Origin of the sequence: Pantoea sp. Taur (assembly GCF_009830025.1) — a bacterium.
Taxonomy (GTDB): Bacteria; Pseudomonadota; Gammaproteobacteria; order Enterobacterales; family Enterobacteriaceae; genus Pantoea; species Pantoea communis.
In genome coordinates this window covers 287,176-343,871 of record NZ_SZZZ01000004.1, presented here as the reverse complement: position 1 = coordinate 343,871, position 56,696 = coordinate 287,176, and the positions used below count along the sequence as shown (strand labels likewise).

General features: G+C 55.6%; 54 protein-coding genes (1 of these 54 running past the window's edge). 37 read left to right on the top strand and 17 right to left on the bottom strand.

Annotated features, from left to right (window positions below; all coding sequences use genetic code 11):
- Positions 1 to 67: 67 nt before the first annotated feature.
- Entirely contained in the window at positions 68 to 301 is a 234-nt protein-coding gene (locus tag FD744_RS08400; RefSeq protein ID WP_034830475.1) for a hypothetical protein, read from the bottom strand.
- Between the two features lie 111 nt (positions 302 to 412).
- Positions 413 to 583, bottom strand: coding sequence for a hypothetical protein (locus FD744_RS25330; protein ID WP_007887091.1), 171 nt, complete (start codon positions 581 to 583; stop codon positions 413 to 415).
- Positions 584 to 796: 213 nt separating this feature from the next.
- On the opposite strand from FD744_RS25330, the gene FD744_RS08395 reads away from it, so the two are divergent.
- The gene (locus FD744_RS08395; RefSeq protein ID WP_034830477.1) at positions 797 to 982 is read left to right on the top strand and encodes a hypothetical protein; all 186 of its coding nucleotides are present in this window, start codon (positions 797 to 799) and stop codon (positions 980 to 982) included.
- A 42-nt stretch (positions 983 to 1,024) separates the two neighbouring features.
- Here FD744_RS08395 and FD744_RS08390 read toward each other — a convergent pair whose 3' ends face one another.
- The gene (locus tag FD744_RS08390) at positions 1,025 to 1,672 is read right to left on the bottom strand and encodes a CPBP family intramembrane glutamic endopeptidase (protein ID WP_034830547.1); all 648 of its coding nucleotides are present in this window, start codon (positions 1,670 to 1,672) and stop codon (positions 1,025 to 1,027) included.
- 216 nt (positions 1,673 to 1,888) lie between these two features.
- Between FD744_RS08390 and FD744_RS08385 the strand changes: the two genes are divergently transcribed.
- From FD744_RS08385 to FD744_RS08375, 3 genes are all read left to right on the top strand, one after another.
- Positions 1,889 to 4,483 (top strand): EAL domain-containing protein, encoded by a 2,595-nt coding sequence (locus tag FD744_RS08385; protein ID WP_160867961.1) that lies wholly within the window; start codon positions 1,889 to 1,891, stop codon positions 4,481 to 4,483.
- Positions 4,484 to 4,805: 322 nt separating this feature from the next.
- On the top strand, positions 4,806 to 5,105 hold the full coding sequence (locus FD744_RS08380; protein WP_045833892.1) for an I78 family peptidase inhibitor: 300 nt from the start codon (positions 4,806 to 4,808) through the stop codon (positions 5,103 to 5,105).
- A gap of 172 nt (positions 5,106 to 5,277) precedes the next feature.
- A complete protein-coding gene (locus FD744_RS08375) occupies positions 5,278 to 5,595 on the top strand; it encodes a hypothetical protein (RefSeq protein WP_160867960.1) in 318 nt (105 codons plus the stop codon).
- A 114-nt stretch (positions 5,596 to 5,709) separates the two neighbouring features.
- On the opposite strand, the gene FD744_RS08370 is transcribed toward FD744_RS08375, so the two are convergent.
- On the bottom strand, positions 5,710 to 5,964 hold the full coding sequence (locus tag FD744_RS08370; RefSeq protein WP_034830488.1) for a biofilm development regulator YmgB/AriR family protein: 255 nt from the start codon (positions 5,962 to 5,964) through the stop codon (positions 5,710 to 5,712).
- Between the two features lie 393 nt (positions 5,965 to 6,357).
- On the opposite strand from FD744_RS08370, the gene FD744_RS08365 reads away from it, so the two are divergent.
- Positions 6,358 to 7,665, top strand: a complete 1,308-nt coding sequence (locus FD744_RS08365; protein WP_034830491.1) for a multidrug efflux MFS transporter — start codon at positions 6,358 to 6,360, stop codon at positions 7,663 to 7,665.
- On the opposite strand, the gene FD744_RS08360 is transcribed toward FD744_RS08365, so the two are convergent.
- Positions 7,604 to 10,684, bottom strand: coding sequence for a beta-galactosidase (locus tag FD744_RS08360; protein ID WP_160867959.1), 3,081 nt, complete (start codon positions 10,682 to 10,684; stop codon positions 7,604 to 7,606). The two genes, FD744_RS08365 and FD744_RS08360, sit on opposite strands and share 62 nt — an antisense overlap.
- 253 nt (positions 10,685 to 10,937) lie before the next feature.
- Between FD744_RS08360 and FD744_RS25325 the strand changes: the two genes are divergently transcribed.
- The 7 genes from FD744_RS25325 to FD744_RS08330 all read left to right on the top strand — a co-directional run bounded on the left by FD744_RS25325 (position 10,938) and on the right by FD744_RS08330 (position 17,368).
- Positions 10,938 to 11,084, top strand: a complete 147-nt coding sequence (locus FD744_RS25325) for a hypothetical protein (RefSeq protein WP_166933682.1) — start codon at positions 10,938 to 10,940, stop codon at positions 11,082 to 11,084.
- Positions 11,085 to 11,294: 210 nt separating this feature from the next.
- A complete protein-coding gene (iraP, locus tag FD744_RS08355; protein ID WP_034830496.1) occupies positions 11,295 to 11,549 on the top strand; it encodes an anti-adapter protein IraP in 255 nt (84 codons plus the stop codon).
- Positions 11,550 to 11,685: 136 nt separating this feature from the next.
- A complete protein-coding gene (locus FD744_RS08350; protein ID WP_034830548.1) occupies positions 11,686 to 11,988 on the top strand; it encodes a PsiF family protein in 303 nt (100 codons plus the stop codon).
- A 235-nt stretch (positions 11,989 to 12,223) separates the two neighbouring features.
- Positions 12,224 to 13,747 (top strand): sodium:solute symporter family protein, encoded by a 1,524-nt coding sequence (locus FD744_RS08345; protein WP_160867958.1) that lies wholly within the window; start codon positions 12,224 to 12,226, stop codon positions 13,745 to 13,747.
- Between the two features lie 2 nt (positions 13,748 to 13,749).
- A complete protein-coding gene (locus FD744_RS08340) occupies positions 13,750 to 14,523 on the top strand; it encodes a 6-phosphogluconolactonase (RefSeq protein ID WP_160867957.1) in 774 nt (257 codons plus the stop codon).
- A 1-nt stretch (position 14,524) separates the two neighbouring features.
- Positions 14,525 to 15,679 carry an N-acetylglucosamine-6-phosphate deacetylase gene (locus FD744_RS08335; RefSeq protein WP_237449375.1) on the top strand — a complete coding sequence of 385 codons (1,155 nt, stop codon included), beginning with the start codon at positions 14,525 to 14,527 and terminating at the stop codon, positions 15,677 to 15,679.
- Between the two features lie 153 nt (positions 15,680 to 15,832).
- Positions 15,833 to 17,368, top strand: a complete 1,536-nt coding sequence (locus FD744_RS08330; protein ID WP_160867955.1) for an FAD-dependent oxidoreductase — start codon at positions 15,833 to 15,835, stop codon at positions 17,366 to 17,368.
- Between the two features lie 68 nt (positions 17,369 to 17,436).
- Here the strand turns inward: FD744_RS08330 and proC are convergent, their stop codons facing one another.
- Complete coding sequence (proC, locus tag FD744_RS08325; protein WP_160867954.1) at positions 17,437 to 18,249, bottom strand: pyrroline-5-carboxylate reductase; 813 nt, start codon at positions 18,247 to 18,249, stop codon at positions 17,437 to 17,439.
- Between the two features lie 141 nt (positions 18,250 to 18,390).
- Here proC and FD744_RS08320 point away from each other — a divergent pair, with 141 nt between their 5' ends.
- Positions 18,391 to 18,834 carry a YaiI/YqxD family protein gene (locus FD744_RS08320; protein ID WP_034830508.1) on the top strand — a complete coding sequence of 148 codons (444 nt, stop codon included), beginning with the start codon at positions 18,391 to 18,393 and terminating at the stop codon, positions 18,832 to 18,834.
- Here FD744_RS08320 and FD744_RS08315 read toward each other — a convergent pair whose 3' ends face one another.
- Positions 18,835 to 19,539 carry a DUF2076 domain-containing protein gene (locus FD744_RS08315; protein WP_058961466.1) on the bottom strand — a complete coding sequence of 235 codons (705 nt, stop codon included), beginning with the start codon at positions 19,537 to 19,539 and terminating at the stop codon, positions 18,835 to 18,837.
- A 286-nt stretch (positions 19,540 to 19,825) separates the two neighbouring features.
- On the opposite strand from FD744_RS08315, the gene aroL reads away from it, so the two are divergent.
- The 8 genes from aroL to FD744_RS08275 all read left to right on the top strand — a co-directional run bounded on the left by aroL (position 19,826) and on the right by FD744_RS08275 (position 25,789).
- Positions 19,826 to 20,350: a shikimate kinase AroL gene (gene aroL, locus FD744_RS08310; protein WP_034830512.1), complete on the top strand. Its 525-nt coding sequence runs from the start codon at positions 19,826 to 19,828 to the stop codon at positions 20,348 to 20,350.
- Between the two features lie 111 nt (positions 20,351 to 20,461).
- Positions 20,462 to 20,653, top strand: coding sequence for a YaiA family protein (locus FD744_RS08305; protein WP_160867953.1), 192 nt, complete (start codon positions 20,462 to 20,464; stop codon positions 20,651 to 20,653).
- Positions 20,654 to 20,942: 289 nt separating this feature from the next.
- Positions 20,943 to 21,695: an IclR family transcriptional regulator gene (locus FD744_RS08300; RefSeq protein ID WP_034830515.1), complete on the top strand. Its 753-nt coding sequence runs from the start codon at positions 20,943 to 20,945 to the stop codon at positions 21,693 to 21,695.
- Positions 21,696 to 21,865: 170 nt separating this feature from the next.
- Positions 21,866 to 23,425 (top strand): OPT/YSL family transporter, encoded by a 1,560-nt coding sequence (locus FD744_RS08295; RefSeq protein ID WP_058961463.1) that lies wholly within the window; start codon positions 21,866 to 21,868, stop codon positions 23,423 to 23,425.
- 15 nt (positions 23,426 to 23,440) lie between these two features.
- Positions 23,441 to 24,373: a DUF1177 domain-containing protein gene (locus tag FD744_RS08290; RefSeq protein ID WP_034830519.1), complete on the top strand. Its 933-nt coding sequence runs from the start codon at positions 23,441 to 23,443 to the stop codon at positions 24,371 to 24,373.
- 2 nt (positions 24,374 to 24,375) lie between these two features.
- Entirely contained in the window at positions 24,376 to 25,053 is a 678-nt protein-coding gene (locus FD744_RS08285; protein ID WP_160834046.1) for an AroM family protein, read from the top strand.
- 104 nt (positions 25,054 to 25,157) lie between these two features.
- Positions 25,158 to 25,442, top strand: a complete 285-nt coding sequence (ppnP, locus tag FD744_RS08280; RefSeq protein WP_034830521.1) for a pyrimidine/purine nucleoside phosphorylase — start codon at positions 25,158 to 25,160, stop codon at positions 25,440 to 25,442.
- Between the two features lie 155 nt (positions 25,443 to 25,597).
- A complete protein-coding gene (locus FD744_RS08275; protein WP_034830522.1) occupies positions 25,598 to 25,789 on the top strand; it encodes a hypothetical protein in 192 nt (63 codons plus the stop codon).
- A 541-nt stretch (positions 25,790 to 26,330) separates the two neighbouring features.
- On the opposite strand, the gene rdgC is transcribed toward FD744_RS08275, so the two are convergent.
- Complete coding sequence (gene rdgC / locus FD744_RS08270) at positions 26,331 to 27,242, bottom strand: recombination-associated protein RdgC (protein ID WP_034830523.1); 912 nt, start codon at positions 27,240 to 27,242, stop codon at positions 26,331 to 26,333.
- Between the two features lie 145 nt (positions 27,243 to 27,387).
- On the opposite strand from rdgC, the gene mak reads away from it, so the two are divergent.
- Positions 27,388 to 28,299 (top strand): fructokinase, encoded by a 912-nt coding sequence (gene mak, locus FD744_RS08265; RefSeq protein ID WP_034830525.1) that lies wholly within the window; start codon positions 27,388 to 27,390, stop codon positions 28,297 to 28,299.
- A gap of 66 nt (positions 28,300 to 28,365) precedes the next feature.
- On the opposite strand, the gene eat is transcribed toward mak, so the two are convergent.
- Entirely contained in the window at positions 28,366 to 29,730 is a 1,365-nt protein-coding gene (gene eat / locus FD744_RS08260; protein WP_034830527.1) for an ethanolamine permease, read from the bottom strand.
- 270 nt (positions 29,731 to 30,000) lie between these two features.
- Here eat and FD744_RS08255 point away from each other — a divergent pair, with 270 nt between their 5' ends.
- Positions 30,001 to 31,005 (top strand): phosphotransferase enzyme family protein, encoded by a 1,005-nt coding sequence (locus FD744_RS08255; protein WP_160867952.1) that lies wholly within the window; start codon positions 30,001 to 30,003, stop codon positions 31,003 to 31,005.
- Between the two features lie 352 nt (positions 31,006 to 31,357).
- Positions 31,358 to 32,419 (top strand): AraC family transcriptional regulator, encoded by a 1,062-nt coding sequence (locus tag FD744_RS08250; protein WP_160867951.1) that lies wholly within the window; start codon positions 31,358 to 31,360, stop codon positions 32,417 to 32,419.
- Here FD744_RS08250 and FD744_RS08245 read toward each other — a convergent pair.
- From FD744_RS08245 to sbcD, 3 genes are all read right to left on the bottom strand, one after another.
- Complete coding sequence (locus FD744_RS08245) at positions 32,379 to 32,798, bottom strand: cell envelope integrity TolA C-terminal domain-containing protein (RefSeq protein ID WP_160867950.1); 420 nt, start codon at positions 32,796 to 32,798, stop codon at positions 32,379 to 32,381. The two genes, FD744_RS08250 and FD744_RS08245, sit on opposite strands and share 41 nt — an antisense overlap.
- A 192-nt stretch (positions 32,799 to 32,990) precedes the next feature.
- On the bottom strand, positions 32,991 to 36,668 hold the full coding sequence (locus tag FD744_RS08240) for an AAA family ATPase (RefSeq protein ID WP_160867949.1): 3,678 nt from the start codon (positions 36,666 to 36,668) through the stop codon (positions 32,991 to 32,993).
- A complete protein-coding gene (gene sbcD / locus FD744_RS08235) occupies positions 36,665 to 37,876 on the bottom strand; it encodes an exonuclease subunit SbcD (RefSeq protein WP_160867948.1) in 1,212 nt (403 codons plus the stop codon). Before sbcD ends, FD744_RS08240 begins: the two co-directional genes overlap by 4 nt.
- Before the next feature lie 197 nt (positions 37,877 to 38,073).
- On the opposite strand from sbcD, the gene phoB reads away from it, so the two are divergent.
- From phoB to proY, 6 genes are all read left to right on the top strand, one after another.
- Positions 38,074 to 38,763, top strand: coding sequence for a phosphate response regulator transcription factor PhoB (phoB, locus tag FD744_RS08230; RefSeq protein WP_034830536.1), 690 nt, complete (start codon positions 38,074 to 38,076; stop codon positions 38,761 to 38,763).
- 15 nt (positions 38,764 to 38,778) lie between these two features.
- Positions 38,779 to 40,089, top strand: coding sequence for a phosphate regulon sensor histidine kinase PhoR (phoR, locus tag FD744_RS08225; RefSeq protein ID WP_160867947.1), 1,311 nt, complete (start codon positions 38,779 to 38,781; stop codon positions 40,087 to 40,089).
- Between the two features lie 93 nt (positions 40,090 to 40,182).
- Positions 40,183 to 41,103, top strand: a complete 921-nt coding sequence (locus FD744_RS08220) for a PstS family phosphate ABC transporter substrate-binding protein (RefSeq protein ID WP_045833908.1) — start codon at positions 40,183 to 40,185, stop codon at positions 41,101 to 41,103.
- A gap of 173 nt (positions 41,104 to 41,276) precedes the next feature.
- Positions 41,277 to 42,380, top strand: coding sequence for a cobalamin-independent methionine synthase II family protein (locus FD744_RS08215; protein ID WP_058961453.1), 1,104 nt, complete (start codon positions 41,277 to 41,279; stop codon positions 42,378 to 42,380).
- A gap of 402 nt (positions 42,381 to 42,782) precedes the next feature.
- Positions 42,783 to 44,102: a branched-chain amino acid transporter carrier protein BrnQ gene (gene brnQ / locus FD744_RS08210; protein ID WP_160867946.1), complete on the top strand. Its 1,320-nt coding sequence runs from the start codon at positions 42,783 to 42,785 to the stop codon at positions 44,100 to 44,102.
- A gap of 67 nt (positions 44,103 to 44,169) precedes the next feature.
- Positions 44,170 to 45,525, top strand: coding sequence for a proline-specific permease ProY (gene proY, locus FD744_RS08205; RefSeq protein ID WP_160867945.1), 1,356 nt, complete (start codon positions 44,170 to 44,172; stop codon positions 45,523 to 45,525).
- Between the two features lie 127 nt (positions 45,526 to 45,652).
- On the opposite strand, the gene FD744_RS08200 is transcribed toward proY, so the two are convergent.
- The 3 genes from FD744_RS08200 to FD744_RS08190 all read right to left on the bottom strand — a co-directional run bounded on the left by FD744_RS08200 (position 45,653) and on the right by FD744_RS08190 (position 49,443).
- Positions 45,653 to 47,605 (bottom strand): acyltransferase family protein, encoded by a 1,953-nt coding sequence (locus FD744_RS08200; RefSeq protein WP_160867944.1) that lies wholly within the window; start codon positions 47,603 to 47,605, stop codon positions 45,653 to 45,655.
- 282 nt (positions 47,606 to 47,887) lie between these two features.
- A complete protein-coding gene (locus FD744_RS08195; RefSeq protein ID WP_097117506.1) occupies positions 47,888 to 48,697 on the bottom strand; it encodes an inositol monophosphatase in 810 nt (269 codons plus the stop codon).
- A 164-nt stretch (positions 48,698 to 48,861) separates the two neighbouring features.
- The gene (locus tag FD744_RS08190; protein ID WP_097117505.1) at positions 48,862 to 49,443 is read right to left on the bottom strand and encodes an ACP phosphodiesterase; all 582 of its coding nucleotides are present in this window, start codon (positions 49,441 to 49,443) and stop codon (positions 48,862 to 48,864) included.
- 105 nt (positions 49,444 to 49,548) lie between these two features.
- Here FD744_RS08190 and queA point away from each other — a divergent pair, with 105 nt between their 5' ends.
- The 5 genes from queA to secF are packed head-to-tail and all read left to right on the top strand — an operon-like array spanning position 49,549 to position 54,992.
- Positions 49,549 to 50,619, top strand: coding sequence for a tRNA preQ1(34) S-adenosylmethionine ribosyltransferase-isomerase QueA (gene queA / locus FD744_RS08185; protein WP_058961447.1), 1,071 nt, complete (start codon positions 49,549 to 49,551; stop codon positions 50,617 to 50,619).
- Between the two features lie 38 nt (positions 50,620 to 50,657).
- Positions 50,658 to 51,782 carry a tRNA guanosine(34) transglycosylase Tgt gene (tgt, locus tag FD744_RS08180; RefSeq protein ID WP_160867943.1) on the top strand — a complete coding sequence of 375 codons (1,125 nt, stop codon included), beginning with the start codon at positions 50,658 to 50,660 and terminating at the stop codon, positions 51,780 to 51,782.
- Between the two features lie 25 nt (positions 51,783 to 51,807).
- Complete coding sequence (gene yajC, locus FD744_RS08175) at positions 51,808 to 52,140, top strand: preprotein translocase subunit YajC (protein WP_034831018.1); 333 nt, start codon at positions 51,808 to 51,810, stop codon at positions 52,138 to 52,140.
- A gap of 25 nt (positions 52,141 to 52,165) precedes the next feature.
- Entirely contained in the window at positions 52,166 to 54,013 is a 1,848-nt protein-coding gene (secD, locus tag FD744_RS08170; RefSeq protein ID WP_160867942.1) for a protein translocase subunit SecD, read from the top strand.
- A gap of 10 nt (positions 54,014 to 54,023) precedes the next feature.
- On the top strand, positions 54,024 to 54,992 hold the full coding sequence (secF, locus tag FD744_RS08165) for a protein translocase subunit SecF (RefSeq protein ID WP_160867941.1): 969 nt from the start codon (positions 54,024 to 54,026) through the stop codon (positions 54,990 to 54,992).
- Between the two features lie 61 nt (positions 54,993 to 55,053).
- On the opposite strand, the gene FD744_RS08160 is transcribed toward secF, so the two are convergent.
- Both FD744_RS08160 and lysM read right to left on the bottom strand, forming a co-directional pair.
- Complete coding sequence (locus tag FD744_RS08160) at positions 55,054 to 55,617, bottom strand: DUF3251 domain-containing protein (RefSeq protein ID WP_160867940.1); 564 nt, start codon at positions 55,615 to 55,617, stop codon at positions 55,054 to 55,056.
- Positions 55,618 to 55,632: 15 nt separating this feature from the next.
- The gene (gene lysM, locus FD744_RS08155) at positions 55,633 to 56,070 is read right to left on the bottom strand and encodes a peptidoglycan-binding protein LysM (protein ID WP_045833917.1); all 438 of its coding nucleotides are present in this window, start codon (positions 56,068 to 56,070) and stop codon (positions 55,633 to 55,635) included.
- A gap of 172 nt (positions 56,071 to 56,242) precedes the next feature.
- Here lysM and nrdR point away from each other — a divergent pair, with 172 nt between their 5' ends.
- Together nrdR and ribD are read left to right on the top strand one after the other, a co-directional pair.
- Positions 56,243 to 56,692: a transcriptional regulator NrdR gene (gene nrdR / locus FD744_RS08150; RefSeq protein ID WP_034831027.1), complete on the top strand. Its 450-nt coding sequence runs from the start codon at positions 56,243 to 56,245 to the stop codon at positions 56,690 to 56,692.
- Between the two features lie 3 nt (positions 56,693 to 56,695).
- Position 56,696, top strand: a 1-nt sliver of a protein-coding gene (gene ribD / locus FD744_RS08145) for a bifunctional diaminohydroxyphosphoribosylaminopyrimidine deaminase/5-amino-6-(5-phosphoribosylamino)uracil reductase RibD (protein WP_160867939.1). The gene runs 1,103 nt beyond the window's last position; only 1 of the gene's 1,104 nt is visible here; only part of the start codon is in view: it crosses the right edge, with 1 base visible at position 56,696; its stop codon lies beyond the right edge, outside the window.

Genomic DNA, 56,696 nt, shown 5'->3' with positions numbered 1-56,696 from the left:
ATTCTGGTGCTGGAAGGGGTGCACTATCTGCTGACCGCCTCCTGGTTGCCATGGCAACTCGGTTGATTCAGGCGTACTCGCTGTCTGGATGGCGAACGTTACGCACACTGCTGCGCGCAATGCGATAGGCCTTGCGTGGGTCGCCCGCCACAAACTCAAAGGTCGGCGAGTAGTAGAATGGCAACCAGCCTTCAAAGCTGCTCTCCCACTCCCAGCGCACCGGGCAGGGCCAGAGAATGCCATCATACAAAATGTAATAAACCCAGCGTCCGTTTGGACGACGGGGGCGAGTCTTCTTCATGGGATTCACAACGGTAATAGTGTAAAGCAGCTTATATTTTGGACGCTATGCGCCGATCTTGCAATGCCGTCTGGCTTATTTTTGTACAGCTCAAATAAAACTGGCACCGAATTAACGGTGCACTTCCCCGCACAGCAGGACCACATTCGGTCGAACTTTATGGATGCGGTCGGCCATTTGCTCACAGGCCACTTTGGTCGGGTAGATACGTTCTGACACCGGTAAGGCGTCACAGGCATCATGTCCACACGCGCTCACTAACAACACAAAACCAATCAGCATGATTGGACTCCTTAAACACGTTCCTGATGATACGGAAGCAGTGGCTGTTCGTTCCTTTTTTTAATCCAGTATAGCCAAACGGCAGGAGAGTCAATGATCACCTTGAGCGGCCTTGTGGTGCGAACGGTGAGATTATAACCAGCCGGACACACATCACCATGACAATCTGAGCTAAACTGTGCGGCCCTGACAAAAATGATGAGTGAGTGACCAATGTTGAACGAAATTGCCCATCCGGCCAGCAGCCCAAAACAAGCCGCGCTGCAACTGGTGATTGAACTGGTGCGTGCAGGCAAACTCAGCCCAATGCAAGGCGATGCTTCAAACATGATTTCTATTTACGAGCAGTTCAAAGCCCATTTTGAGGCGGACAAACACAAAGACTCGGCCATTTCCTGATGCTTTTATTCTGAAAACAGCGCAATCTCTTGCGCTGTTTTTTTATGCATAGAACCAGGCGGGCAGAATCGCGATCAGGTTATTCAGCGTATGCAGGAAGATGGGCAGCGCGAGGCTATTGCTGCGCAGACGGGCGTAACACAGCAACAGTGAAAACAGCGTCAGGGCCACGATGGTCTCCCAGTGCACGTACTGCGTGTGCATCGCGGCGAACAGCAGCGAGGTGAGTAGCATGCAGGCGAAGCGACTTTTCGGCGCCCATAACAGAAACCCCTGTAACAGAAAACCGCGGAACAACACCTCTTCAAACACTGGCGCGAGCAGCACGGCGGTCAGCAGCAGGATCAACATCGAACTGCGACCCTGTTGGCTCTGGGCAATCAACCAGCCTTCCGGTTGCAGGAATTGCGTTTGCGCCACCATCAGTGCCACCAGCGCACCCACAAACAGCAACGCCTGGCCGGGACGCAGATATCCCAGCGGAATGTCAGTGCGGCGTTGGCAGTAAAAACGATACAGCGGGTAAATTACCGCGAATTCGAACAAGCAGAGCACCGGCACCAGTAAACCGTTATTACGCAGCGCCCCGTAGTTGGGAAACAGCGTAATCAGCATGGTCACGACGTAATACACCACAAAGCTCGCGGCATAGAACAGCGTCAGCGTCACTTTGTCGGATTGGGTGTCCATAATCAGCTCAATGGGCAGAGGAAAACGCATAGTAGCAATGGCGATCATTGCTGTCGAGATGGCCCCACACAGAATCGCACTGCTCAAAAATTCCGCCGCGAGGACTAAATCTGCGGCGGCCTGCGCCGATAACCGAAAAAACCATTACAGGACAGAGGCGTCTTGAACGCGCACTCTGTCTTCTCTTTTGCTGCCTCTGTTTTGCGAGCATATTGCATGAATTCTGAGTATCACCGGCACGCGACCTTGCCTGCCAGGGCCAATATGGAAGCGCACACCGTTCGGGTGACGCGACGCAGTTTGCGCACCTTGACGTCGTTGCTGTTTGGCGTGCTGCTGCTTTCAGTCGTGATGGTGCTGGTGATAGCCCACCGACAAAACAGCGACTCGATCCAGCAGGATGTCAACCTGATGCGCCAGGCCTGGCTACAGCAGCAGGAGAAGATGATCATCGATGTGCGTGATTATGCGAACTGGGGGGAAGGCTGGAAAAATTTGCACCTGACGGTGAACAAAGTCTGGGCGTGGGACGAAGAGAACTTTGGCCCCAGCCTCTACAAAGAGTATCACTACGATGGCGTGTTTGTGATCGATGGTGCCGGCAAAACGCGCTATGCGGTGGTGAATGGCAAATTGTCAGAGGCGTCGCTGGAAAGTTGGTTGGGCGGGCAAAGTGCACTGTTGCTGGCCGCCGCCCGTCACCAGCCTGATGATGGCATCACGCGCAATGCGATAATCAACCAACAACCGGCATTGGTGGTGGCTGCGCCGATCACGCCAGGCAAGGTGCCCGATCTCCCCACCATCCCAGGCCCGGCTTCGGTGATGGTGTTCATCAACATCATGACGCCGGAAAAATTGCAGGCCCTTGGCAAGTCGCTCAATGTGATTGCGCCGCGCATTGCCAATGGCTTAAACGATGCGCTGTATGAACCGCGGTTGGTCGAACCGGTGATTCAGGGCGAGCCACTGGTGCTTCGCTGGCAGGCCAAAAATCCCGGCTTCGGGGTGATCTGGCTGATGATGCCATTACTCTGTTTCACGGTACTGGCGGTTGCTTTGGTGACACGGCGGGTGATCCGCCATGCGCTGCATAACGCCGTCATTTCCGATCGTCGCTTTGAAATGCTGGCCATCAGCCAGCGTGAACTGGCCAACAGTGAAGAGCGTTTTCGCGATCTGGCAGAAGCGGCCTCGGACTGGATTTGGGAAGTTGACGATCAGGGCCGTCTTTGCTATCTCTCCTCGCGCTTTGCGGCAGTCACCGGACACGATATTAAAAGCTGGATTGGACGCCCGCTGGATCAACTCCTTAGCCATCCTAGCCATTCGCTGGTGGCCTGGCTGCTGCGTCAGGGCGATGAAATGCAGCATGTGCCGCTGCGCTGCCAGTTTATGGCCGCCAATGGTGAGCGTCGTATCGGTGAACTGATGGCGAAGACCATTCGCCGCAACGGCTTGCGCACCGGCTTTCGCGGCACGGTGTCCGATATCACCCATGAAGTGGATGCGGAAGCGCGCATCCAGTTCCTGTCACGCCACGATCTGCTCACTGGCCTCGCCAACCGCATGCAACTGCAGGAATTTCTGACCACGCATCTGGAACACGCCACGCAAGAGGCACCGCTGTTTGTGATCAGCTTCGATCTGGATCAGTTCAAACCGATCAACGATTCATGGGGCCACGCAGTGGGCGATGTGGTGCTGAATGAGATTTCTCAGCGGCTGAAAAATCTGATTGGTCCCGATGAACTGGCGGCACGGCTGGGCGGGGATGAGTTTATTCTGCTGCTGCGCGAAAGCTCGCGTGCCGGGCTGGAGTATCGTTGCCGTGCGCTGCAGCGCGCCGTCCATCAGCCAATTATCACCGGCTCACACCAACTGAGCCTTACCGCCAGCATGGGGATTGTCAGCGCACCGCAGGATGCCAGCCAGCCGGAAGCCTTGCTGCGACTGGCGGACATTGCACTCGGTCAGGCCCGCACGGCTGGACGCGATCGCTGGGTGTGGTACTCCAACGATATGGCCAACCATATTCAATCGAAACGCGATATGGTGCAGGCGATTGAAGAGGCGCTGCGCAACAACACGTTTTCCCTGCACTATCAGCCGCGTTACCAGCTGCAAAGTGGACAGCTGGCTGGCGCAGAAGCGCTGATTCGCTGGCAAGTGGCTGAGGATCAATGGATTACCCCTGACCGCTTTATTCCGCTGGCGGAAGAGAATGGGTTGATCGCGGCCATCAGTGACTGGGTGTTAATGCGCGCCTGCCATGATGCCAGCGATTGGGGCGACCAGCGCTACGTATCCGTGAACATCTCTCCGGTGGAATTCCGTAACAGCGATCTGGTGGATCGTGTCGCACACGCGCTGGCGGTGAGCGGTTTACCGGCCACACGGCTGGAACTGGAGATCACTGAAAACGTGACCTTCGAGCATCCCGATCGTGCGCTGGAAATCATGCAGGGGTTGCGTGCGCTGGGCGTGCGGCTGACGGTGGATGATTTTGGTACTGGCTATGCTGCCTTAGGCTATCTCAAAACCTTCCCGTTCAATGGCTTGAAAATCGATCGATCATGGATGAAAGAGTTCCCGGAATCCAGGCAGGCGCAATCAGTGGTGGCGGGGATTGTCGGATTGGCGCGGGCATTTGCACTCACCATCACGGCAGAAGGGATTGAAACCGAAGCGCAGCTCAATGAGCTGAAGGCGCTTTCCTGTGAAGAGGGGCAGGGCTATTTTCTCGGCAAGCCAATGCCACTTGCGGCGTTTAAAGTGCGCTTGCAGGATGAAAAAGAAGCCGCTCAATAAGTGCGGCTTCTCGGTTATGGCGGCAGTTTAGCCGCCCGTCTCATCAGGGCTTAACGCACCCGCACCGCAACCACGGTCATCAGGATGGCAAAGCCGATAAAAATGGCAAGTTCCATCATCGTCACCTCAGATAATTCTTAGTTAATTGTAGTGACTCAGCGCGTGAACTTTAGACCGTGCGTGCGGTTAATCCTGGAAGTTGAGAGGAAGATCGCGTGTTAGAGCACAATTATTCGACTAATCCTCTGTCATTGTTTTCACAATAAGGGCTTGCTTTGTTACTCTCGGGAATGGTTCGTTTACTATCCAGGAGGAGAAACTTGTGACCCATTATGGAAAAGCGTTACTGGCCACGGCCTTTTTTGCCTTAACCGCCTGTCAGTCCGCCAGCAAACCGGACAGCACCGCTGCCGTCAGCCACGATCCCGAAACCGATCAGTGTGGCGCATCGCAATATCAGAATTATATCGGCCAGCCACTGAGTAGCCTTGATACCCAACGCTTTGCGGTGCCGGTGCGCGCCATTCCGTGGAACGGTGCCGTCACCATGGACTTCAACCTGCGCCGTCTGAATTTTACTGCTGATCAGAGTGGTAAAATTTCGCGGGTTTATTGCGGATAAATTCAAACGGACATCGCATTGTCATCGGGCTGTCATGGCGCCGGGCGAGGATAGCTGCGCATTACGGAGATTTCCTCGTCACTCTCGAATATGCAATGCTCGTCTTGTTTCTTCCCGCCTCGGCGGGAATTTTTTTATCTATTAATCCGTACTGGATTGATGAGGAGCGACGATGAGGCACACCAAAAAAATTCTGCTAATCACCCTGCTATTAAGTCCACTGGCGCACGCCTCGAGCGAAGCCGCCTGGCAGCAAAACGCGCAAACCCGGCAGCAAGCCTGTCTGAAAGCCAGCGGCCTGAAGGCGGTGAAGGTGGTGGGGAAACCGATTCAGTATGACGACAGCGTCGGCTACGACGCGGTACTACTGGAAGGGCGTTATCCGCAGAATCACATGAAAAATCAGATTGGGCGTGAGCTGTGCCTGTACCAGCGTACAAGCGGAAAAGCGGTGGTCAGCGAGGCCGATCACCTGCGCGCAGTGAAGTAACACGATATGGAGGCGCGCCCGCATACGGCGCGTCTTAAAGTCCCTGAACGCTGTAAATGTCCTTTAAATCCGCCGCACACAAGGCGATTTTCCCGGCGGCTGAATGACGGCACCTTACGGCTTTTGTTGTCTGTCTTCCAGCAACTGCGCCAACAGATTGCGATAGCTTTGGAGCTGCTGCTCATCCCCCTCAAACTCCAGTTTGGCAATCACCCGCGCAATGATCGCTTTGCTGGTCGCGGGCTGACCATCATCCATCAATTCGCGCATGATCGCTGCCAGCAGATCGCTCTCGTGCGGCGCATGCCAGGCAGGACTGTTGAAGTAATCGGTAATCGCCCGGCTGGCGCTATTAGGATGTGCTCTCATGGCTGACCTCCGCAGAGACAACGATGCCCACCGCCGTTTATTGGCAGCATTGGGAAACATGGGTTAAGCATGGGAACTGTCCAGAACGGGCAGCGCCTCGCCAGCGATGGCCGGTGATTTTTTAAACATAGATGCGGCGTCGAATATTGTCAGTAATGGATAGACATATTTTTTCACGTTTGCTCTCTATCGCGATGCGCTTATCTTGCTGAGTTGTTTGTTTCAGCACATAAAGACACTACAAATCGTGCCCCTTACACTATTTGCTGTGAGCAGAATCACGCACGGCAGCGGAAAACTGCGTTTTTAACCCGATGCCATGTTTTGCCGTCCAGCGATGTTATGAGGTTGTTAGACTGAACCCTCATTTCATTTTTTCTGATGTAGATGCCCATGCTACGCTCCATCGAGTCCTGGAAGGTCAATCTGATTTCGGTCTGGTTTGGCTGCTTTTTCACTGGATTGGCCATCAGCCAGATCATTCCCTTCCTGCCGCTCTACGTTGAGGAACTCGGTATCCATGGCGCCAATGCACTGAGCGTCTGGTCAGGTCTCACCTTCAGTATCACCTTCATCGTCTCTGCTGCGGTAGCGCCGCTGTGGGGCAGTCTGGCTGACCGCAAAGGGCGCAAGCTGATGCTGTTACGCGCATCCTTTGGCATGGGCGCGGTGATTCTGTTGCAGGCGTTTGTGACCGAAGCATGGCAACTGCTGCTGCTGCGTGCGCTAATGGGCCTGACATCCGGTTATATTCCTAATGCGATGGCGCTGGTGGCCGCTCAGGTTCCGCGTGAGCGCAGCGGCTGGGCATTGAGCTGTGTCTCCACCGGACAAATTGGCGGCGTGATTCTGGGGCCGATGATCGGCGGGCTTCTGGCTGACTGGCTGGGACTGCGCATGGTGTTTATTGTCACGGCAGTGCTGTTGATGGTGAGCTTCCTTGTCACGTTGTTCCTGATCAAAGAGACCGGCTACACGCCAGTGAGCAAGCAGGACAAAATGAGCGGACGCGAGGTGTTCCGCAGCCTCGACAATCCTCGCCTGATGATGTGTCTGTTCGTCACCACCATGGTGATCCAGATGTGTAACGGTTCGGTGAACCCGATCCTGACGCTGTTCGTGCGTGAGCTGGCGCCCGATGCGCAGAATCTGGCCTTCCTCAGTGGTGTGATTGCCGCACTGCCGGGCGTTTCGGCGCTGATCTCCGCCCCTCGTTTGGGTAAGCTGGGCGATCGCATTGGCACGCAGCGCATTCTGATGGGCACCATGCTGTTTTCTCTGGTGTTGCTGATGGCGATGTCATTCGTTACCAGCGCCACTCAGTTAGGCGTGCTGCGTTTCCTGCTGGGCTTTGCCGATGGCGCGATGATGCCTGCAGTACAAACGCTGCTGGTACGCCACTCGCGCGATAATGTCACCGGACGCATCTTTGGCTACAACCAATCCTTTATGTATCTCGGCAACGTGGCCGGCCCGCTATTGGGTGCGGCGGTGTCTGCTGCGACCGGCTATCGCTGGGTCTTCTTCGCTACCGCCGTGGTGGTGCTGTTGAATGTCTTGCTTCTGCGCCGCTTCTATCGCCGCCCGAAAACCGAGCTGACTCCACCGCTGAGCCAGCAAGGTGAGGCGGCGAAGAAGTCTACTGGCGCAGCGTCAGCGCGTAGTGCCACTGCTGCTGAGAAAGCAAAAACTCCGGGCTGACGCTGGGGCTCCAGGAATCGTCACCGCCCACGCCCATATGGAAGCCATCAAGGTGTAGCCAGCAGCCTTCCTCTTCCCGCAACAGATGGCGATGCGAGGTATCACGCAGCTGTTCGAGGCTGTAGCGGCTGAGCGAGAACGCAAAATCGCCGCTCGCCTGCCAGCTGCCGGTATCAAGCTGGCGCGTACCGCAGCGCAATCCATTTTCACCGGGAAACACATAGGCGGTACTCAGCGAAGTCAGCGGCTGCTGCCAGTGTGAAAACTGCGCCGCCAGCTGACGATCCGGATAGTTTTCATGCGGGCCCAGGCCGAGCCAGCTCACACTCTGCGGCGCGCTCCTCAACTGACAACGCAACCCGATGCGCGCGGGAGCAGGCAAGCCCGGCGCCTGTTGCACCTCGACACTGACGCTCAACTCACCGTTGCCACCGATCTGATAACGCTTGTGGCTGGTAAAGATCACCTGCCCATTGGCCTGCCACTGATGCCAGGTTTCAATCAGCACGCTGTGTTTCAGACTATCGACCTGCATATCCAGCAGCACCGCTTCCAGCTGGTTATAGCCCGCGTGTTTCCAGCGCTCCACCCATGCATTGGGATCGACATTGGCGGCTTCACTGGTGCCGATATCGTTATCAATCGGCGCGCGTACAAAGCACTCCTGCAATGACGTCAGCATTGTCTCTTCATCGTTAACAAACCACTGCACCAATTCGCCACTGCGGCGTGAGAAGTGCCAACGCTGTTGCGGCAGTTGCACAGCAACCAGATCGTGATTGGCAATCAGTTCTGGCGCGATGGGCGTGGCATCAATCACACGGGGCACTAACGCGGCGGGCAGCGGCCACTGATCCCAGGCTACGCGGGCATCGGCTTCCGACCATGCGGTGGCAGCAATCTGATGCACCGCGAGATTCAGCCGCGCATTCCCTTGTAAATGTTCAGCGGCTGGAATATCAATCGTCTGGCTGCCCTGCGCGACGAGATGCAGCGGCAGTTCGCCCTGCGCGACGGAAACGCCATCCTGTTCAATCGACCAGCGCAGCACTTCATTATCGCTGCTGCGGAACAGGTACTCGCTGGAGATCGTGAAACGCCAGGCATTACTGGCATCGCGCTGGAACTGGAAGAATTGCTGTGCACGCTGCGCTTCAAACAAAGCCGGATGCGGCGTTCGATCGGCAAACACCAGACCGTTCATACAGAACTGACGGTCGTTAGGCGTGTCGCCAAAATCGCCGCCGTAAGCCTGCCATGGCTGGCCTTGTTCGTCATAACGCGTCAGGCTTTGATCGACCCAATCCCAGACAAAACCGCCCTGCAGGCGCGGGAACTGACGGAAAGCCTGCCAGTATTTGGCGAAGCCACCGAAGCTATTGCCCATGGCGTGCGCATACTCGCACAGGATCAGCGGACGCGTTTCACCCGGCAGGCCAATCCATTTTTTCAATGACCACTTCGGTACGGCAGGGAAGGGCTGATCCTGATCGACGCGCGCATACATTGGGCAGACAATATCGGTGGCGGCAGTACTGGCGCCACCGCCTTCATATTGCACTGGACGGGTCGGATCGCTGCTTTTCACCCATTGATAGAGCGCATCATGGGTACTGCCATGGCCGGACTCATTGCCGAGTGACCAGATGATGATACAAGCGTGGTTACGATCGCGCTGCACCATGCGCGTGACGCGCTCGCTATAGGCGGCGAACCAGCGTGGATCGGCCGATAAACGGTTCATTGGCTGCATGCCGTGGGTTTCAATATTGGCCTCATCAACGACATATAAGCCATATTCATCGCACAGGCGATACCACCGCGGATGGTTGGGATAATGCGCACAGCGAACGGCGTTGAAGTTGTGGCGCTTCATTAATTCAATATCGCGCCGCATGCTGGCTTCATCCACCACCTGGCCATTTTCCGGATGATGTTCATGACGGTTCACGCCGCGAATCAGCAGGGCCTTGCCGTTGACGCACAGTTGACCGTTTTCAATGCTGACACGCCGGAAGCCGACATCGTAGGCTTCGGCTTCAATCACCTGCCCGTTGTCATCCAATAGCGTCACCACGGCACGATAGAGATGGGGCGTTTCCGCACTCCACAGCAGGGGATTTTTTATCGGCAGCACCAGCAGCGCGCGCTCTGGGTAATGCCCACGTTCGTCGATCACCGCACTGCCCGGCGCTTGTTCTTCACTGCCGATGCAGGTTTCGTCCTGCCACAGGCTCACACGCAGACGGCACTGATTAAGCGGTCGTTCACTGGCGTTAATTTTGACACTCACGCGCAGATCGCCACGGATATATTCCGGGCTCAGCGCCGTTTCGATTTGCACGTCGGCCAGTTGGGTTGATGGCTTATGGAGCAGGCTGACGTCGCGGAAAATCCCGCTCATGCGCCACATATCCTGATCTTCTAAATAGCTGCCATCGCTCCAGCGCAACACCATCACTGCCAGTCGGTTCTGGCCACGCTGTAATGACTGACTGAGATCAAACTCGGCTGGTAGGCGGCTGTCCTGTGAATAGCCGATCCACTGGCCGTTACACCACAGGAAAAAGGCCGAGTTAACGCCGTCAAACACAATGCGCGTTTGTCCTTGCGTCAGCCAACTCTCATCGATATTAAATGTGAGCGAATAACATCCAGTGGGGTTATCCTTAGGAACAAACGGCGGATTCACAGGAATCGGATATTGCACGTTAGTGTAGATTGGCGCGTCAAAGCCATGCAGCTGCCAGTTTGCAGGCACGGGCAGGGAGTGCGCGCCAGGCAAATCCTGCAGCAACCAGCTTTGTGGCACCGCTTCAGGCTGTGAGAAATAGCTGAAACTCCACTGTCCATTCAGTAACTGGCGTGATGGGGAAGGGGCATCGTCGCGCGCACTGACTTCATCGCGCCAGCTGGAAAACGGCGGATGGGCATCCAGACGGTTCAGGCTAGTGATCACCGGATTTTCCCAGTCGCGACGCGCCAGGATATCACTGAGAGAAAGGGTGGGCAGGGTCATGGTAAGATCTCATTGATTGTAATGCGCTCACATTGCGTCATTTCGCGCGGCGTGTAAAGTGATCGACCGCCCGCAATGGTTGAAATTTTCTTCAATATGATGATGCCTCTGTGGTTTTTTTGCGGGCGTAGTGCCAGTAATTTGTTAAGCGTGGTGAGCAGAGATGAATAGCGCCGGGTTGCAGAGAATTCTGTATTGTCGTGCCCGTTACCGCCTCATACACTCAGCCCGATTTCACCATCCAGAGGTAATTATGGTCCGTATTATTAAACTCGCTGCCGTTGTGGCATTGGTGACCGCGTTGAGCGGTTGTATCTTCCCACCGCCGGGTGGCGGAGGCGGTTGGGGTGGTCCTGGCGGCGGTGGCGGTCCAGGTCGTGGCTTTATGGGACCCCATTAATTAGCGCCAGACGTTAATGCATGATTACGCGCGAAACGTTTCGAAAAAGCCCTATCAATGAAGTGAAACGTTTCGCCGTTACATATTGAAATTCCGTTTCTTTTTTAACGCTGCGCTTATTCTAAATTTTAAGCAAACCGCCAAAAATCCCTGTTGTTTTAACCCCCTCAATGCTAACGTCTGTTTTCCATCTCTTATTGAGCCTGTCGCATGAAAAACCTTATCGCGGAACTTCTGCTAAAACTGGCTGAGAAAGAAGAAGAGTCAAAAGAATTAGTGGTCCAGGTAGAGGCATTAGAAATTGTGCTGACGGCCATGCTGCGTAAGCTGGATCCTGAACAATTCAACGAGATTGCGGCCGGTATCGCCACCGCGATGCCTCCACTTGCCCCTGCGGCAGAAACCCCAGATACCACTCTGCTGCGTAACTACGTTGAAAAGCTGCTGAATCATCCCCGCGTGTAAGCGTCACGCCACGCTGAAGAACCGATTTTGCTGTTAGCGTGCTCGCAGCAAGCTCTGGACGAGGGAATATATTTTTTTCTGCATTGCTTATTTCCTGCCATGATTAAGAGGCAATAATTCTATGGAGATTCCGGCAATGAAATCGTGTCTTTTGGCAATGATAGCAGCAGGCCTGCTGTTGGCGGGTAATGCGGGTGCAGCAGAGAAAACCGCCCAACAAAATAAAATGACCATGTGTAATCAACACGCTTCCTCTCAGGATTTAAAAGGGGATGCGCGTAAATCCTTCATGAGCGACTGTCTGAAAAAAGACAGCAAGATGGGCAGCATGACGCCGCAGCAAATGAAGATGAAAACCTGTAATACCGACGCGGCTGATAAAAAACTCAGCGGCGATGCACGCAAGACCTTTATGAGTTCCTGCCTGAAAAAAGCCTAATCGAATTGCACCTGATTTAAGGGTTCATACTGCGTATGAGCCCTTTTTTATTGCTTCTCACTCGCTCCCATTCACCGGTCAGAAGAAAAAGTAATAGCCGGAGCGTCGTCACATTTTAAACGCGGTAATGCTGCCAGGATGCATTAATCCTAAATAAGGACTAATTAAAAAATAATCTATCCTTCCCCTCGAACCGGATGCTTTCGTCGGGCAGCTTTGACCTGTGGAGACGGCTATGAATGTGCTTGATTATGCTGTGATGGCGCTCTATGCGCTGATGATAGTGGCCATTACGCTCTGGGCGATGCGTAAAGTCGGCAGCACGCGTGATTTCTTTGCGGCAGGCGGGAAAATGCCCTGGTGGTTGTCGGGCGTCTCGCATCATATGTCCGGCTACAGTGCGGCCGTGTTCGTGGCCTATGCGGCAGTGGCTTATAACATGGGCATCACCATCTATTTCTGGTGGGCGTTTCCCATCTCCGTTGCGGTATTAATCGGGTCGCGCCTGTTTGCCCCACGCTGGGCCAGACTGCGAATCCATATGAATATCGAATCGCCGATGGAGTACCTCGCGACGCGTTATAACCTGCCAACGCAAATGGTGCTGGCATGGAGTGGGGTGCTGCTGAAAACCTTCGACGTCGGTGCTAAATGGGCCGCCATTGCCGTAATCATCAATGTCTTTACCGGGTTAGATCCGTTGATTGGCATCTGTATCTCCGGGGCGCTTAGCCTGTTTTATACCGTGATGGGCGGTTTATGGGCCGATGCCTGCAATGACTTCGGCCAGTTTGTGGTGCAGTTTGTCGCCGCGATGGTCATGGTGGTGGCCGTGGCGATGCATCTGGGTGGTTTCGGCGAGCTACTCACCATCTGGCAACACCTGCCTGCCACCCACACCGACATCGTTCAGGAGCCGTATACGCTCGGCTTTATCCTCGCCTACTTTGTGATTTACACCCTGAGCTACAACGGCGGCACCTGGAATCTGGCACAGCGCTTTATCGCCGCACCGGCGGGTCGCGATGCACGTAAAGCGGCGTTGCTCTCGGCCGCACTTTACCTGATCTGGCCGCTGATACTGTTCTGGCCGATGTGGGCGGCACCGCTGCTGTTCCCCAATCTTAGCGATCCCTCACGTTCATACTCGGTGATGGCGATGGAATTACTGCCGAATGGGTTAATAGGATTAGTGCTGGTGGCAATGTTTACTCACACGCTGTCGATGACCTCATCAGATGCCAATGCCATCACGGCGGTGGTCACGCGTGATATTTTGCCCGGCATGCTGCCGCGCCGTTTTCAGCGCGGTAAAAGCTCGCTACTCGTCGCGCGTCTGACGGCTTTTCTCTTCATCATCACCACGTTGATTATCGCCATGAATGCCAGCCGTTTCGGCGGTGTGCTGTCTCTGCTGATTATCTGGTTCGGTGGATTAGTGGGGCCCATTTCGATTCCGATGCTTTTAGGCTTACTGCCCGCATTTCGTCGTAGCGGCAGTGCCGCGGCGCTGGTGAGTTGGGCCGTGGGCGTGGGCACCTTTTTCTGCGTGAAATTTATCTTTACTGATGTCAGCACTGCCACTCAGGTGGCCGCCCCCGTGATGTCATCGCTGGTGCTGTTTGTGGTGATGGGATGGCTGCGTCGTGCGCCGGTCAGTCCGGAAGTCGACGCGCTGCTCGCGGCACTCAATCAGGATCAGGATATGCCCGCCAGTGCGCACTGGCCGAAAAGTCACAACGCTTCTCAGGAGGGATAAGAATGACGCTTTTACAACAGGGAAAGCGCGACCGCTTGTGGGTCAAGCGCTTCGCCCATCGTGATGCATTAGGCATCGCGGCGGCAGAGGATGCCATCGCCCATTTGCAGCAATTACTGCAACAGCAGGCGGTGGTGCGGATGGTATTTGCTGCCGCCCCCTCACAACATGAGTTTCTTGCCGCGCTGGCTGCCGCGCCGAATCTCGACTGGTCGCGTATTCACGCGTTCCATATGGATGAATACATTGGGTTGAATGAAGATGCGCCGCAGCGCTTTAGCCATTTCCTGCGTGAACATCTGTTTGACCGGGTACAACCTGGCGAAGTGTATCTCATCCCTTCGGGTGGCGATCCTGCGGGAGTGTGTCGCGAATATGCGCGCAAACTGGAGGCGGCGCCGATCGATGTGGTCTGTCTGGGCATTGGTGAAAATGGTCATCTGGCCTTTAACGATCCGCCGGTTGCGGACTTCAGCGATCCGCTCAGCGTCAAGCCAGTGGAACTGGATCACGCCTGCCGTCAGCAGCAGGTCAATGACGGCTGTTTCCCCACACTCGAGCAGGTGCCAACGCACGCGGTGACGCTGACGATTCCCGCTTTGATGCGTGGCACCAGGCTGTTCTGCATGGTGCCGGGCGCGACCAAACGCGCAGCGGTGCAGGCAGCATTGTACGACGCGATATCCACGGCTTGCCCGGCAACCCGATTGCGCCAGCATCCCAACTGCACGCTATATACCGACGCCGATGCCTGCGCGGAGGTGATTTTTGACTGAAATGCTATTACGCGGTCGCGATTACCGCACGCTGGATCCGATTGAGCTCTACATGTGTGAAGGCCTGCTGGCAGAGGTGCGATCGTTGACAGAGCCCGATAACGATCTGATTCTGGCGCCGGGGCTGGTGGATCTGCAAGTTAACGGCTTTCAGGGCGTGGACTTTAATCACTTTCCTTTTAGCGAACAGGATGTGCTGAATGCCACGCACGCGTTGTGGCAACAAGGGGTCACCAGCTTTATGCCGACGGTGATCACCGCTCAGCCCGGAGAGATTGCGCAAGCGTTGCAGCGACTGGCCAGCGCCTGTGAGCACTATTCGGACGTCGCGCTGGCGGTGCCGGGTTTTCATCTGGAAGGGCCATTTTTGTCACCGGAGGACGGCCCGCGCGGTGCGCATCCACGGGAGGCGATCTGTGCGCCGGATGTGTTTCTGTTTGAAAGCTGGCAACGGGCCGCGCAGCAGCGTATTGGTTTGCTGACGCTCTCACCGGAATGGCCGCAAAGCAGCGAGCTCATCCAGCATTGCGTGAAGCAGCAGGTGCGGGTGGCGATTGGGCATACGTCGGCCTCTGCCGCGCAGATTCATGATGCGGTGCTGGCGGGCGCTTCGCTTTCAACTCATCTGGGCAATGGCGCGCACCTGCAACTGCCGCGCCATCCCAATTACATCTGGCAGCAGCTGGCGGAGGATGCGCTGGCGGCCACGCTGATTGCCGATGGTGATCATCTGCCCGCAGAGGTAGTGAAAGTCTTTTTACGGGCGAAGGGCGAGCAGGCGCTGCTGGTGAGTGATGTGACCTGCTTTGCCGGGCAGCCGCCAGGGATTTACGATTCGGCAATAGGTGGACGTGTGCAGTTGAGCGTGGAAGGGCGGCTCAGCATGGCGGACGCGCCCCAGCTGCTGGCCGGTTCCGCGCGGGGCCTGCTGGATGGCGTCAATTTTCTGCTGCGGCAACAATTAGCCCCTTTGCAGCAGGCGATTGAGATGGCATCGATTCGTCCGGCACGACAGTTAGATTTGCCACAGCAGCATGGGTTGGCACCCGGCGCGCCGGCGGATGTGCTGTTGCTGAAACCTCAGCCAGATGGGAGCGTGGCGTTAGTCGCCTGTCTCAAACAGGGCAAAAAGGTGTGGCAAGCCGCCTCAGCCTGAAGCGCGATTTTATTTTCCTCACTAACGGTGTGATAAGTAATAGCTTATCCGCCGTTACGCTTTGTTTTTCCAGCGAAATCCTCCCGGTTTGCCAGGCTTACTGTTTGTAGGGATTTATTGTCCTGAATCCAATAACAACGCAGGAGGCTAATCGTGAGCTATCAATCTGTCGTGGAACTTAAGTCGCTGGCGCAGCACAAACCCACCAAATTCACCGTGGGTGATATTGATATGGTGCTGGTTCGCGATGGCGAACGGGTGCAGGCGTTGCAGGCAAAGTGCCCCCATGCGGGAGCGCCGTTAGAGCAGGGTGCAATTTGCGGCGACAAGCTGGTGTGTCCGTGGCACAAGGCGGTATTTCAACTGCGCGATGGCAAAATGTGTGAGCCGCTGGCATTGGCCAACCTCAAACGCTATCCGGTGCGTGTTGAACAGGGCAAGGTGCTGGTGAATCCACAAGCGATGTCACCCGCCAGTGCGCCCGCCGCTCAGGGCGAATCACCGGTGTGCGTGATTTTAGGTTCCGGAGCCGCAGGCAGTGCGGCGATCTGGACGCTCCGCGATGAAGGTTTCAGCGGGCGCATTGTGCTGGTGGAGCGCGAATCCGCCGCCCCTTACGATCGCACCGCGCTGAGCAAGTTTGTGCCTTCGGGAAAAATGGCGATTGAGGATGTGCCTAAACTCCTTAAGCCGGATGTGCTGGGTTCGCTACAGCGTATTCAGGGCGAGGTCGCGCAACTTAAGGCGCAGGATCAGACGTTAATTCTTGCTGATGGTCAGACAGTGAAATTTGACCAGCTAATTATTGCCAGCGGCGGCGTGCCGCAGCCTCTCAATATCCCCGGTAAGGATTTGCAGGGTGTGCATCTGTTACGTTCGCTAAATCAGGCGGAGGAGCTACTCAAACAGGTGGATCAAACAGAGCAGCTGGTGATCATCGGCAATAGTTTTATCGGTATGGAGATGGCGGGTGCACTGCGCAATCGTGATGTGGATGTCACGGTGATTGCCCGCCATCCATTGCCGTTTGCTAAGCAGTTTGGTGAAGAGATTGGCCGCTATTTTCACGATCTGCACCGCAGCAATGGGGTGAAATTTGTTGAGGGTGAGCCGGAAGCGCTGGAAGGGAAAGAACAGGTGCAAGCGGTGCGTCTGAAAGGGGGCAAATCGGTGCCTGCAAGTCAGGTGCTGTTTGCCACTGGCGTGAAACCGGCGACGGATTTCATCCATGATTTGCCACTGCAGGACGATGGCAGCCTGCTCGCCGACGGGCAGCTACGCGTTGCTGACAATATCTGGGTCGCGGGCGATATCGCCCGTTATCTCACGCCGCGTGGCCCGCAGCGTATTGAGCATTATCGTGTGGCGCAGCAGCAGGGGCGAATCGCGGCTCTCAATATACTGGGCAAAGGTATGATGTATGATCGCGTGCCGTTTTTCTGGACCGCACACTACGGTACGCGCTACGAATATCTGGGCCATGCCGAAGAGTGGGACGACTACCGACTGCTGGGATCGCTTCAGGACAAAAGTTTTATCGCCTTTTACTGTCGTCAGGGCATCATCGCGGCGGTGTGTTCAGCAGGTATGTACACGCTGACAGCGGCGCTGGTGGAAACCATGCAGCAACCGATGACGCTGGCGCAAGGGCTGGCGCTGTTTGAAGCGTATCAGGGACAGGGCACGTAAAAAGGGGGGGGGGCAACACTGGGCGGGATCAGGTGCGCGGACAGACGCACCTGATGAAACCCAATAGGTTATTGCTTACTTAACGCTTCGGACTTGGCCATGCACTGCTGCATCGCGTTGATCACCGCCGCGCGGAAGCCTTTCTCCTCCAGCACTTTCACCGCTTCGATGGTGGTACCGCCAGGTGAGCACACCATATCTTTCAATTCGCCAGGGTGTTTACCGGTTTCCAGTACCATCTGCGCGGAACCTTTTACCGCCTGCGCGGCAAATTGATAAGCCTGCACACGCGGCATACCGCCAAGCACGGCAGCATCTGCCATTGCTTCGATAAACATAAATACGTAGGCCGGAGCCGAACCACTCACACCGACCACGGCATGAATCAGATATTCATTTACCACCGCCGCTTTGCCGAAGCTCTCGAAGATGCCAACCACTTCGTCGACTTCATGCGGTTCCACCAGTACGTTAGGGGTAATCGAAGTCATGCCTTCGTTCACCAGCGACGGCGTATTCGGCATCACGCGGATGATTTTGCGGTCGTGCCCCAGCACGGCGGCCAGTGAATCGAGGGTGACGCCTGCGGCGATCGACACCACCAGCGAATCCTTCTTCAATTGACCCGCGAGATCTTTCAGCACTTTGAGAATCACATTCGGTTTCACGGCACCAAACAGGATATCGACTTCACGTGCCAGACTCTCTGGGCTTTCAGCCGCTGTCACGCCATATTGCTCTGCCATCGCCTGATTGGTGGCCGGTTTGCGGTCGCAAACCCAGATGTTAGCCGGGGCAATCAGCCCGCTGTTGACCAGTCCGCTGATAATGGCCTTCGCCATATTGCCGCAGCCGATAAACCCGATTTTCTTCTCCAGCATCGCTCTATCCTTTAAGTGTTCATTTTCTCGTGCGAGTTAGCTTACGACAGCTGTGCTGAATAACAAGCCGCGTAAAAATATTTGCCATTCTGCCGCAAGCGGGCAAGATCGCCTGCAATTCTGTAGGAAAAAGGAAAACACATGTCGATTTGGGTTGATGCCGATGCCTGCCCCAATGTCATCAAAGAAGTGCTGTACCGAGCCGCCGAACGCGCCAAAATCACCGTGACTTTCGTGGCGAATCAGCCGCTGCGCGTACCGCCTTCTCCGTGGCTGAAAACGCTGCAGGTGGCGGCGGGGTTTGATGTCGCTGACAACGAAATCGTCAAGCGTGTGCAGCCGGGCGAGCTGGTGATCACCGGGGATATTCCCTTAGCGGCAGAAGTGCTGGAGAAGGGCGCTGCGGCGTTGAATCCGCGCGGCGAGCGCTACTCACCGGATACCATTCGTCAGCGTCTAACCATGCGTGACTTTATGGAAACGATGCGAGCGAGTGGGGTGCAAAGCGGCGGCCCGTCGGCGCTAAACCAACGTGACCGCCAGCTGTTTGCTAACGAACTGGATAAGTGGCTACGTCAACGCTAATCAGACGAAGCTGTCATCGTCGTCGTAATCGCCACCGCCAAAGTCGCTGAAGTCGTTGTTATCCGCAAAGCTGTTGTTATCCCAGCTGGCGTTGTCGTTCAGGAAGGCATTGTTGCTGTCATTACCGTTAAAGGTATCGAGGCTGTTATCCACCTGCGGCAGCGCCGGTTCGTTGATGATATTCACAATCTCTTCCGGCTGAGAATGATGGAACATGCTGGTGAGCATATCGGCCATCACCACACCCCCGGCCACACCTACAGCTGTCTGTAATGCACCACCGAGGAAACCCGTGCCGCGCGCAGGCGGAGCCGCATATTGCTGTTGGGGCTGCGCGTATTGCTGCTGAGGCTGCTGCGGCGCGCTGCCCCACACTGGCTGTTGCTGCTGCGGCGCAGACTGGCGAGAACCGCCGCCAAACAGACTCGACAGGAAACCACCGCTGCTCTGCTGCGGTGCTTGCTGTTGTTGTTGCTGAGCCTGTGCCAGGCGATTCTCCAGATCGGCCACCTGAGCGTTGAGTTTTTTCAGCGCTGCTTCCTGAATCAGGATTGCCTGAGACATGTAATAAGGCGCACCAGGCTGGCTCTGCAAGTGCTGTTTAATCAGCTGTTCGGCACCGGCATCACGCGGTCCGCTCTGGGTTTCAGCCTGTTTCAGTCGGCTAAAGAGATTATCAATTAACTGTTGTTCTTCATTCTGCATGGTGTGAACCTCCAATGATTCGTACCTTCTTATATGTGGTCAACGTGACAGAAAGTAAATCAATGGCCTGGTAAGGAAATGTTGCCCGTGCTTACAAATAGGTTGATGCACGAAATACGCATCATTTTATCTTTATTAATCATGTTGATAGTGAATTCATGGCCGTAAATACGCGTAAATCGTGCTTCGCGGGTGGCTGATAAAATAAAATCCAGGTATCATGCGACGCAATATTGACCTGATGACCTTGCCCGTGCGGCATAAATACGGCGGAGGATGAGCCCGGATGTCATTACCCATCTATCTGATCGGCGCACGCGGTTGCGGTAAAACTACTATCGGCCAGGCCCTTTCCCAGGCGCTTGGTTATGCCTTTAGCGATACCGATCATAACCTGCAGCTCACGACGCAACGCACCGTGGCGGAAATCGTCGCGGCTGAAGGCTGGGACAGCTTCCGTGCGCGCGAAACCGAGTCGCTGCGGGCGGTCACAGCGCCGGCAACGGTGATTGCCACCGGCGGCGGGATGGTGTTGGCTGAGGTGAATCGTCGCTTTATGCGCGAACATGGGCAGGTGATTTGGTTAAATGCCCCGTCAACGGTACTGGCCGATCGTCTTGAACGTCAGCCCGAAGCCGCACAGCGCCCGACGCTAACCGGTCGTCCGATTGCCGAGGAGATGAGCGATATTCTGCGCGAGCGCGCGCATCTTTACCGCCAGACCGCGCACCATGAAGTGAATGCCATGCAGGCGCCAGAGCAGGTTGTGGATCAAATTCTGCAATCCCTCTCGCTCGCCCGCGCCAGCTAACCCCTTCAGATTTATCCCTCTTTTTTCTCGCGATCCTCCATTGTCTATACTTTATTAGAGACAGGGGGATCGCCGCTGTCTGTGTGGAAACCAGACATAAGAGGGAAATCTATGCCAACCAAACCACCGTACCCGCGAGAAGCGCGCATCGTCACCGTCGAGAAAGGCGCGGCTGGCAACACCGTGACCTGGTATGAGTTACGTGCTGACCATCCAAAGCCCAATTCTTTAATCAGCGAACATAAAACGCAATCCGAAGCGCAGGATGCGAAAGAGCGTTACGAAGACGCAGACAAAGAGTAATAACCGATGGCAGGGATGCCAATTTACGATTAATCACTCCCCGTGGTTAATTAGAAATATCAACTCCCACGAAAAGGCTAATAAGCTTCGCCAAATCTATATCCCACTCTGAGACATCCCTCACAGACCTGATAACGTATTTTTATTCTTAGTTTGTGCCTTATTTTATGCTGCGCCAGATCGGCGCGTTTTTAACCGGTTCAAAATTTGCGCTTGACCCGTTCAGCAGAGCGAATTACTTTCACTGTATTGATATAGGAACTCAGTTCCACATAGTGAAACCTACGCCATGACCACACTCGAAAACGCCGCTGCCGTACTTAAGCTTTTCCAGCGCTTTGGCGTGACGCAGGGCCATCCGGGCCTGACCTTCACCGAGGTGGTTGACGCGTTAGGATTACCGAAAAGTACCGTTTCTCGCCTGCTGGCGACCATGGAAAGTGAAGGATTGCTTGAGCGTGATCCCGATAGTCGCTGTTTCCAGATTGGTCGTGTGTTGCTTTCAGTTGCGGGGCACTACTTATCTACGCCGTTGGTGGATAGTGCTTCTGCGCCGATGGCGCAGTTGGCGGCCAGCAGTGGTTGTATGGGGTACATCTCCGTGCTGGATGGGCAAGACGTTCTGGTGATGCGCATGTATCACGGCCGTTTTTTCACCCAACTCGTCACGCCGCCAGGTACGCGTGTTTCCCTTTCCGGTACCTCTACCGGGCGCGTGCTGCTGGCACAGTTGAGTGATGACGAAGTGCGTGCGCGTTTTGCCGATGACTGGCAAGCCGCATCCGCAAACTCGCCGCTGAACATTGATGCACTCTGTAAAGAATTAGCGGTGATTCGCCAGCAGGGCTGGGCACTGGCACGCAATGAGACGTTGCCAGGCATCAGCTCACTGGCGGTGGCGGTCACCAATAAGCATCGCGGCGAAAGTGCCGCACTGTGTCTCTCGTTTCTCTCGCAAGAAGCGGCCCCGGGTTATCCGGACGCGCTGCTCAGCGAACTGCGCGCAACGGCTGCATTGATGGCCGAGAAATACGGCGCATAACCTTATTTTCGATTTAAAGGCGTTTATTCGCGCCACACCAGGGAAATAGCAGGTCTTCGGACCTGCCTATTTCAAAAATCAGGGAACGATTTATTAAAAGCGTTGATGTCCCGCGTGTCGGGCATAAAACGTATTACGCGTTTTCTACAGGGTGAAAATACGGGGATAATATGCGTCAACATAATCCAATAAAAAGTATCGGCGTGGGCTTAATGCTGGTTCTGCTGTCTGTAGCAGGTGCCATCATCGGGGTTCAGCTGATTACCACCATTGGGGTGACACCCAATACCTCTATTATCGGTGCGCTGTTTGCCATGTTGCTGGCGCGCATTCCTCTGCAATGGTTCCGTCGTTATCGCTCCATCGAAGTACAGAACCTTGCGCAAACCGCCATCTCTTCTGCCACCTTTGGTGCGGCGAACAGTCTGCTGATGCCGATTGCCGTGCCGTGGGCGCTGGGTGAACCACAGCTGGTACTGCCGCTGTTTGTCGGTGTCAGTGCGGCGATGCTGCTGGATGCCTATCTGCTATACCGCCTGTTCGATACCCGCGTGTTCCCGGCCAGCAATGCGTGGCCACCGGGCGTGGCAGCCGCGGAAGCGATCAAAGCCGGCGATAAAGGCGGCCGTCAGGCGTGGTTGCTGGTGGTGGGTATTGTCGGCGGCATTGCCGGTTCGATGTTGAAAATCCCCATGTCAGCCTTCGGTACTGCTTTTATTGGCAATATCTGGGCGCTGAGCATGTTGGGTATTGGTTTTCTGTTGCGTGCTTATGCGCAACCGGTTGCTGGTATCGATATCAATGCGTTGTATATCCCACACGGCATGATGGTCGGCGCAGGATTGGTGGCGCTGATTCAGGTCGTGCAGGTGATTGTCAGCCGTCGCAACGATCAGCTGAATGTCAGCCGCAGCGACAGCGAAGTGAAGCGTTCTCTCGGCTTCGGCACCGTTGGCTACATCATCATCTCCACGCTGCTGGCACTGGCGGGCGGTTTGTGGAGCCAGATGGGCTTGCCGATGCTGGTGCTGTTTATCGTGTATGCCGCGTTTGCTGCCTTCGTGCATGAATTGATTGTCGGCATCGCCGCGATGCACTCGGGCTGGTTCCCGGCGTTTGCGGTGGCGCTGATTACGCTGATTCTCGGCATTCTGCTCGGCTTCCCGCCGCTGGCACTCTGCCTGCTGTGTGGCTTTACCGCCGCTACAGGACCGGCCTTTGCCGATATGGGCTACGACCTGAAAGCCGGCTTTATCCTGCGCGGTAACGGTGCCGATCTGCAGCAAGAGCTATGGGGCCGCCGTATCCAGCTGATCGCCGCGATGATCGCCTTTGTGATCTGTATTCCAGTGGTGTGGTACGCACACAACCTGTTCTTCGCCGAAAACCTGCTGCCACCAGTGGCACGCGTTTACGCCAAAACCATTCAGGCCGGTGCCGAGCCAGGCATTGCCGGAAGCTTGCTGATGTGGGCGATTCCGGGTGCGATTATTCAGTTTATCGGTGGGCCGAAGCGTCAGTTAGGCGTTTTGCTGGCGACCGGTTTGTTAATCAACAACGCCGCAGCAGGTTGGGCGGTGATGGTGGGGATCGCGCTGCGTATCCTGATCATTCGAGTGTGGGGCGAGCGTGGACGTTCACCGATGGAGGTGATGGCCGCAGGGTTTATTGCGGGCGACGCGCTGTACAGCTTCTTCCATTCTCTTTTTGCCAGTAGCACCAAGAAATAACCCAGGGAATTCAATATGAGTTTACAGCAGACACTGCAGGTTTTTGAGTTACTCGATAGCGCCTACGTGGATGGCCAGCAGGTGGTGGATCTTTTTGCCAGCTACCCAGGCGTGACCGCCAGCTTCAAGCGCGTCACCGGCCCGAAAGGGCGTACTGATTTCGTGCGCATTGATATTCCTGGTGCGCAGGGCAAGAGCAAAGGCGGCACTGCACCCACGCTGGGCATTGTTGGTCGTTTGGGCGGCATCGGTGCGCGTCCAACGCGTATCGGTATGGTGTCGGATGCAGATGGCGCAGTGGCGGCGGTGAGCAGTGCGCTGAAGCTGGCACAGATGCAGACCAAAGGCGATGTGCTGGCGGGTGACGTGATTATCACTACTCACATCTGCCCGGATGCGCCAACCCGTCCGCATGAGCCGGTGGATTTCATGGATTCGCCTTGCGATGACATCACCATGAATGACAACGAAGTGATCGACGGCGTGGACGCGATTCTCTCCATCGATACCACCAAAGGTAACCGCATCCTGAATCATAAAGGCTATGCGATCTCCCCAACGGTGAAAGAGGGTTACATCCTGCGCGTATCAGAAGATCTGCTGCGCATTATGGAGATGACCAGCGGTCTTCCTGCTGTGACCTTCCCGATCACTACCCAGGACATCACGCCTTATGGCAACGGAGTGTATCACCTTAACAGCATCCTGCAGCCGTCAACCGCCACCGATGTGCCGGTGGTTGGCGTGGCAATCTGCGCGGAATCGGTCGTGCCAGGTTGCGGCACCGGTGCCAGCCATGAAGTCGATATCGCGGCGACCGTGAAGTTTGCGGTGGAAGTGGCGAAAGAGTTTGGCCGTGAAACCTGTCAGTTCTATGACAAACAAGAGTACGCATTACTACACTCTTTGTATGGTAGTCTCAGTCACCTGCGTACGCGGAAAGCCTAATGATGAAACAGTCCCTGGTTACCTTAACGATTGGTCAATCCCCGCGTAGCGATATTCTGCCGCTGCTGCAGGATCACTTACCGGAAGAGCAAGTCGCTCACGCCGGATTACTCGACGGGCTGACACTCGCTGAGGTGGAGCAGTTCTTCTCGCCTGAAGCGGGTGAGAAAGTGCTGGTTTCGCGTATGACCACCGGCGAGCAGGTGCGCCTGTCGGGGCCAAAAGTTGAGCAGGGACTGCAACGCAAGATTACGGCGCTGGAACAGCAGGGCTACGATACGATTTTGCTGCTGTGCACCGGTGAATTTGGCACGCTGAAAACCGAAAAGGCGCTCTTGCTGGAGCCGGACCGCATTATCCCACCGTTGGTCAAGGCCATCGTGCAGGAACATAAAGTGGGGATTGTGGTGCCGGTAGAAGAGCAGATCGCGGAGCAGGCCAGCAAATGGCGGAATCTGAACAGCGCGCCATGCTTTGCCGTCGCCAGCCCTTATCTGGCACAGCAGAATGATTTGATCGAGGCGGGCCTGTCGCTGCAAGAGCAGGGGGCGGATGTGGTGGTGCTCGACTGTATTGGCTATCACCAGAAGCACCGGGATTTCCTGCAGAAAATGCTGGGCATTCCGGTACTGTTATCCAACGTGCTGGTGGCGAAGTTAGCGGCAGAGTTGATCGTCTGACTGAGGCCGATCACAAGTCGCGATCTGTATTGCTTTTTCGCGTGACAGATCAGCGAGTTCCCTTGTAATCTGCCAGACACCATATTGTGCTGTGAGGAAGTAACATGCTCAACGTAAGTGAGTATTTCGACGGAAAAGTGAAATCCATTGGTTTCGACAGTGTAACCATTGGCCGTGCCAGCGTTGGCGTGATGGCGGAAGGTGAATACACCTTCGGTACAGGACAGCCGGAAGAGATGACGGTCGTGAGCGGCGCACTGAAAGTGCTGCTGCCAGGTGAAACCGAGTGGAAATGGTACGAAGCCGGTTCGGTTTTCAACGTGCCAGGTCACAGCGAATTCCATTTGCAGGTGGCTGAGCCAACGTCTTATCTGTGCCGCTATCTGTAAACGCTGACTTTCAGCATGAGTCATCATTAAACCGGGAATGCTTTTAGCATTCCCGGTTTCTTTTTGGCTTCAGCGTAGCCAGGAATCAAACTAAGGTGTGTCTATGTTGAGCCTGGTAAAGCTATTTTCACGAAAATAGAAAAGGATGTGTTCTCATGGCAGAGATTATATTCAATAAAGCCGCGCTTGAACGTTTGGATAGTCCTGAACAGCCTGAAGATGAACGCCAGAAGAACGCATTGTTTGAATTGGCAATGATCGCAAAACATGAAATCGCAAACGATCAGGGAATGACATTGAGGGAAGCTCTGGCGAAATTACGTATTGCCAGAACGAGACATCGTTAAACTGCCGTGTTTTCTTTTGTGCGGAAGTGCGGGCCAGTGCACCTCTGCTGCTGCCGGGCTGTCCTCACGCCGCTTCGCGGTGCCTTCGGCTGCAACGTCGTGCCGGGCGGATCGTTCGGGTATGGCCATCCATGGCCGACCCGAACTGCCTGGCGCATCCATGCGCCAGGCTCCTGGCACAACGTTTTCGCCTCAGCGCTGCGGATAGCCCTTGCAGCAGCAGAGGTGCTCAGGCCTTCACTATAGTGCCCATTTCAACAACTCGCACTGAAGCTTCAGAGCAGGCTGGTGTTGTTCAAGGGCTGGCAATCCGCAGCGCTGAACGTAATGAGGATGCCAGGAGAGCACGCATGGATGCGGGCGAAAGGCGGGGCGGCACACGATGTGCCATCCCCGCCGGTCCGTCAGGCAGATGAATGAAGTGAAGGAACCGCGTTAGCGGCGCGAGGACCGCCAACCCCTGAACGGCACCAGACTACGTTATCAACCGTCGCTTAACGGACAAGCACTACGCTACAGCGGGGTTAGATCAATAAAAGCTTCAGCGCTTGGCTTCGCCGCCTAACGCTTCCACCAGATTACTGATCAACGCGGCCAGTTCGCCGGTCATCAGGGTGAAATCGGCATCAAAACGCTGGGCAAAATCATCGCGGTCGATGTCGTCATTCTGCTCACGCAACGTGTCGCTGAACTTAAGACGCTTGATCGAGGCATCGTCGGCAATCACCAGCTGAATACGCTCCTGCCAGTCCAGAGCCAGTTTGGTCACTACTTTGCCAGCTTCGATGTGGGTGGCGATCTCATCGGAGATCAGATCCTGTTTCTTACACCGGATCACGCCGCCGTCTTCCAGAATCGCTTTCAGTTCCGCTTCATCCATCAGCGCGAAACCAGCAGGCAATTCGCCAGAACGCACCCATTCGGTCAGCGTCAGCTCAATCGGGGTTTCCAGCGTTAGCGGCACCACCGGCAGTGAACCGATGCTCTTACGCAACAGCGCTAAAGTGTCTTCTGCTTTTTTGGCGCTGGCGCAATCGACGATGATCAGGTTGTTCACGGTATCGATCCACATGAACGTCTGGCTGAAACGGCTAAACGCGCGTGGCAGCAGGCTATGCAGCACTTCATCTTTCAGCGAGTCTTTTTCGGTCTTCTTCAGCTTGCGGCTCTGTTCCGCTTCCAGCTTATCGATCTTCGCTTCCAGCGCCTGCTTCACCACCGGCGAAGGCAGGATCTTTTGCTCGGTGCGGGCGCAAATCACGATCTGGCCGTTGATTTCATGCGTCAGCGCTTCGCCGCGGTTGCCCATCGGTGAAACCCAGCCGGTTTTCGCCATATCCTGGCTGCCGCACGGCGAAAACGTGAAGGCGTCGAGCTGTTTTTCCAGATCGTCTGCGGACAGCGGGATGTCACGATTCAGACGATAAACCATCATATTTTTAAACCACAACATCGGGATTCCTTACCGTGGGTGCGATCGGGCGCACAAGTCTCAAAGTCAGCGCGCATGATAGCGAAACATCGGATTGGTTTCATTGCCTTTCCCGATTCAGCCTTCTACTGTATCTGTCACCTGAACGAATAATGAGGAATAAATCGTGCGTATTGGGATTGATTTAGGCGGTACCAAGATTGAAGTGATTGCGCTCTCCGATCAGGGGCAAGAGCTGTTCCGTCACCGCGTCAATACCCCGCGCGATGACTATGCTGCCACGGTGCAGGCGATTGTTGATTTAGTGCTGCTGGCAGAAGAGAAAACCGGAGAAAAAGGGTCGGTCGGCATTGGCATTCCCGGCACCATTTCGCCGTACACCCAGCGGGTAAAAAACGCCAACTCCACCTGGCTGAACGGACAGCCGCTGGACAAGGATTTGGCGCAGGCGCTGAATCGTGACGTGCGCATCGCTAATGACGCGAATTGTTTAGCGGTTTCCGAAGCGGTGGATGGTGCAGGCGCGGGTCAGCCGTTGGTGTTCGCGGTGATCATCGGCACTGGCTCGGGCGCGGGCGTGGCGATCGGCGGTGAATCGCGTATTGGCGGCAATGGTAATGCGGGCGAGTGGGGCCACAATCCTTTGCCGTGGATGGATGAAGATGAACTGCGCCATCGCGAAGAAGTGCCTTGCTATTGCGGTTTGCAGGGCTGTATTGAAACCTTTGTATCGGGCACCGGCTTTGCCATCGATTATCAGCGTTTGAGCGGTAAAGCATTGAAGGGCGCAGAGATCATCAAACTAATTGAGCAGCAGGATCCGGTAGCAGAGCTGGCGATGAGCCGTTACGAAATGCGCTTAGCTAAGTCGCTGGCGCAAGTGGTGAATTTGCTCGATCCGGATGTGATCGTGCTGGGCGGCGGGATGAGTAATAACGATCGCCTCTATCAGACCGTGCCTGCGCTGATGAAGCAGTGGGTGTTTGGTCGCGAGTGTGAAACGCCGGTATTGAAAGCGGTGCACGGCGATTCCAGTGGCGTGCGCGGCGCAGCATGGTTGTGGCCGCTGAAATCCTAGAAAAAAGGTCGCCTCAATAGCGACCTTTGGACGGGGGCGCTAGTTTGCGCCCCTCTGGTCCCGCGATTACTCACCCATCAACATCGCATCCTGCGGCGCATTCTGACGCTGAGTTTTGGTCGCGAGGAAGTAAATATATCCCACCACCATAATCCCCACGAACAGGCCGCCAATCACCGGGTTGAACCACAGCATGGCAATCAAACACACCAGTGACAGCACCAGCGCGATACCGGGAATAATCGGATAACCCGGTGCGCGGAAGCTGCGTTCCATGTCGGGTGCGGTGCGGCGCAATTTGAACAGGCTCAGCATACTCATCAGGTACATCACGATGGCACCAAACACCGCCATGGTGATCATCGCTGCTGTCAGTGTCATGCCCTGCAGGTTGATCAGACCATCACTGTAGATTGCCGCGATACCGATTACGCCACCGGCAATAATGGCGCGATGCGGCGTCTGGAAGCGTGACAGTTTCGCCAGACCCTGCGGCAGATAACCGGCGCGCGCCAGGGCAAAGAACTGACGTGAATAGCCGAGGATAATGCCGTGGAAGCTGGCGACCAGTCCGAACAAGCCAATCCACACCAGCATGTGCATCCAGTTTGAATGCTCGCCGACGATCATCTTCATCGCCTGCGGCAACGGATCGTTGATGTCAGACAGTTTACGCCAGTCGCCTGCGCCGCCCGCCAGCAGCATCACGCCAATCGCCAGTACCACCAGCGTCAGAATACCGGTGATGTAAGCTTTGGGAATGGTGCGCTTCGGATCTTTGGCCTCTTCGGCGGCCATGGCGGCGCCTTCAATGGCGAGGAAGAACCAGATGGCAAAAGGAATAGCCGCGAAGATGCCGGAAAGGGCTGGCATACCGAAATGATCGCTTCCCGCCCAACCGTTAGCGGCAAAATTGGCGATACTGAAGCCCGGCGACACTACGCCCATAAACACCAGCAGTTCCAGCACCGCCAGCACCGTCACCACCAGTTCAAACATCGCCGCCAGCTTCACGCCGAGGATATTGAGGGTCATGAAAACCAGATAAGCGCCGACCGCAGCGGTTTTCGGGTTGAGATCCGGGTACTGCACGTTGAGATAAGCACCAATCGCCATGGCAATCGCCGGTGGGGCGAACACAAACTCAATCAACGTCGCCAGACCGGCAATCAAACCACCGGTTTCACCAAAGGCGCGGCGACTGTAAGCAAACGGGCCACCGGCGTGTGGAATGGCGGTGGTCAGCTCGGTAAAGCTAAAAATGAAGCAGGTGTACATGGTGGCGATCAGTGCGGTAGTGATCAGGAACCCCAACGTGCCCGCCACACCCCAGCCATAACTCCAGCCAAAATACTCCCCGGAAATTACCAGTCCAACCGCGATACCCCACAAATGCAGAGTGCCCAGCGTGGGTTTGAGCTTACTCGTCATAATCGTCTCCCCGTCGTGATTGTTGTGCGGCGGCTGCACCGCGCTGTTTTGTTCTATGCACTACAGTGAAGTGATAATGCCGCCGCCCGCTGCGGGAAAACTTGACGCGGGCGCAGTGAGTTTTGTCCTCCACGGTCAACTCTGAGGCAAGAAAAGTGCCAGATGTACGCTGCGGTCAACTTTGGGTTATCTGCGGTCAAGCAGTCAGAACGCCGTCATCCCATGCTGATAACACTTGCTTCCTTTAAGATTGATGCTGGAGACAGATGAATGAGCGCCAAACAATCCGATACCCTTACTGATGCGGAAACCACCGTACTGGCACAGCAGGCGCTGGCCTGTTATCCCGCGCCCTTGCAGGGCGAGCTGAAGCTACTTTGTCGCTCGGAGAACGCCACCTTCCTGTTGCTGGCGGGCGGTAAGCGTTATGCGTTGCGCCTGCATCGACCTGACTATCACAGCAAAGCGGATATCCAGAGTGAGCTGCTGTGGCTCGACGCGCTGCGTGAGATTGGCATTATGGTGCCGCAGGCGATCCCGGCCAGTGATGGCGAAACGGTGCTGACAATAGCCATGCCCGATGGAGGCATGCGACATGCGGTGCTGTTCCACTGGATCGAGGGCGAGATGCCCACCACCGATGTCGATCCCAAAGCCTTCCAGCAGCTCGGGCACATCACTGCGCGCCTGCATCAGCACAGTCGCAGCTGGCAAAAACCGGCTGGCTTCCAGCGTATCATTTGGGATCATCACACCATGGTCAGCGATCACAGCCACTGGGGCCGCTGGCAGGATGCGCCCAATCTCAATCCTGCCGATCATGGCATTGTCGCTGAAGCGGTAGCGCGGGTCGGGCAAGAGTTGCAGGGCTTTGGTAAAGGACAGGATCGTTATGGCTTGATCCACGCTGATCTGCGCCTCACCAATTTGCTGCTGCACAAAGGTGAAACCCGGGTGATCGATTTTGATGACTGCGGCATGGGCTGGTATCTGCACGATCTGGCGGCGGCGATCAGTTTTGTTGAGCATCATCCGCGTGCCGCCGAATGGGTGGATAACTGGATCCAGGGCTACGAGCGTGTGGCGCACATCAGTGATGAGGAGATGGCGCTGGTGCCGACGCTGTTGATTCAACGTCGTATCCAGATGACCGCATGGATGGGCACCCATGCAGACACCGAGATGGCGCTGAGCCTGGGGCCGCGTTGGGCCGATCACTCGGTGCGTCTATGCCGTCGCTATCTGGAAACCAATCAGCTGCCGGTTGGTGTTTGAGTTGCACCAGTAGCGGGCAGCAGTGCGTCGTAGCGGCGCAATCCATTGCGATCTCTAGGGGTGACTTTCACGCCGTTGCGCCATAAATCGCTCCTTGATGTTGTGTGCTGAGCGTGAGCGGGGCGCAACGGAATGCCTCCGTATCCTTGAGCTGCGCTTAGCCAGATGCGCATCACTGCACAGGCTTCGGCATGACACCGGACCTTTAGCAAGGTGCGCATCAACGCGCACGCTGATAAAGGGTACTGAATCTAGTCGGGTCATCATTGATGGCGGCCTCTTCAAGCGTCATGGTACGAATCTTGCTGGATCCCACCATTAGTTTCTCTCGCGCGATCCCTGTGAGGTTCCGATGCAATCACTGATGACTCCCTCTGAAGCGTACAATTCGCTCTCAGCTCAGGCCTGCAACCGAGGTGTGCTGGCGGCAGCAGCCACCGGCTTAAGCACCTTTATCACCGACAAAGGCGGCGATGTTGATCGTATTTTTGGTATCAGCGGCATTGATTCCGAACTGCTGGCCAGCCCAACGCTCAGCCTTGGTCTGGTCAACTATTGCCGCGTGATGGAAGAAGCGGCGCGCCACTCTGGTTTTGATAACTTCGGTTTGCATTACGGCAAGCAGTTCAAACCGCAGTCATTAGGGCTGATTGGCTACATCGGCTTATGTTCACCGACGCTGGAGCAGGCGCTGCACAACGTGGTGAATGCTTTCCCCTGGCATCAGCACGATACGCTGACGCGCCTGGTCGACAAAGGCGACTGCTGGCGGCTGGATTATCAGGTAAGGCACGGGGCGATCCTCTCACGTCGGCAGGATGCGGAATTGACGCTCGGCATGTTCCTCAATCTGATCCGTCACGTGGCCGGCAAAAACTGGGCGCCGCGCGAGGTGCATTTTGAGCATCCCCGACCGGAGCAGTGGCACGAGCACTGCAAAGTGTTTGATGCGCCGGTATGGTTCGATCAACCGTTCAACTCACTGCTGATCCCCAAACGCGATCTGCTGCGCACCATGCCAGAGCAGGATCCGATGTTGTTAATGGTGATGCAGGATGCCATCCGCCGTCTGAACAGCAGCGCTTCACTGCAAAGTGTGGTGGAGCAGGCGCGTTCACAGGTCAACTTATCGTTGATGCAGGGCGAACCGGTGCTGGAAGAGATCGCGGATAAAATGGGGCTGTCGAGCTGGTCGTTGCAACGGCGACTGCGCGAAGAGGGCATCAGCTTCACCGCGCTGGTGGATAAAGTGCGTTGCGAAATGGCCACGCATTATCTGCAACAGAAGCAGCTACCCATCTCGGAGATGGCGCTGCTGCTGGGCTATTCCGAAGTCAGTGCGTTTTCACGCGCTTTCCGGCGCTGGTTTGGCATCAGCCCGCGCCAGTGGCGACAGGATGGGCTGGCGAGTTAGCCTGATGCGGTGCAAAGCCGAACCACGCGGGCTGGGTACGATCCGGCGGCGGCGGTAATCCTTTCGACTGACCAATTAACTGCCAGGCGCGCAGACACAGGGTTTCATCACCTTGCGTCTGCGTGACTGCATAGCGCCCGCTGTTTTGCCACTCCAGCCGCACCATGCATTGCTGTCCTGCGTAATGTACCGCGTCGGTGAATTTCCGGTTGAGCTGTCGCTGCATCTCATCAGCCCATTTGCAGGATGCGCTGCCCGGTTCGCTCTGTGGCTGGCACAGGTTGGTCATACTTTCCATGGGATGCGATGGGGCATGCTGGCAGGCGCTGAGTAGGGTACTCAACAACAATGTGCCAGCAACACGGTGAAATACGTTCATCTATTTGCCCGGATTTGCAAAACATGGTGGCCAGTTTACCGAGCAGTAAGGGGATTGCTATGGCATTTCTCTGACTCTGATTAGATCCAGAATTTTTCGCTCAATGGCTCGCACGACGCACAGCTGAATGTCAGGTGCGGCCAGACAGCCGCACCCTGTGAAAGGAGGCTCATTTGATGGCGGGACGGACGTTTATTCCCCCGGCAACTCCAGCTTGCTATAGCCCAGTCCATTCATCTTCCGCACCCTGATCTGCACCGGAATCCGCTCTTTCATCGCTTCAACGTGGCTGATCACGCCGATAGTTTTACCGCTGGCGTTCAATGCGTCGAGGGCATCCAGCGCGGTATCGAGTGTTTCGGCGTCCAGCGTGCCGAAGCCTTCATCAAGGAACAGCGATTCAATGCGCGTTTTGTGGCTGACCAAATCAGACAGCGCCAGCGCCAGTGCCAGACTCACCAGGAAGCTTTCGCCGCCGGACAGCGTGCGGGTATCGCGCTTGGCATCGGCCTGCCAGGTATCGACCACTTCCAGCTCCAGCTCATCGGTGACACGGCGTTGCAACAGGTAGCGTCCGTGTAAGCGATCCAGCTGACGGTTCGCCAGCCATACCAGATGATCGAGCGTTAATCCCTGGGCGAAGCGGCGGAATTTATCGCCTTTGGCTGAACCGATTAAATCATTCAGGCGACCCAGTTGCGTCAGCTCCACCTCGTCATTGGCAATCTGCGTCAGTAATGATTGCTGCTGCTGACGCTGTTGGGCATCACTGTGCAACTGCTGCTGCGCTTCACCCTGCTGACGGGCATTGTCGCGCAGGGCCAGACGCAGGGATTCCAACTGTTCAGTGATACCCGCCGCCACTTCGTCACTTAGCGTGGCAGGGCGCTGTTGCTGATGGGCAGTGACGCGCTGCGCCAGCTGTTGGTGCAGGGTAATCTGCTGCTGACGCTGTTGCTCCAGGGCTTGCAGATGCTGGCGCAGATGCTGAATGTCCTGTTCGTCCAGCAACGCGCTGCGCAATGCCTGCTCGTCGGCGAAGTCGCTCTGCTGGAGTGCGCTGTTAAACGCCGTTTCTGCCGCCTGCATACGCAGATGCATGGCCTGAATTTGGCTATCAATTTGCTCACACTGACCATTCAGGCTGTGCAGCTGACTTTGTGCCTGCTGCCACAGTTGTAACTGCTGCGCCAGCGCCTGTTCGCACTGTTGCAGCAAGGCCTGCTGCTGCTGACGCGCAACGCTCACCTGGCGATCGCCAAACAGTTGCTGACGCTGCTGCTGCTGTTCTGCGTGCTGCTGTTGCAGGCTGCTGAGCGCGTGCTGCAATGTCTCCAGCTGCTGCTGCTCGCGCGTCAGGTTGCTTTGCAGGTTGTTCTGCTCGCTGTCGGCTTTAGCCAGTTGCGGCTGTAACTCGGCCAGCAAGCGCTCACTCTGTTGCCAGGCTTGCCAGCGCTGCTGCAACGTAGCCAGCCAACTGGCACGGGCATCGCGTTCGGGCAGCGCAAACTGATGTGCCGTAAGCTGCTGTTCCAGCTGCTGCGCTAACTGCTGCCAGGCGCTATGTTCCTGAGTTTCCCGCTGATTAAGTTCATCCAGCGTTTGCTGCAGGTTGTTCAGTTGCTGTTGTGCCAGCAGTTGGGCGCTATGCTGCTGCTGCCACTGCTGTTGCTGTAAAAGATGCGCGTCTTTGGCCTGTTGTAACGCTCGCGCCGCATTTTCGCGCTGCTGTAGTTGCTGCTGCTGCGTGGCTTCCTGCGCATCCTGCTGCTGTTGCCACGCCGTAAAGACTTCCTGCTGATCTAACGTGCAGGTAAGTGCCAGCTCACTGCTGAAAGCTTGCCACTGCTCGCGCGCCACCGCGAGTTGCTGTTCGAATTCGGCGATCTCCTGTTGCAGCACCTGCTGCTGTTGCAGCGAGAGCTTGTGCTGTTCACTTTTCGCCGTGCCTGATTCTTTGAGCTTGTTAACCCGCGCTTCCTGTGCCGCCAGCCGCTGCTGGTTTTCACCCGGTTGTAATTGCTGATACTGCGCAATAGCCGGATGCTGGCACGAACCGCACATCGGGCAGGGCTGATCGGGCTGCAGCCGGGCGCGTTCATCAGCCAACTGTGCAATGGTGCGCTCCAGCTCGCAGATTTTGCGCAGATCGAGCAGCGTCTGGTTCTCACGTTTGTAATCGTCGCGCAGTGCCTGCAAAGCGCGTTCGTCTTGCTGATGCTGTTGCTGTAACAGCGTGAGTTTTTGTTGCCGCTGCTGCAACTGCGGCTGCAGCGACTGCCAGCGTGCCGCCAGTAAGCTGAGCTGGTGGCGTGCCGCGCGCTGCTGTTGATGCTGTGTCAGCGCGTCACGCAGTGAGGTGCTGCTGATTTCAGTCTCAAGTGAAGTGAGTACCTGCTCCGCTTGCTGACGTTGCTGGCTGGCCTGCGTCTCAGCCTGCTGCAGAGGTTGTAACCTGCGATCACCTTCGGCAATCGCCAGCTGCTGCTGGGTCAGCTGCGCGTTTTGCTGCTGCTGTTGCGCACGAAGTTGTGTCAGCGCCTGCTCGCGTTCATCGAAACGAGCGATATCAGCTTGCCAGCGCGTCAGTTCTGGCCCCCAGTCTGCTACCGCCGCTTCACGGCTGCGAAATGTCTGCTGTTCTGAAAGCTGCTGTTGTAAGCGTTCTCGGGTTTGCTGATGCTGACTGAGCGCGTTCTGGCTTTGCTGCACTGTCTGTGACTGTTGTGCATGCAGGCGCTGCTGCTCCGCCAACTGCTGTGCGAGGCTGGCGAGCTGTTGGTCGAGCGGAATCACCTGTTCGGTAAGCAAGGTTTCCAGCTGCTGCTGATCGGCGAGTGCCTGCTCACGCGCCTGTTGTGCCGCCTGATAACTTTTTTCACCCTGCTGCAGCGCGGTTTGTGCATTTTGCTGCTGCGTGTGGAGCTGCTGCGCCTGCTGGGTTGCGAGCTGGTAATCTTGTTGCAACTGCTCACGCTGCTGAAGTTTTTCTCGCAGCTTTTCAGCCGGTTCCGCGCGTGCCAGGCGTTGGCGATCACTCTCCGCCTGCTGCCATGCCTGTTCGGCATCCTGGTTCGCCTGTTCGATTTGCTGCTGCTCCTGCGCCAGCTGTTGCGAGTGCGTCAGCCACTGTTGTTGCTGTTGCGCTTGCTCAAGCTGCTCGCTCAGCGTTTTTTCCTGCGCCGTTAAGGCTTCAACCTGCTGCATCAGCTCTGTGCGACGCGTCTCATCCAGCAGCATCATGCCGCCAGCGCGGGCGCGCAGTGTCTCCAGATCGCTGCGTGCGGTGCGCCAGCGCTCGTAAATCTGCATCGAGATTTGGCCGTAAATTTCGGTGCCGGTGAGTTCTTCCAGCAGTTCGGCGCGTTCGCCCGGCTTGGCGTTGAGGAAGGCAGCGAACTGGCCTTGCGACAGCATCATTGAACGGGTGAAACGGTCAAAATCGAGGCCAGAAAGGGTTTCGATGAGCTTGAGTTTGTCACCCACCTTATCGGCCACAATCTGGTTATCCGCCACGCGCGCCAGCTCGACACGCGGTGCCTGCAATTTGCCATCCGCCTGGCCGCGTGCGCGGTTCTGGCTCCAGAAGGCGCGCCAGGCTTCGCCTTTAATCTCAAATTCTACTTCAGCCAGACATTCGGCGGTGTCGCGGGTGATCAGTTCGTTTTGTGTCTGCGACAGCACGCCAAGGCGCGGCGTCTGGTGATAGAGCGCCAGGCAGATAGCATCCAGCAGTGTGGTTTTCCCCGCGCCGGTCGCGCCGGTTATGGCAAATAAGCCGTTGCTGGCAAAAGGTTCACGGCGGAAATCGATAAACCATTCACCGCGCAGCGCATTGAGGTTTTTAAAGCGTAACGTCAGGATTTTCATGCGGACGGGTTCTCCAGCGCGGCGAGGGTGGTGCGGAACAGTTGGGTGAGTTGCTCGGCTTGTTCGGCATCTAACTGATCTTCCTGCGCCAGACGGCGGGCGAACACTTCTTCGACTTTCAATTCGCTTAGCGTTTCATTATCCATGCGTGCCAGGCTGCGCTGACGCTGTTCGCGGCTGCGGCGCACCAGCAGCACGTCCACCGGCAGGGCTTCGGTCAGTTGCTCAACGCGGCGCTGCAAATCGCTGAGATATTCTTGCGTGGTGATTTCAATATCAAGCCAGACGGGCTGCTCGCGATCTCCCTCGCTAAATTCGCTCAGCTGTTGTTCGATCTCCGCCATTGAGCCTTTCAACATCTGCATTGGCTGGAACTGCGGGATCGGGAGGGGAGTGACGCTTTCCAGCTGAGCGCTGAACTCCAGCAGGAACACGCTTTTCTCGCGACCTAATTCATCAAAGCTGAGCGGAATCGGTGAACCGCTGTAGCGAATATGATCGCTATCGGCAATGCGCTGGGCACGGTGAATATGGCCAAGGGCAATGTAATCCGCGGCGGGAAACGCCTGCGCCGGGAAGGCATCCAGCGTGCCGATATAGATATCGCGCACCGAGTCGCTTTTGGTCACGCCAACAGTGGTGAGATGACCGGTGGCAATGATGGGAAGTGCACGATCTGCCCGCTCGGCCAGCGCTGCGGCATAACACTGCTGATAATGCTGCTCAATCGCTTCCAGCAGTGAGATCTGCTTCTCGCGCCCGGATTGTCCCGCCTGGCTGCGCAAAATATCGCGCGGACGTAAATAGGGAATCGCGCACAGTAACGCACCCGGCGTGCCATCGCGTTGGTGTAGCGTCAGCACCTGCTGCTCGCCTTGTGGCGTGGCGCTGGTGATCACTCGCGTATTTAAACAGGCGAGTAACTCGCGTGATTCATTCAGGGTCGCGACGGAATCATGGTTGCCCGCCAGCACAATCAGCTGACAGTGCGTCGGCTGTAGCGCCACCACGAAGCGGTTAAACATTTCACGCGCATAGCTCGGTGGCGAACCGGTATCAAACAGGTCTCCCGCGATGATTAAGGCATCCACCTGATGCTGGGTAATCTGTGCCAGCAGCCAGTCCAGGAAGGCCTGATGCTCGGCCGCCCGGCTTTTGCTGTAAAAGAACTGACCGAGATGCCAATCCGCGGTGTGAATGATGCGCATGAATACTCCCTGCTTCGTTAAGCGAAGGCGAATTATAACCTCTTCAGATCGCAAAGAAAAAAAAGCGATAATCGTTGTCACATTTCTGTTTTTTAACTATTTATCATAGGTCGGGTTTTTCATAAAAGTGTCATAAAACTGACGCATAATGGCGCCGCAAATCCCAGTGACCTATTGTCACAAAAGCAGGAGTTATAATGGCTAAGCGCATTTTGGTTGTGGAAGACGAAGCTCCCATCCGTGAAATGTTATGTTTCGTGCTGGAACAGAATGATTACCAGCCTATTGAGGCAGAAGACTATGACAGCGCGATTGGTAAGCTGATCGAACCCTGGCCTGATTTAATTCTGCTGGATTGGATGTTGCCTGGCGGCAGCGGTATTCAGTTTATTAAACATTTGAAACGTGAAGCCATGACGCGCGACATCCCGGTGATGATGCTGACGGCACGCGGTGAAGAAGAGGATCGCGTACGCGGTCTGGAAGTCGGCGCCGATGACTACATCACTAAGCCTTTCTCACCGAAAGAGCTGATGGCACGTATCAAAGCGGTGATGCGCCGTATTTCACCAATGGCGGTGGAAGAGGTGATTGAGATGCAGGGCCTGAGCCTGGATCCTTCCTCACATCGCGTGATGTCGGAAAGTACCCCGCTGGAAATGGGACCCACCGAATATAAATTACTGCACTTCTTTATGACGCACCCGGAGCGTGTTTACAGCCGCGAACAGCTGCTGAACCATGTATGGGGCACCAACGTCTACGTGGAAGATCGTACCGTTGATGTGCATATCCGTCGTTTACGTAAAGCACTGGAAGTATCTGGCCACGATCGCATGGTTCAAACCGTACGCGGAACAGGGTATCGTTTCTCTGCCCGCTACTAAACGGAGTCTTTTACCGTGCTGGAACGACTCTCCTGGAAGAGATTATTGACTGAGCTGGCGCTGGTCTGTTTGCCCGCGCTGGTGCTTGGTCTGTTGTTCGGTTATCTGCCCTGGCTACTGCTGATTGCGGTGTCGGGTGTGATGTTTTGGCACTTTAGAAATCTGATGCGTCTGTCGCACTGGCTGTGGGTCGATCGTTCCATGACGCCGCCCGCCGGTCGCGGTAGCTGGGAGCCCTTGTTCTACGGCTTGTACCAGATGCAACTGCGTAACCGCCGTCGACGTCGCGAGCTGGGTAACCTGATTAAGCGCTTTCGTAGCGGCGCGGAATCCCTGCCGGATGCAGTGATCCTGACCACCGAAGAGGGCACCATTTTCTGGTGCAACGGGCTGGCACAACAGCATCTCGGGCTGCGCTGGCCGGAAGATAATGGCCAGAACATCCTCAACTTGCTGCGCTATCCTGAGTTTTCCCGCTATATTCGCCAACGCGATTTTGACAAGCCGCTGACGCTGGTGCTGAACAATCAACATCATATGGAATTCCGTGTGATGCCCTATAGCGAAGGGCAGTGGTTGATGGTGGCGCGCGATGTCACCCAAATGCACCAGCTGGAAGGGGCGCGGCGTAACTTCTTTGCCAACGTCAGTCATGAACTGCGTACGCCGTTAACGGTGCTGCAGGGCTATCTGGAGATGATGGACGATGCGACGATGAACGAGCGCACGCGCGGCAAGGCGTTGCATACCATGCAGGAGCAAACGCGTCGCATGGATAGCCTGGTGAAACAGCTGCTGACTTTGTCACGTATCGAGGCCGCACCGGCTATCGATCTCAAAGAGACGGTGGATGTTCCGGGCATGCTGCAACTGTTGCAGCGCGAGGCGGAAACGCTGAGCCAGGGTCGGCACAGCATTCATTTCCGCACCGATCCGCACCTCAAAGTCTTCGGTAATGATGAACAGCTGCGCAGCGCCATTTCCAATCTGGTGTACAACGCGGTGAATCACACGCCGGAAGGGACGCGCCTCGATATTAGCTGGCTGCGTAACAAAGAGGGCGCGGAGTTCAAAGTGTGCGATAACGGACCGGGGATCAGCGAGGAGCATTTGCCGCGCCTCACCGAGCGTTTCTATCGGGTGGATAAAGCCCGATCGCGCGCCACCGGGGGCAGTGGCTTAGGGTTGGCGATCGTTAAGCATGCATTGAGCCACCATAATGCACGGCTGGAAATCACCAGTATTCCGCATCAGGAAACCTGTTTTAGTTTCGTGCTGCCGCCACGTTTGATTGTGGCGAAGAGCGTGCACAGTAAGGTCAGTTAAGCACGATGAAGTGGCGCAATTGATTGCGTGATGAATCGCGGCGCGACAGAATGTGCAGTTCAATGTTCCTGACCTGATTTGCGGAAAAACCTGATGAGATCGCTGTTGCTGTTCACGTTGCTGCTGTGCTCTACGCTGGCACAAAGCCAACAAACCATGCTCACCGGCAATTTGAGCAGCGTCGGTTCCGATACCCTCGGCTATCTGATGACCTTATGGGGCGAGGATTTCAGCCGCCAGTCACCGGGCGTTAACGTTCAGGTACAGGCGGCTGGATCCTCAACCGCACCCACCGCGCTGGCGGCAGGCGCTGCCCAGCTCGGGGCGATGAGCCGCCCGATGCAAATTGATGAACGCCAACTGTTTACCACGCGCTACGGCTATCCCCCGCTGGCGGTGCCGGTGGCGATGGATGCGCTGGTGGTGGTGGTCAATCAGGACAACCCGCTAACGCGTATCGATCAACCGCAACTCGATGCCCTTTTCTCTGTCACTCGTCTGTGTGGTGCGCACTCGGTGCCGCAGCACTGGGGCGATCTTGGCCTCAACCAGGGAGATTGGGCGCGACGCAGTATTCAGCGTTTTGGCCGTAATTCGGCATCAGGTACCTGGGGCTTCTTCAAACAGCAGGCGCTGTGTAAAGGGGATTTCCGCTCGGACGTCGCGGAGTTTCCCGGCTCGGCGGCGGTGGTGCAGGCCGTCGCGGCAACACCCAACAGCATTGGTTATGCCAGTTTTGGTTTTCACTTAAGCGGCGTGAAGATGGTGCCCATCGTCACTGCCAGCGGCGATAGCGTGATGCCGGACGCCGAAACCATTCGCAGCGGCCGCTATCCGTGGTCGCGTCCGCTCTATATTTACGTCAATAAAGCGCCGGGCAAACCGCTGCCGCCGCTGGTGAATGCGTTCCTGCATCAGGTGTTATCACCTGAAGGGCAGCGCCGGGTAACTGAAGCCGGTTATTTGCCACTTTCCGAAAGCCAGATGGCCCAGGCACGTGCCGCCATTGAGTAAAATGGAAGAACGAGCACCCGATCATGAATTTTATTCACGTCACCTGAATTTTCTTCCATTGCCCAATTTGTTTCAGCATGTCACTCTTTCTGGACATTTAGCCATCCAGATGGCTATAAATAACCGGGTGAAATTATACCCTGACGCAATTATGCGTTTAGCCAGGAGTGAACATGCCACAACAACAACCGTTCCGTGCCGATACCGTCGGCAGTTTTCTGCGTCCTGCGGCGATCAAGCAAGCGCGCGTGCAGTTTGCCAATGGCGAGATCACGGCTGAGCAGCTGCGTCAGGTAGAAGATAAAGAAATCCGCCACGTGGTCGAGCAGCAGCGCGCTAACGGCCTGCAAGTGGTCACCGACGGCGAGTTCCGTCGCGCCTGGTGGCACTTTGACTTCTTTGGCGATCTGCAAGGCGTTGAGCTATTTGAAGCGGAGCAGGGCATCCAGTTCAACGGCGTGCAAACCAAAGCGCACGGCGTGAAAGTCACCGGCAAGGTGGCCTTTAATCCACATCACCCGATGCTGGATCACTTCCGCTTCCTGAAAAGCATTGCGGGCGACGCCGTGGCGAAAATGACCATCCCAAGCCCAAGCGTGCTGCACTTCCGTGGTGGCCGTAAAGTGATCGATGCCACCGTCTATCCCGATCTGAAAGAGTACTTTGCTGACCTGGCGCAGACATACAAAGATGCGATCGCGGCTTTCTACGCGGCGGGCTGCCGTTTTCTGCAGCTGGATGACACTGTTTGGGCTTACCTGTGCTCTTCGGATCAGCAGCAGCAGATCCGTGAGCGCGGTGAAGATCCGCAGGAACTGGCGCGTATTTACGCTGAGGTGCTGAACAAAGCGCTGGAAGATAAACCAGCTGACCTGACCATTGGTCTGCATGTGTGCCGCGGCAACTTCCGCTCAACCTGGATTTCCGAAGGTGGCTATGAGCCGGTGGCCGAGATTCTGTTTGGTCAGGTGAATATCGATGCTTACTTCCTCGAATATGACAACGAGCGTTCCGGTGGTTTTGAGCCGCTGCGCTTTATCAAACCCGGCCATCAGCAAGTGGTATTGGGTCTGATCACGACTAAGAACGGTGAACTGGAAGATCCGGAGCAGGTGAAAGCGCGCCTGCAGGAAGCTTCGCAGTTCGTTAGCCTGAACCAGATTTGCCTCAGCCCACAGTGTGGCTTTGCTTCAACGGAAGAGGGCAACAGCCTGACGGAAGCGCAACAGTGGCAGAAGATTCGTCTGGTGGTCGATATCGCCAATCAGGTGTGGTGATGCTGTAAACTTGTGCAAACAGGCGCGTAAATCGCGCCTTTTGTGCATTTTAAAGCCTGGTTTTGCGAGGAGATCTCCCGTGATGCGGAAACTTTAAGCAAATCATCTGAGGTGTTTTCACGCTATTCCCCGCTGATACACTGCTTTGAGTCACTTTCTTGCTATATCCTTCTGGTTTTCCGATCCCGTATTGCCTTTCTTCGCTATAAACGTTTTAATTTGCGCCGTTGTCGATTTATCCCTCTGCTAACAGAAGAAAAGTAGATTAAATCACCTGCGCTTTAACGATTAGGCCCGCATAACGCTCTGAACTCATCAGATAAGCCTTTGTTTTTGTGCATGCAGAGGACAACACGCACTCAACTTCCACCGCAACATCAGCTACAGGCAGTACAGAAGTTTATGACACATCGTTTAACCTCCAAGGATATCCTGGCGCTGGGCTTCATGACGTTTGCCCTGTTCGTAGGCGCAGGAAACATTATCTTTCCACCGATGGTGGGGATTCAGTCTGGCGAACACGTCTGGGTTGCCGCTTTCGGCTTTCTTATTACGGCCGTTGGCTTGCCGGTGATGACCGTTATCGCCCTGGCGCGCGTGGGCGGCGGCATTGATGCTCTCAGCTCACCGATTGGCAAAGCCGCAGGTCTGTTGCTGGCAACGGTTTGCTATCTGGCAGTGGGCCCACTGTTCGCCACGCCGCGTACGGCGACCGTGTCGTTTGAAGTGGGGATTGCTCCGCTGACCGGTGATGGCGCGCTGCCGCTGTTTATCTACAGCCTGATTTATTTTGCGCTGGTGATTGGCATTTCCCTGTATCCTGGCAAATTGCTGGACACTGTCGGCCACTTCCTCGCTCCGCTGAAAATCGTGGCGCTGACCATTCTCGGTCTGGCAGCACTGCTGTGGCCGGCCGGTGGTATCGCGCCTGCTACGGCTGATTACCAGCGTGCGGCCTTCTCCAGCGGCTTCGTTAACGGCTATCTGACGATGGATACGCTGGGTGCGCTGGTGTTTGGTATTGTTATCGTCAATGCGGCACGTTCTCGCGGCGTTGAAGATGCGAAACTGCTGACCCGTTACACCATGCTGGCGGGCGTGATTGCCGGTGTTGGCTTGACGCTGGTGTATCTGAGCCTGTTCAAACTCGGTTCTGGCAGTGCTGGCCTGGTTGATCAGAATGCCAATGGTGCAGCGATTCTGCATGCGTATGTGCAGCAGACCTTTGGCGGCATGGGCAGCTTCTTCCTGGCAGCACTGATCTTCGTGGCCTGCATGGTGACGGCGGTTGGCCTAACCTGCGCCTGTGCGGAATTCTTTGCGCAATACCTGCCGTTGTCGTATAAAGCGCTGGTGTTTATTCTGGGTCTGTTCTCCATGGTGGTGTCGAATCTCGGCCTGAGCCACCTGATTCAGATCTCGATTCCGGTGCTGACGGCGATTTATCCACCGTGCATCGTGCTGGTGGTGCTGAGCTTCACCCTGAAATGGTGGAATAAGAGCGCACGTATTATCGCGCCAACCATGCTGGTGAGCCTGCTGTTTGGCATCGTTGATGCCATCAAAACCACCAATTTTAAAGATGTGCTGCCGCTGTTTAGCCAGCATCTGCCACTGGCCGATCAGGGACTCTCCTGGTTGCCGCCATCGCTGGTGATGCTGGTGATTGCCGCGGTGGTCGATCGGGCAAAAGGACGCGAACAGGTCGCTGCCCACTCGTAATCGACATTGCTGTTAATTTCAACCACGGGCTTGCCCGTGGTTTTTTCATTTACAAGGTATTGGTGTTATGCAAGAAACCAACAAGCTCAAACGCGGACTGAGCACGCGCCACATCCGTTTTATGGCGCTGGGATCGGCAATCGGTACCGGGCTGTTTTACGGCTCGGCGGATGCGATCAAAATGGCAGGCCCCAGCGTGCTGCTGGCGTACATCATCGGCGGTGCGGTGGCGTACATCATCATGCGTGCTTTGGGTGAGATGTCAGTGAATAACCCGCAGGCCAGCTCGTTTTCGCGCTACGCGCAGGACTATCTGGGGCCGTTAGCAGGTTACATCACCGGCTGGACCTACTGTTTTGAAATCCTGATTGTGGCGATTGCCGACGTGACGGCTTTTGGTATCTACATGGGCGTGTGGTTCCCGGAAGTACCGCACTGGATTTGGGTGCTGTCGGTGGTGCTGATTATCGGTGCCATTAACCTGATGAGCGTGAAGGTGTTTGGTGAAGTCGAGTTCTGGTTCTCCTTCTTCAAAGTCGCCACCATTATCATCATGATCATCGCCGGTTTTGGCATGATTTTCTGGGGCATCGGCAACGGCGGTCAGCCTACGGGTATCCATAATCTGTGGACCAACGGCGGCTTCTTCGCTCACGGCATTGTCGGCATGCTGCTGTCACTGCAAATGGTGATGTTTGCCTATGGCGGCATTGAAATTATCGGTATCACCGCCGGTGAAGCGGAAGAGCCTGAGAAGTCGATTCCGCGCGCCATCAACTCGGTTCCGCTGCGCATTCTGGTGTTCTATGTCGGCACGCTGTTTGTCATCATGTCGATCTATCCGTGGAACCAGGTCGGCACCTCCGGCAGTCCTTTTGTGCTGACTTTCCAGCATCTGGGCATTGCGGCGGCGGCATCGATTCTTAACTTTGTGGTATTGACAGCGTCACTGTCGGCGATCAACAGCGACGTGTTTGGCGTCGGGCGTATGCTGCACGGCATGGCGCAGCAGGGCCATGCGCCGAAGATGTTCCAGAAGGTCTCGGATCGCGGGATTCCGTGGGTCACCGTGCTGGTGATGATGGTGGCGATGCTGATCGCCGTGTATCTCAACTACCTGATGCCGGAAAAAGTGTTCCTGGTGATCGCGTCGCTGGCGACCTTCGCCACGGTGTGGGTGTGGATCATGATTCTGCTGTCGCAAATCGCGTTTCGCCGCAAAATTGGCAAAGAGCAGGCGGGCAAGCTGCAATTCGCTCTGCCAGGCGGCAGCAAAACCGCCTGGATTGGCGTGGCTTTCCTGGTGTTCATCATTGCCTTGATCGGTTATTTCCCTGACACGCGCGTGTCGCTGTATGTTGGCTTCGCGTGGATTGTGCTGCTGTTGCTGGCCTGGCCGCTGGCGAAAAAGCGGAAAGCCTGATCATTCTGATGCGCATAACGGGTGGGATGTTTGCCCGTTAAGCGTGGAAGGATAGGTAGTGTTCAGGGCGGGAGAGATTCCCGCCCTGAGCTTTTAAGTATGATGAAAAGCGCAGGCCGAAGCACGACTACCAGTTGCTACCCAACGCAATCTCTCCGCCCGCCGGGCTCAGGTGATTGTCATCATAATAGAGCGGCAATCCTCCGCTGGTGATCAAACAGCCCTGCTCATTACACAGATTCTCTCGCAGCGATAACACGCGTACGCCTTGTTGCTTATAGCGCTGCAATAATTTCTCCACGGCCTCTTCCGGGAACTGAAACAATCTGGTGCGCTCAGAGAGCAGCGGCGGAGCTTCCCACTTGCTCAGCCAGGCGCTCAGTTCGCGACGAATCGGAATGTTACGGTTATTGCTGTAGCGCAGCGGGTCAACGTCCACTGAAGGCGCATCCTCTATTACCGTGACCTTTTTGCCCGCCTGAGTCAGCTGAGCCACCACGCGATCCATACCCGCTTGCAGCGCCTCCAGATTACTCTTTTCAGGATGATCGGTTTCGCGGAAACCGGCACCGGGCAACAGGCTCATACCCGATGCCCAATAGGCGCTGATCACCACTTCGTCCACCTTGTCGCTCAGCACCATCTTCAGCACTTCCTGATTAAAAGTGATGCATTGCTGCGCATGATGTGGCATTTGGCTCACCACGCGCGTGGCACCAATCAGAAACGGGCAGGAGGCTTTGGTGAGTTGATACAGCGGTTTATGCTGACGTTGTGCATAGCCCGACACCGAAGCACGTAGTGCGGCAGCGTGACTGTCGCCAATTAAGGCGATACCGGGGCGATCGGTGTTTGGATGACACTCCTCATGCCCGGAGGGCAGGTTAGCCCCGTAATCAAGCAAGCACGGATTACGCTGCGCCGAGATTTTCCAGCTGTCCGCATTCACGACGAGTTCACTAACCCGCGATTTCATGCCCCCGGTTTGCCACAACAGCAGCATCGCACCCGCCGCAATCAGGGATGAGGCACAGTAGCCGGGGATTACCCAACGCGTGCCCATGCGCGTCTGGCGGAAGGGCTGCTCGACAAAGCGCCATGAAAACCAGGCCAGACCCAGCGCTGCACCGCAGATCATCAAACCTTGCCAGACGGTAAGGGGGTGATCGCTACAGATGCGCGCCAGACTTAGCAGCGGCCAGTGCCACAGGTACCAGGAATAAGAGATCTTGCCGATAAAGCGCATCAGCGGATTTTCTAACAGTAACTGGTTAAGCTCGCTGCGCGCACCGATCATCAGGCAACCCGCCAGCACGGGAATGATCGCCAACCAGCCCGGAAATTGGCTATGGCTACTAAGCAACAGGCTGGCGGCGATAATCATCACCCAGCCCAGCAGATTGAGCAGGCTGGCCGCTCGGCCGGTGAGGGGTTGTGGTTTCCACAGCGCCAGCAGCACACCGGCACCGAGTTCCCAGGCGCGGGTTGGCAACAGATAAAAGGCGTGGGTGGTGGCAAACGGTGTGATCCCGATACAGGCCACCAAAGAGATCACACTCAGTATCAGTACCACAGAGCGCATCGAACGTTTGAGTCGTACGGCCAAAAGCAGAATGAATGGCAGCACAATATAGAACTGTTCTTCTATTCCCAATGACCAGGTCATGAGCAGGGGATTTAAATCGGAATCGGTACTGAAATAGTCACCGCTCTTGAGTAGCAGCATATTGGGTACGGCGATAAATACCGCCAGGCTGTATTTGGCCAGCTGGCTGAACTCTAGCGGTGAGAGCAGGATGAAGCCCAGTAGCAGCAATATCGTCATCATGAAAAATAACGCGGGAGCGATACGTTTAATGCGGCGTAAATAGAATTGATAAAATGAGAAGCGACCCTCGGATATTTCCTTGCTGATAATACCGCCGATCAGAAAGCCGGAAATAACAAAGAAGAGGTCGACACCAATAAAGCCACCCTGCAGCGAGGTGACGCCGGAGTGAAAGAGTACCACCAGAATGATGGCGACGGCGCGCAGGCCGTCAATATCCGCCCGATAATGGTGAGAGGCATTCGCAGTCATAATTTAACCCAGAAGTTTGGATAAGAATGGTTATGCGTTCCAGAAAAAATAAATCGGCGCATCCTGTCGCCGAAAAAAGTTACAAAGGAGAAACATGGGTATTACAAGGGATGATTGACGCTGACAGAATACGCGCTTTTAGCCGCTAAATATCAGGGCGGAAGAAAATTAGAATAATCGCAGATTAAGGTGGTATTTGTATTTACACCGCTGAAGCATAAATAGCGAAAAGATAAGCCCGGATTATCCTTCAGGCTTATCTTTCATGATGTGGTGAATCGGCTACAGGCTGATATGCGCGGGTAACAGTGCTTTGAGCTGAGGGTAGATAACGCTATTGGCGAGCAGCACAGGATTGCCCTGCTGCAGACCGTTGTGACCAAGGTAATCATTGGTTATGCCGCCGGCCTCACGCATCAATACAATACCGGGTAAACCGTCCCACGGATTCATATGCGCTTCGTAATAACCAATTAAACGACCAGCGGCGGCCCAGGCACTCATTAATGCGCCAGAGCCATTACGGATGAACATCCCGCCCTGTGACAGCAAGCCACCAATAAAGGCTGTCAGCGGCTCTACCGGCTGACTGTTCGAACTGCTGATGCCGAGCACGCCCTGATTGAGATGCTGAGCGCTGTGCGCCTGAATGCGCTTTTCATTGACCCAGGCACCTTTACCGCGACAGGCATGGAAGGTCTCATGATGGTTGGGATCGCAGACCACGCCAATTACCGGCTCATTTTCACAGACAATCGCCAGTGACACGCACCAATTATGTAATCCATTCAGGAAGTTACTGGTGCCATCAATCGGGTCAATCACCCAGACAAAGCGCGCACCTGTAGTTTCACCACCGCTCTCTTCACCCAGCACGGCGTCATCGGGAAAGCGTTCGTAAATCAGGTGCTTGACCAATTCTTCCACGTTGCGGTCGGCTTCGCTAACCACATCCTGTAAATCCTTTTTATGCTCAATCACCAGTTGATGACGCTGCTGATACCAGGATAAAGCGCGGCTGGCTGCAGTTTTAGCGACATCACAGGCAAAGTGATAACGCGCGTCAAGTTCGGTTAGCGTAGCTGATGACATCTTTCCCTCTTATCATTTTCTGGCAAACGAAGTGACAAAAAACGCCGAAAAAGGCGATCTGGCGGTGTGACCTACTTAACAAAAGTTAAGAAAGGTTTCATTAAGCCGCAGATGACTGCGGCTGGCAAGAGGCGGAAATGCAGGGATTGTGAAAAAAAGCGGGTTTAGAGTTGCTGGTGGCGCGCAGCGTCCATCAGGCGCGGATAGAACTGGAAGAACAGCGGTTCAAGTTGCTGATAATGATCGACAAAATCCTGATAGGAGTCGCGCAGTGCTGCCAGACGCGGGCGGCGATGTGCCATACCGCTCAATACGCGGGCCAGCCGCGTTGGTTCGGCATAGTGCTCAAACCAGCGCTCGCGCCACATCACCGAATTGAGTTCGATGAATCCTTCTGGCGTGCCGGGCAGTTGCGGCATGATTTCACGCTCGGCTGCCGCCGTGAACGCGACCAGCGATTGGGAAGGGTGCAGCTGGTCCCAGTGCAGCGCGAGGAAGTGATCCCAGATGACATCCAACGTGATGGGCGCAACGCGACGAGTTTCAGCGCGAAAGAATTGCCGCGCTTCACGCACTTCCGGCAGGTTATCCGTCAAAACATCCAGTCGGCGATGCATAGCGATGCCCGCCACAACCGGTTCCGGCCATTGCGATTGCACATTGCCGCGCACGAAGTCGGCCATCAGATTGCCCAGCAGGGAGCTGTCTGCCAGCTGTGCGAGGTGAAGGTGAGCGAGAAAGTTCATGGCGCATTATAGGCAGAATCACAGATATGCAGCCAGTTGTTCAGAATTTGCCGCTTTTCCGCTAAACTATGCCGCCTGTTTTTTGAGTCCTGAAAGAAGTGATGCATGCGTGTAGCCGATTTTGCTTTTGAGTTGCCAGAATCTTTGATCGCCCACTATCCGCAGGCGCAGCGCAGCGGTTGCCGCTTGCTGGCGCTGGATGGCCCAAGTGGGGCGTTAAGCCATGAAGTGTTTACCGACGTACTGGATAAACTCAATCCGGGCGACCTGCTGGTGTTTAACAATACCCGCGTGATCCCAGCGCGTGTCTTCGGCCGAAAAGCCAGTGGCGGCAAAATCGAGATGCTGGTAGAGCGCATGCTGGATGACAAACGCGTGCTGGCGCACGTGCGTGCCTCAAAAGCGCCGAAGCCGGGTGCAGAGCTGCTGCTGGGCGATGACGAAAGCGTCAAAGCCACCATGGTCGCGCGCCACGATACGCTGTTTGAAATCGAATTTGCCGATGACCGCGCAGTGCTGGATATCCTTAACAGCGTCGGCCATATGCCGTTGCCGCCGTATATTGATCGTCCGGATGAAGAAGCAGACCGTGAACTTTATCAAACCGTTTACAGCGCGCGTCCGGGTGCGGTAGCCGCACCGACCGCCGGTTTGCATTTTGATGAACCGTTGCTGGACGCGCTGCGCGCGAAAGGCATCGAAATGGCATTTGTCACGCTGCACGTTGGCGCAGGTACCTTCCAGCCGGTGCGCGTCGAGAACATCAATGACCACATCATGCACTCTGAGTATGCCGAAGTGCCGCAGGATGTGGTGGATGCGGTGCTGGCGTGTAAAGCGCGTGGCAACAAAGTGGTCGCGGTGGGCACCACCTCCGTGCGTTCTCTGGAGAGCGCGGCGCAGGCGGCTCAGGATGCGCTGATTGCACCCTTCTTCGACGACACGCAGATCTTCATCTATCCGGGCTATCACTATCAGGTGATTGATGCGCTGATCACCAACTTCCATCTGCCGGAATCGACGCTGATTATGCTGGTGTCAGCATTTGCCGGTTACAAAAATACCATGGCGGCTTACCAAAGCGCGGTGGCAGAGCAGTACCGTTTCTTTAGCTACGGGGATGCCATGTACATCACCCGTAATCCACAGGCTCCTGACGAAGTGGTTGGAGCTTAATAATCAGACTGTTTCTCTGATTATCTAATGAGGTCAATGTGAAATTTGAATTAGATACCACCGACGGGCGCGCGCGCCGTGGCCGTTTGGTGTTCGATCGTGGTGTGGTGGAAACCCCGGCATTCATGCCTGTGGGCACCTACGGCACCGTGAAGGGCATGACGCCGGAAGAAGTGAAAGACACCGGTGCGCAGATCCTGCTCGGTAATACCTTCCACCTGTGGCTGCGCCCGGGCCAGGAGATCATGAAACTGCACGGTGACCTGCACGATTTCATGAACTGGCAGGGACCGATCCTCACTGACTCCGGCGGCTTTCAGGTGTTCAGCCTCGGTGACATTCGTAAGATCACCGAAGCGGGCGTGCATTTCCGTAACCCGATCAACGGCGATCCGATTTTCCTCGATCCGGAAAAATCGATGGAAATTCAGTACGACCTCGGTTCAGACGTGGTGATGATTTTCGACGAGTGTACGCCGTATCCAGCAGACTGGGATTACGCCAAACGTTCGATGGAGATGTCACTGCGTTGGGCGCAGCGTAGCCGCGATCGCTTTGATTCACTCGGGAATAAAAATGCGCTGTTCGGCATTATTCAGGGCGGTGTTTACGAAGATTTACGAGATGTCTCGGTTAAAGGTCTGGTAGATATCGGCTTTGATGGGTACGCTGTGGGCGGCCTGGCGGTGGGTGAACCTAAAGAGGACATGCACCGTATCCTGGAACACGTCTGTCCGCAAATTCCGCAAGATAAACCGCGTTATTTGATGGGCGTCGGCAAGCCAGAAGATCTGGTGGAAGGCGTTCGCCGCGGTATCGATATGTTTGACTGCGTCATGCCAACGCGTAATGCGCGTAATGGTCACCTGTTTGTGACCGATGGCGTGGTGAAAATCCGTAACGCCAGGTATAAAGATGACACCAGTACGTTGGATGCTGATTGTGATTGCTACACCTGTCGCAATTACAGTCGCGCCTACTTGTATCATCTTGATCGTTGTAACGAAATACTGGGCGCACGTCTGAATACGATTCACAATCTGCGCTATTACCAGCGTCTGATGGCGGGTTTACGTAAGGCCATCGAAGAGGGTAAATTAGAGCACTTTGTTAGCGAGTTCTACCAACGGACGGGTAAAGCGGTTCCACCGTTAAACGTCTGATAATTCTATCAATGAGGGAAATTTAATGAGCTTTTTCATTTCTGACGCCGTTGCCGCAGCAGGCGCTCCGTCTCAGGGAAGTCCTTATTCTCTGGTGATCATGCTGGTGGTGTTTGGTCTGATCTTCTATTTCATGATTCTGCGCCCGCAGCAGAAACGTTCTAAAGATCACAAGAAGCTGATGGATTCCATCTCTAAAGGTGATGAAGTGTTGACCAGCGGTGGCCTGGTAGGTCGTGTGACCAAAGTGGCTGACAACGGCTACGTTTCTATCGCCCTGAACGACACCACTGAAGTAGTTGTAAAACGTGATTTCGTGGCCGCCGTTCTGCCGAAAGGTACTATGAAGGCGCTGTAATTTTTTCTTCCCGAAGGGAACTGCCGTGTTAAACCGTTATCCTTTGTGGAAGTACATCATGCTGGTCGTCGTGATTCTCGTCGGCCTGCTCTATGCGCTTCCTAACCTTTATGGAGAGGATCCGGCCGTTCAGATCACTGGTGCGCGCGGTGGCGCCGCCAGTGAACAGACGTTGGATCAGGTCCAGACTTTATTAAAACAAGATAATATCCAGAGCAAATCCCTCGCTCTGGAAAATGGCGCCATTCTGGCCCGTTTTGACAATCAGGATGCACAGCTGCGCGCGCGTGATGCCATCACTACCGCGTTGGGCGACAACTATGTTGTGGCACTCAACCTCGCGCCGGCAACCCCGCGCTGGCTGACCATGCTGGCTGCACAGCCGATGAAACTCGGTCTTGATCTGCGTGGCGGCGTACACTTCCTGATGGAAGTGGATATGGATACCGCTCTGGGCAAGCTGCAAGAGCAGAATGCCGATGGCCTGCGCAGTGACCTGCGCGACAAAAGCATCCCGTATACCAACGTCAATAAAATCGCTAACTACGGTGTAGAAGTGCGTTTCCGCGACGGCGCCAGCCGTGATGCGGCGATCAGCTACCTGTCACCGCGTCATCGCGATCTGGTGATCTCCAGCGTCGGCAGCGATACGCTGCGTGCGGTGATGACCGATGCGCGTCTGAGCGAAGCCCGTGAGTATGCGGTTCAGCAGAACATCAATATCTTGCGTAACCGTGTGAACCAGCTTGGCGTTGCCGAGCCTCTGGTGCAGCGTCAGGGTTCTGACCGCATCGTGGTGGAACTGCCGGGTATTCAGGATACGGCGCGTGCCAAAGAGATTCTGGGTGCCACTGCGACCCTGGAATTCCGTCTGGTAAACACCACCGTTGATCCAACTGCCGCGGCGAGTGGCCGTGTGCCGGGTGATTCGGAAGTGAAAGAGACGCGTGAAGGCCAGCCAGTGGTGCTGTACAAGCGTGTGATTCTGACCGGTGACCATATTACCGATTCGACGTCCAGCATGGACGAGTACAACCAGCCGCAGGTGAACATTTCACTGGATGGCGCGGGCGGTAACATGATGTCGAACTTCACCAAGGACAACATCGGTAAAGCGATGGCGACCCTGTTTGTGGAGTACAAGGACAGCGGTAAGAAAGACGCCAACGGTCGTGCAATCCTGGTGAAACAGGAGCAGGTGATTAACGTGGCGAACATTCAGTCGCGCCTCGGTAACAGCTTCCGCATCACCGGTATCAACAACCCGAACGAAGCGCGTCAGCTGTCGCTGCTGCTGCGTGCCGGTGCGTTGATCGCGCCAATTCAGATTGTGGAAGAGCGTACCATTGGTCCAACAATGGGCCAGCAGAACATCACTCAGGGTCTCGAAGCCTGCTTGTGGGGTCTGATCGCGTCCATTCTGTTTATGGTGGTGTTCTATAAGAAATTTGGTTTGATTGCGACCAGCGCGCTGCTGTGCAACCTGGTGCTGATTGTCGGCATCATGTCACTGCTGCCGGGTGCGACCCTCACCATGCCGGGGATTGCCGGTATCGTGTTGACGCTGGCGGTTGCTGTCGATGCCAACGTGTTGATTAACGAACGTATTAAAGAAGAACTGCGTAACGGACGCTCGGTACAGCAGGCGATTCACGAAGGCTACAAAGGCGCCTTCTCCAGTATCGTCGACGCCAACGTCACTACGCTGATCAAAGTTATCATTCTTTATGCGGTCGGTACCGGCTCCATTAAAGGCTTTGCGATCACCACCGCTATCGGTATCGCGACCTCAATGTTCACCGCTATCGTCGGCACCCGTGCCATCGTTAACCTGGTTTACGGCGGCAAACGCATCAACAAGCTGTCCATCTGAGGAGTGCGTTGTGGCACAGGAATATAGTATTGAGCAGCTGAACCACGGGCGTAAGGTCGTCGACTTTATGCGCTGGGATACGCTGGCATTCATCATCTCCGGTCTGCTGATTGTGGCGTCTATCGCCATTATCGGTGTGCGAGGCTTCAACTGGGGCCTCGACTTTACCGGCGGAACGGTGATTGAGATTAACCTGGAAAAACCGGCCGATCTGGACGCACTGCGTGAAGGTTTGGTGAAAGCGGGCTTCCAGGAGCCGCTGGTGCAGAACTTTGGCAGCAGCCGTGACGTGATGGTGCGTATGCCGCCAGCCACCGGTGCAGCAGGTCAGGAGCTCGGCAACAAAGTCGTGACCTCCATCAATGAGACGACGCAGCAGAACGCGATCGTGAAGCGCATTGAGTTCGTCGGCCCAAGCGTGGGTAGCGATCTGGCGCAAGCCGGTGCGATGGCGCTGCTGTCGGCACTGATTGCGATTCTGATCTATATCGGCTTCCGCTTTGAGTGGCGTCTGGCGCTGGGTACCGTGCTGGCACTGGCGCATGACGTCATCATCACCTGCGGCATTCTGGCGTTGTCACACATCGAGATCGACCTGACGATTGTCGCGTCACTGATGTCGGTGATTGGTTACTCGCTTAACGATAAAATCGTGGTTTCCGACCGTATTCGTGAGAACTTCCGCAAAATTCGTCGCGGTTCTTCCTACGATATTACTAACGTGTCGCTGACCCAAACGTTAAGCCGTACCCTGATCACCTCGCTGACCACGCTGGCGATGATTCTGATTCTGTTCATCTTTGGTGGTGCGCTGCTGAAAGGCTTCTCGCTGACCATGCTGATCGGTGTCACCATCGGTACCGTTTCATCTATCTATGTTTCTTCTGCTCTGGCATTGAAACTGGGTATGAAGCGTGAACACATGCTGGTGCAGAAAGTGGAGAAAGAGGGCGCAGATCAGCCTTCGATCCTGCCTTAATTCTGCTGATGAAATGAAACGGGCTGCCTAAGGGCAGCCCGTTTTTTTATGCTCCATACGATCAGGGCGCTTTCCCTTTTTCTGCTGCAGGCAACACATCATGCACGCGCACATAGCCGAGTTGCTCCGGCGTCAGTCCGCTCAACCGCAGCGGCACTGTGACAGAACTGCGCGGCGTTAAACTGGCTTCAACCTGAATGGTCTGGCTCAGACTCTCCGCATTCAGCGGTTTGCCACTGGCTGGATCCAGCTCACCCCATACCACGGTGGCGCTCAGCGCGGGGATCGGCTGGTCATCGGTGGAACGGATATTCAGGTTGGCGCGACTACCACTGGCTTCCCCCTCGACGCGAGACAGTGACAGGCGCAATTTGCCCACCTGCGTCTGTAACTCGACGGGAGTGTTGGCTTGCGGCAACAGCCATGCCCCCTGGGTCGATTGCCCATTGAGTTGACCCTGAATTTCCAGCGCCGTTGCCTGATTGGTGAGCTTGCGCATCTGCTGGTTAAGCTGGCTGACTTCCTGATGTAACTCTTTGACCTGCGGTGAAGTCGGCGTTGAACTACAACCACTGAGCACCAGCAGCGAAAGTGCGGCGGGCGCCCAAAACGTCCTGATCGTCATGCATTGTCCTTTCTGTTATTTCGGAATACGTAATACCTGGCCGGGGTAGATCTTATCAGGATGCGTCAGCATTGGCTTGTTTGCTGCGAAAATCTTGTTGTATTCATTGGGATTCCCGTAGACCTGTTTGGAAATCGCACTCAGGGTGTCTCCTTTTTTCACCGTATAGAAATCGGCTTCTGGCGCACTGTCGGTGACGGTGACCTTGTCATCGACCTTGGTAATCCCTGCCACGTTACCGGCGGCCACCAGGATTTTCTCCTTCAGCTCCTGTGAAATGCCATCACCGCTCACGGTAACGGTGTCGCCTTGCACATCGACTTTCACTTTATCGCTGTCAGGTAAGCCGAGTTGATTAATATGATCCTGTAGTTTTTTGCTGGGATCATCAGCGCCGGTGACGGCATCCCATAACTTTTCACCTGCTTCTTTCACGAAATTGAACAGACCCATGTGACCTCCTGCAAATGTGCCGGATTGGCTGTTTAAGCTTAGTGGCTTTTCTTGTTTACAGAGCGTGACATCCTGCGTCTGTGAGCCGGGCGGTGATTCGGTCGCGTGTATTCAGTTGCTTTGAAGATCGCGCTACACTGTGTGGCCTATTTATCTCGCGACAGGAAACGCCATGCATTGCCCCTTCTGCTCCGCTGTGGACACCAAAGTGATTGATTCTCGCCTGGTCAGTGAAGGTTCATCGGTGCGTCGCCGCCGCCAGTGTCTGGTGTGCCATGAGCGTTTTACCACCTTTGAAGTGGCTGAGCTGGTGATGCCGCGCGTGGTGAAAAGCAACGATGTGCGTGAACCCTTTAACGAAGATAAGCTCGCCAGCGGCATGATGAAGGCGCTGGAGAAGCGCCCGGTGAGCGCCGATGCGGTGGATAACGCCGTCAACCACATTAAAACGCAACTGCGTGCCACCGGCGAACGCGAAATTCCCAGCAAGCTGGTCGGTAATCTGGTGATGGAAGAGCTGAAGAAACTCGATAAGGTCGCTTACATCCGTTTTGCTTCTGTATACCGCAGTTTCGAAGATATCCGTGATTTTGGCGAAGAGATCGCCCGCTTACAGGACTAAGCCA

Bases quoted from the DNA above. Each gene is read 5' to 3' on its own strand.
- FD744_RS08400 (WP_034830475.1), bottom strand. From the start codon at position 301: ATGAAGAAGACTCGCCCCCGTCGTCCAAACGGACGCTGGGTTTATTAC.
- FD744_RS25330 (WP_007887091.1), bottom strand. From the start codon at position 583: ATGCTGATTGGTTTTGTGTTGTTAGTGAGCGCGTGTGGACATGATGCC.
- FD744_RS08395 (WP_034830477.1), top strand. From the start codon at position 797: ATGTTGAACGAAATTGCCCATCCGGCCAGCAGCCCAAAACAAGCCGCG.
- FD744_RS08390 (WP_034830547.1), bottom strand. From the start codon at position 1,672: ATGGACACCCAATCCGACAAAGTGACGCTGACGCTGTTCTATGCCGCG.
- FD744_RS08385 (WP_160867961.1), top strand. From the start codon at position 1,889: ATGAATTCTGAGTATCACCGGCACGCGACCTTGCCTGCCAGGGCCAAT.
- FD744_RS08375 (WP_160867960.1), top strand. From the start codon at position 5,278: ATGAGGCACACCAAAAAAATTCTGCTAATCACCCTGCTATTAAGTCCA.
- FD744_RS08370 (WP_034830488.1), bottom strand. From the start codon at position 5,964: ATGAGAGCACATCCTAATAGCGCCAGCCGGGCGATTACCGATTACTTC.
- FD744_RS08365 (WP_034830491.1), top strand. From the start codon at position 6,358: ATGCTACGCTCCATCGAGTCCTGGAAGGTCAATCTGATTTCGGTCTGG.
- FD744_RS08360 (WP_160867959.1), bottom strand. From the start codon at position 10,684: ATGACCCTGCCCACCCTTTCTCTCAGTGATATCCTGGCGCGTCGCGAC.
- FD744_RS25325 (WP_166933682.1), top strand. From the start codon at position 10,938: ATGGTCCGTATTATTAAACTCGCTGCCGTTGTGGCATTGGTGACCGCG.
- iraP (WP_034830496.1), top strand. From the start codon at position 11,295: ATGAAAAACCTTATCGCGGAACTTCTGCTAAAACTGGCTGAGAAAGAA.
- FD744_RS08350 (WP_034830548.1), top strand. From the start codon at position 11,686: ATGAAATCGTGTCTTTTGGCAATGATAGCAGCAGGCCTGCTGTTGGCG.
- FD744_RS08345 (WP_160867958.1), top strand. From the start codon at position 12,224: ATGAATGTGCTTGATTATGCTGTGATGGCGCTCTATGCGCTGATGATA.
- FD744_RS08340 (WP_160867957.1), top strand. From the start codon at position 13,750: ATGACGCTTTTACAACAGGGAAAGCGCGACCGCTTGTGGGTCAAGCGC.
- FD744_RS08335 (WP_237449375.1), top strand. From the start codon at position 14,525: ATGCTATTACGCGGTCGCGATTACCGCACGCTGGATCCGATTGAGCTC.
- proC (WP_160867954.1), bottom strand. From the start codon at position 18,249: ATGCTGGAGAAGAAAATCGGGTTTATCGGCTGCGGCAATATGGCGAAG.
- FD744_RS08320 (WP_034830508.1), top strand. From the start codon at position 18,391: ATGTCGATTTGGGTTGATGCCGATGCCTGCCCCAATGTCATCAAAGAA.
- FD744_RS08315 (WP_058961466.1), bottom strand. From the start codon at position 19,539: ATGCAGAATGAAGAACAACAGTTAATTGATAATCTCTTTAGCCGACTG.
- aroL (WP_034830512.1), top strand. From the start codon at position 19,826: ATGTCATTACCCATCTATCTGATCGGCGCACGCGGTTGCGGTAAAACT.
- FD744_RS08305 (WP_160867953.1), top strand. From the start codon at position 20,462: ATGCCAACCAAACCACCGTACCCGCGAGAAGCGCGCATCGTCACCGTC.
- FD744_RS08300 (WP_034830515.1), top strand. From the start codon at position 20,943: ATGACCACACTCGAAAACGCCGCTGCCGTACTTAAGCTTTTCCAGCGC.
- FD744_RS08295 (WP_058961463.1), top strand. From the start codon at position 21,866: ATGCGTCAACATAATCCAATAAAAAGTATCGGCGTGGGCTTAATGCTG.
- FD744_RS08290 (WP_034830519.1), top strand. From the start codon at position 23,441: ATGAGTTTACAGCAGACACTGCAGGTTTTTGAGTTACTCGATAGCGCC.
- FD744_RS08285 (WP_160834046.1), top strand. From the start codon at position 24,376: ATGAAACAGTCCCTGGTTACCTTAACGATTGGTCAATCCCCGCGTAGC.
- ppnP (WP_034830521.1), top strand. From the start codon at position 25,158: ATGCTCAACGTAAGTGAGTATTTCGACGGAAAAGTGAAATCCATTGGT.
- FD744_RS08275 (WP_034830522.1), top strand. From the start codon at position 25,598: ATGGCAGAGATTATATTCAATAAAGCCGCGCTTGAACGTTTGGATAGT.
- rdgC (WP_034830523.1), bottom strand. From the start codon at position 27,242: ATGTTGTGGTTTAAAAATATGATGGTTTATCGTCTGAATCGTGACATC.
- eat (WP_034830527.1), bottom strand. From the start codon at position 29,730: ATGACGAGTAAGCTCAAACCCACGCTGGGCACTCTGCATTTGTGGGGT.
- FD744_RS08255 (WP_160867952.1), top strand. From the start codon at position 30,001: ATGAGCGCCAAACAATCCGATACCCTTACTGATGCGGAAACCACCGTA.
- FD744_RS08250 (WP_160867951.1), top strand. From the start codon at position 31,358: ATGCAATCACTGATGACTCCCTCTGAAGCGTACAATTCGCTCTCAGCT.
- FD744_RS08245 (WP_160867950.1), bottom strand. From the start codon at position 32,798: ATGAACGTATTTCACCGTGTTGCTGGCACATTGTTGTTGAGTACCCTA.
- FD744_RS08240 (WP_160867949.1), bottom strand. From the start codon at position 36,668: ATGAAAATCCTGACGTTACGCTTTAAAAACCTCAATGCGCTGCGCGGT.
- sbcD (WP_160867948.1), bottom strand. From the start codon at position 37,876: ATGCGCATCATTCACACCGCGGATTGGCATCTCGGTCAGTTCTTTTAC.
- phoB (WP_034830536.1), top strand. From the start codon at position 38,074: ATGGCTAAGCGCATTTTGGTTGTGGAAGACGAAGCTCCCATCCGTGAA.
- FD744_RS08220 (WP_045833908.1), top strand. From the start codon at position 40,183: ATGAGATCGCTGTTGCTGTTCACGTTGCTGCTGTGCTCTACGCTGGCA.
- FD744_RS08215 (WP_058961453.1), top strand. From the start codon at position 41,277: ATGCCACAACAACAACCGTTCCGTGCCGATACCGTCGGCAGTTTTCTG.
- brnQ (WP_160867946.1), top strand. From the start codon at position 42,783: ATGACACATCGTTTAACCTCCAAGGATATCCTGGCGCTGGGCTTCATG.
- proY (WP_160867945.1), top strand. From the start codon at position 44,170: ATGCAAGAAACCAACAAGCTCAAACGCGGACTGAGCACGCGCCACATC.
- FD744_RS08200 (WP_160867944.1), bottom strand. From the start codon at position 47,605: ATGACTGCGAATGCCTCTCACCATTATCGGGCGGATATTGACGGCCTG.
- FD744_RS08195 (WP_097117506.1), bottom strand. From the start codon at position 48,697: ATGTCATCAGCTACGCTAACCGAACTTGACGCGCGTTATCACTTTGCC.
- FD744_RS08190 (WP_097117505.1), bottom strand. From the start codon at position 49,443: ATGAACTTTCTCGCTCACCTTCACCTCGCACAGCTGGCAGACAGCTCC.
- queA (WP_058961447.1), top strand. From the start codon at position 49,549: ATGCGTGTAGCCGATTTTGCTTTTGAGTTGCCAGAATCTTTGATCGCC.
- yajC (WP_034831018.1), top strand. From the start codon at position 51,808: ATGAGCTTTTTCATTTCTGACGCCGTTGCCGCAGCAGGCGCTCCGTCT.
- FD744_RS08160 (WP_160867940.1), bottom strand. From the start codon at position 55,617: ATGACGATCAGGACGTTTTGGGCGCCCGCCGCACTTTCGCTGCTGGTG.
- lysM (WP_045833917.1), bottom strand. From the start codon at position 56,070: ATGGGTCTGTTCAATTTCGTGAAAGAAGCAGGTGAAAAGTTATGGGAT.
- nrdR (WP_034831027.1), top strand. From the start codon at position 56,243: ATGCATTGCCCCTTCTGCTCCGCTGTGGACACCAAAGTGATTGATTCT.